This window comes from Aminobacter anthyllidis, assembly GCF_018555685.1.
GTDB classification, from domain to species: domain Bacteria; phylum Pseudomonadota; class Alphaproteobacteria; order Rhizobiales; family Rhizobiaceae; genus Aminobacter; species Aminobacter anthyllidis.
The window spans coordinates 1-56424 of record NZ_JAFLWW010000006.1; the positions used below are offsets into that span (position 1 = coordinate 1).

Consider the following 56424-nt stretch of genomic DNA (forward strand, 5'->3'; position numbering starts at 1 on the left):
CCCCTCTCCACCTCCCGTATCATCTCCCGCAGTTCCTCCCGCGGGAACGCCGGTCGCGACGGTGACATGCGGGGAGGAGCCGGCGCCTCCGGCAGTGGGCTGACGTAGCCTGTTGCCCGGGGAGGTTCCGTCCGAGGGTTCCCCTCCGGGTAATACGGCCCGGGTGCGCTGGACGATGCGCTAGTGGGGCAGGGGCGTTAATGCCCATGCTTCGAGAAGCGGAACGGGCGGAGACAGAAATCGCCGGCGGAGCGCGGGTTCGCGCCATTACTCAGACTATCGGCAGGCACGGCCCCGCGCCCCGCTTCCCGGATTTTCCATCACAATGGCCAGACCGGAAACGGGGCGTGGCGAGGGAGGAGTGCGACGTCTCCCTCCCCCTTGAGGGGGTGAGGAGTGGTGGTCGAAGGCCACGAAAAGCCAACGATTTGGCTTTTCGAACGACGAACGCCCGGAGCCATGGCGGAGGGCCGGAGGTGCCGAGCGAAGCGAGGAGGGTAAGTTCATGTCGAGCGCTGCCGCTAGGACCCCACCCGCGCCTACGGCGCGACCTCCCCTCAAGGGGGAGGTAAGTCTCAGCTCAGAGCAATCCCGCCTGTTCGGCCTCGCGCTTCAGATTCTGCCTTGGCCGCGGCCCGATCTGCTGGATCACCAGCCCTGCCGCCAGCGAACCCAGGTCGCCGCAATCCTTGAGGGAACGCCCTTGCGTGTAGCCGAACAGGAAGCCGGCGGCATAGAGGTCGCCGGCACCTGTCGTGTCGACAAGCTCGCGGATTTCGGTCGCCTGGATCACCACGGTCTCGTCGCCGCGCACGATGACCGAGCCCTTCTCCGAGCGGGTGACGGCGGCGATCTTGCAGTCCTTGCGGATCTGGGCGAGCGCGTCGTCGAAGGACGAGGTCTCGTAGAGCGACTTGATCTCGTGGGAGTTGGCAAAGACGATGTCGACGGTGCCCGAGCGCATCAGCTCGAGGAACTCGGCGCGGTAGCGGTCGACGCAGAACGAATCCGACAACGTCATCGACACTTCGCGGCCCGCCGCATGCGCATGCGCCGCGGTCATGCGGATCGCTTCCTTGGCCAGCGGCGGATCCCACAGATAGCCCTCGAAATAGGTGACCGCAGCACCGCTCGCCTTGTCGGCCTCGACGTCGTCAGGCCCGAGCTCGACGCAGGCGCCGAGATAGGTGTTCATAGAGCGCTCGCCGTCGGGGGTGACGAAGATCATCGAGCGCGCCGTCGGCGGGGTGCCGTCGAGTGGCGCGGTGTCGAAGGCGACGCCCTGGGCATGGATGTCGTGGGTGAAGATGTCGCCGAGATGGTCGCGCGACACCTTGCCGAAATAGGCGGCGCGGCCGCCGAAGCTGGCGATGCCGGCGGCCGTGTTGCCGGCCGAGCCGCCGGAGGCTTCGATCGCCGGGCCCATGCGCGAATAGAGCAGTTCGGCGCGCTCGGCGTCGATAAGGTTCATCGCACCCTTGATGATGCCGTTGTCGGTCAAAAAGGCCTCATCGCATTGCGCGATGATGTCGACGATGGCGTTGCCGATGCACAGCACGTCATATTGGCTCATCAGGGTCTCCGCGGCGCGTTCGCCGTAACAGGGGCCGACAGCTCGGCAAAACGGATTGCGTTTAGCGGCTCGCGGCACGTTTGCCTACCCGGCAATTTGGCTGGCGAGCGCTTGAGGCCGACCGTGCGGCACCTTATCTCAGGACGCAAACAGGGAGCGACCACAAAGACATGATCCTCGATGCCGCCCGCACCGCCGCAAGCCAGCTCTTTTCGGCCGAATTCCGCACGGTGTTTTTGAAGACGCTGGGGCTGACGTTGCTTGCGCTGGTTGCGCTCTGGTTCGGCATCCGCGAGCTGTTCGACTGGCTCGCCTGGCCGTGGATCGATGCCATGCTGCCCGGCCTGCCGGCCTGGACCGGCTGGCTCGGCCTGATCGCCGCGATCATTGCCGGCATCGGCCTGGCGCTCGGTCTCGCTTTGCTGATCGCGCCGGTGACGGCGATCGTCGCGGGCCTGTTTTTGGACGACGTCGCCGAGGTCGTCGAGAAGACCAACTATCCCCGGGATACGCCCGGTCGCCCGGTGCCGGCGCTGCGCTCGCTCGTTCTGGCGATCAAGTTTTTCGGCATCGTCATTTTGGGCAATCTGCTGGCGCTGCTGCTGATGTTCATCCCCATCGTCAACATCGGCGCCTTCTTCCTGGTCAACGGCTACCTGCTCGGCCGCGAATTCTTCGAATTCGCCGCCATGCGCTTCCGCTCCGAGCAGGAGGCCAAGGACCTGCGTCGCCGCAACGCCGGCACGGTGTTCTTGGCCGGCCTCGTCATCGCGGCCTTCCTCGCCGTGCCGATCCTCAACCTACTGACCCCGCTCTTCGCCGCGGCGATGATGGTGCATCTGCACAAGAGCGTGTCGGCGGCCGAACGCAGGCCGGCCATGGCGCGGGCGTGACGGTGGCGCGGCGGCTGGCCAATGTCCGCTCAGCCGTCGCGGCCGAACATCGCCTGCAGCTTGGCGTAGGCGATGCCGTCGCGGGCGAACTCGAACGTGCCCTGGCCGAGCATTTCGCGCGACGCCTGCTCCATCATGCCGAAGGCGTATGCGGTGAGCTTCGAGCCGAGCGAAATGCGCTTGGCGCCGGCTTCGGCCAGCACCGCGACCGAAAAACCCGGCACCGCCAGCACGTTGACCGGTTTCGTGACCGAACTGCACAGCGTGCGGATCATGTCGAGGTCCGTGATCCCAGGCGCATACAGCACGTCGGCGCCGGCCTTCTCGAACGCCTGCAGCCGCTTGATCGTGTCGTCGAGATCGGGCCGGCCCCAGAGGAAATTCTCCGAGCGCGCCGTCAGCACGAAATCGTGCTTCAGCGCCCGCGCCGCCTCGGCGGCCGCCGTCACGCGTTCGACCGCCAGCGAGAAATCGTAGATCGGCTTGTCGGCGTCGCCGGTGTGGTCCTCGAGCGAGCAGCCGGCAAGCCCCGCGGCTTCGGCGGCGAAGATCGTCTCGCCGGCACTTTCGGGGCTGTCGCCCTTGCCCTTCTCGAGGTCGGCCGAGACCGGCAATCCGGTCGCGTGCGCCAGGTCGCGGCAATGGTGGATCATCTCCTCGAAGCCGACGTCGCCGTCGGGCCGTCCGCGCGAAAAGGCGTAGCCGGCGCTCGTCGTCGCCAGCGCCTCGAAGCCGAAGGAGGCCAGGAGCTTGGCGGTGCCGATGTCCCACGGATTGGGAATGATGAAGGCGCCCGGCGCCTCGTGCAATTTCCGGAAGACCGCGCCCTTGTCCATCGCCTCGCCTCGACTGTTTTGGAAAAGGCAATCCTAGACCGGAGCCGGCAAGGGCTCAAACGCTGTTTCAGGCGATCGGAATCAATCCTGCCAGCTTGCGCATGTCGTCGAACGGCACGGCACCGCTCGCCACCAGCCCGTCGCGGTCGGAATGCGGGTCGCCGTGATAGCCGAACACCCGCATGCCGGCAGCACGACCAGCCTGGGCGCCCGCGACGCTGTCTTCGATGACGATGCAGTCGGAAGGCTCGAAGCCCATCGTGGTTGCGGCATGGAGGAAGAGATCGGGAAACGGCTTGCCGCGCTCGACCATGGTGGCGCTAAACAGCACGTCGCGGAAATGGGTGAGCAGCCCGGTCTGGCCGAGCGTCATGTGCATCTTGTTGACCCGCGCCGACGACGCCACGCAATAGGCGATGCCGGCGGACTGGACAGCGCCGACGAAGGTCTCGATATGCGGAATGGCCTGCACGCCAGTCGCAAACAGTTCGGGCAGCTCGCGATACCAGCGCTCGACGAAATCAGGACCGAGGCTGACGCCCGTCGCTTCGACCTCTTTTTGCACCGACACCAGGCTGCGCCCGACGAATTGCTGGCGGCATTGTTCGTAGCTGACGGGGTAACCCGCCTCGGTCAGCCAGGCCGACAGCCGCTGGTTGGCCAGCGGCTCGGTGTCGACGAGCACGCCATCGCAGTCGAAGATGACGAGCCTGGGTCTGCTCATGCCGTGCCGGTCGAGCCGAAGCCGCCGGCGCCGCGCGTCGTCTCAGCCGCGAGGTCGCGCTCTTCGACCTCGGCGCGGGTCACCGATGCGATGACGATCTGGGCGATGCGCATGCCGCGCTCGACATAAAAGTCCTCGTCGCCGTGGTTGATCAGCAGCACCTTGACCTCGCCGCGATAGTCGCTGTCGATGGTGCCGGGTGTGTTGAGGCAGGTGATGCCGTGCTTGAAGGCGAGGCCGGAGCGCGGGCGCACCTGGCCTTCAAAACCTTCTGATATCTCGAAGATCAGGCCGGTCGGCACCAAGGCGCGCTTGCCGGGCAGGATCAGCAGCGGCCGGTCGTCCGGCACGGCGGCGCGCAGGTCCATGCCGGCTGCACCCGACGTCTCGTAGGACGGCAGGGGCAGGTCGCCGGCATGCGGCAAACGGACGATCCCGATGATGGGGGCGGAGGAGGTTGCGGCGATGGATGTCATGGCGGCGATCCTATGAGACAGCGTCCAGGGCAGGTCAATTCACAACAGGTCGCACTCAGCGAATTTCCACCGGCACGACAGTCGTTTCGCGGATCTCCTCCATGACGAAGGAGGCCGAGACGTCCGACAGCGGTACCTTGGCGATGAGGCGCTGGTAGAGACGGTCATACGCTTTCACATCGGCGACGCGGGCACGCAACACATAGTCGAGGTCACCCGACATGCGATAGACGCCGGTGATCTCGGGAAACGAAGTCACGCCGGCGCGGAATTTGGCCAGCCATTCGGGATCGTGGCTCGACGTGCGTACCAGGATGAACACCGACAGGCCAAGGCCGAGCTTGTCGGCATCGACGAGCGCGACACGGCCGGTGATGAAGCGTTCGTCGTCGAGTCGCTTGACCCTACGCCAGCAGGCATTGCGCGACAGGCCGACGCGTTCCGACAGCTGGTCGACCGAAAGCGTGCTGTCGCGCTGCAGCTCGGCGAGGATTCTTCGATCGATCGTATCGAGTTCTCCGGACATTTGGGATGATTGTCCCAAGAAATGGCAAATAACAAGGACAAATTGGGATCGCTGAACCTCTTTGCCGTGAGACTATACACATGTCAGCCAGGGAGGTTTCGATGTCCGCACGTATCGCAAAGCTGTTCACCGCCCATCCCGAGGCGGTCGACGAGACCTATTTCGAGCACATGCGTTTTGCCGGCTGGTTCGCCGGCCAGCTGTTTCTCGCCGCGGGTGCAGCACTCATTCACGCTTTGTTACCCTTCCTGTTCGAATCTACGGCAAGCGCGATCATCCGCCGGCTCTACGAGCGGACGCACAATCGGGGACGCTGAAGCGCATGTGCCGGTGGGCAGCCTATATCGGTGAAGAGGTCTTCCTCGAAGACATCGTGACGGCGCCCTGCCATTCGCTGATCGCCCAGAGCCACTGCGCCCAGGAAGCCAAGTCGCCGACGAATGGCGACGGTTTCGGTCTCGCCTGGTATGGCGAGCGGCCCGAGCCGGGCCTCTATCGCGACATCCTGCCGGCCTGGTCGGACCCTAATCTCAAGAGCCTGTGCCGGCAGATCAAGTCAGGCCTGTTTCTCGCTCATGTCAGGGCATCGACCGGCGGCGCCACCAGCCGCGCCAACTGCCACCCGTTCGTTTCTGGCCGCTGGAGCTTCATGCACAACGGCCAGATCTCGGGCTTCGAAAAGATCCGGCGCCGGCTCGAAGCCAGCATCAATGACGACCTCTACGAGCAGCGCCAGGGCACCACGGATTCCGAGCTGTTTTTCCTGCTGATGCTGGAAGAGGGGCTCGACGCTGAGCCGCAAGGTGCCGTCGCACGCGCCACCAGCCGTGTCGTCGAGGCAGCACGGAGTGCCGGCGTCGACCCGCAGCTGAAGCTGACGGCCGCCTTCAGCGACGGCCAGAACCTGTTTGCCGTGCGTTATGCCACCGACGGACATGCACCGACGCTCTACACGCGCGACGGCGAAACCGGGCGCTGCATCGTCTCCGAGCCCTTCGACCGCGAAGGCCAGAGCTGGCAGGCGGTGCCGCCGTCGAGCTTTGTCACCATGACGCGCGATGAAATGACGGTCCGCCCGTTCCAGCCGTCATTGGCCCAGCTGGCACTGGCCGGCTGAAGTCTGCTATCTGGTGGAGACATGTTGGCCGCGTTGAACCGGCAATCACCCATGTGTTTCGCGCAAACGGATCGAGCTGGCTCGAATGACCTTGTCGGCTTGTTACTCCGAACTGGGCCTGGCCGCCGACCTCAGTAACGAGGTCGAAGCAGTGTGGACGTCGGTCAGCGATCGTGCCGGAAGCTACCGTGTCCTGCCGGACGGCCGTTGCGATATCATCGTCAGGTTCGATGCCGGGCAGAAACCGGTCACCGACATGACTGTCGTCATCACCGGCCCGATTACGCGCTTCTATGATGTCGCCATCGAACCCGGCATGGGATTTGTCGGCGTTCGCATTCGCCCGGGCTGTTTCGAGAAGGTTCTCGGATTTGAACCGGCGGAAATGGCGAACTCCAATCTGATCGGTCCCGATGCGCTCGCGGCATGCCCCGCGCTGAAATCGCTTTGCATGCCTGCTCAGGACCAGGCCGAGCTTGTCGCGCGGGTGACGGATTTCGTTCGCCAGCGCGTCGCCAACAGCCGCTTCAAGCTCACGCCGCTGGGCCGCAGCGTGATCAGCGCCTTTCACGCATCCGGCGGGCGCTTGCGCATAAGCGACGTTGCCGGCATGCACGATGTTTCCGAGCGGACCGTGCAGCGCCTGGTGGTCAAGGCGACGGGGCTGGCGCCAAAGGCGTTTGCGGCCGTTCTGCAGTTCCACCGCGCCTTGCGGCTGCTGCGGGATCACCGCCTGAGCGCCGCCGATGCGGCCCTGGAGGCCGGTTTTTCGGACCAGGCGCATATGAGCCGCGTGTTCAGGCGCATGGGCGGCTTCTCGCCGGCACGACTTCCCGCTGTCACCCTCGTCAGCCTGCGCGACTGATGTCCGATTTGTTCAAGAAGGAATCGGAGCAGAGCGCAATGATCCAGCGATAGCCGGACGGTCTCAGCTGCCTGCATGCTCTTGATGCGCGGCGTGCCTGCCTGTCACGGCCCATTGTTCTGGAGACTTTGCGATGTCCGCGCGCCTTGGCTACACCATCCTTTACGTTGCCGATGTCGAGGCGACCGTGTCGTTCTACGAGGCCGCATTCGGCCTGCGACGCAAGTTCATCCACGAGAGCAATCTCTACGCCGAAATGGACACCGGTCAGACGACCCTGTCTTTCGCCGGCGAGGCCATGGCCGAGATGAACGGGCTCGCCATTCGCCCCAACCGCAAGAGTGACCTGGCGGCGGGTTTCGAACTCGCTTTGATCTTCTCCGATCCCAACGATGCCTATCGCAAGGCGGTTGCCGCTGGCGCCACGCCGGTAAAGCGGCCTGAAAACAAGCCGTGGGGCCAGATCGTCGGCTATGTCCGCGACCTCAATGGCTGCCTCGTCGAGATCGCTTCCGCCATGCCGGACTTACCGCCGGCCCGCCCGCACAACCAATCGACAGACGAGTAGAGACAATGCGCCCGACGACGGCATCTCCCTGCATCACGACCAAACGCGTCACCGAGACCCGCGACTTCTACATCAGGCATTTCGGCGCACACCCCGCCTTCGATTGCGGATGGTTCGTCAGCCTTGAATTCGGAGACGGGCTTTCGCTGCAGTTCATGGAGCCGCAAGGGGAACAGCCGTTATGCAATACGGCAGGGCTGACCTACAATTTCTGCGTCGACGACGTCGATGACGACTACCGGCAAATGACGGAGGCCGGGCTGGTGCCCGTCATGCCGATCGAGGATCATCCGTGGGGTGATCGTGGCTTCGCGATCCAGGACCCCAACGGCATCACGCTCTACATCTATTCCAACAGGGAGCCATCTGCCGAGTTCAGGCAGTTCTACGCATCACGAGTTGGCCATGACCGGTAATCGCGTTCAAACGCTCCTCGACGACATGCGCGATCATCAGACGGACCATTTCGCGATCGTGTCGAGAGTACGCGAGATCGTGCTGCGCTCCGGTCCGTCCATCTCCGAAGAGATCAAATACGGTGGCATCCTGTTTTCGGCGCGGGCACCGTTTTGCGGCGTCTTCTCCTATGCCGGTCACGTCACGCTGGAGTTCAGCGAGGGGGCGGCCTTGCCGGACCGGCATGGCGTGCTCCTGGGGCAGGGCAAGCTGCGGCGCCACATCAAGCTCCTGACCGTGTCGGACATCGATGACCGGCATGTCGCGGACTATGTCGCCCTGGCGCAACAGGCAGCCGACGCCTGAAGGGCGCCTAGGCTGTCGCTCAATGGTGCGTGAGCGCCTTGTTCATCGGCCCCCAGTACATCTTTGACCAGGCCTCATCGAGCGTTGCGTGTGCTGAGCGGGGGTAGCCGGCCTGGTCGAACGTCAGCCGCGTGCCGGTGCCGTCGGCCTGCAATTCGAAGCGCACGATCGAATAGGTGCCTTCCGGCCAGGCGCGCGAACGCCATGCCTGGACGATGCGGCGGTTCGGCACCAGCTCGACATTGCGGGCCTCGATGTCGCCGCCGAACATCGACACCTCGCCGCCTTCATGTGTTGAGATATGAGCCGCGCGGCCGCCGGTCATTGCCTGGAAACGGGTGGAATCGAGCAGCAGCTCGTAGATGTTCTTGGGCGAACCCTTGATGTGCACTTCCTGGTGGATGGTCATGGCGACCTCCTGGAATGGCGCTAGATGTCGCGCGCTTGCGGAATATTTTCCGCCTGTCCGCGCCGGTCGTCAACGGCAGCGCAATTCCCTGCAAATGCCGCATCCGGCAAATCTACTGACAGCTCATTGGCAGGAGAGAGGTTGTAGATTGGAGGCTCGCTTCGTATCTGCGCAGCAAGCCCTGCATCCGGATGGATGCACAGCGGCCGGCGCGGGGGCGCCATGCAGGACGAGATCGATGACGGAAGACCAGACGCTAGCCGCCCCGGCACTCAAGGAAATCTTCGACCGGGAGCGCCTTCGCCATATCGCCACGGAGACGGCTTCCATCTCGCCTGCCTTCGACGCGGAAAAGTTCATGGCGCTGGCGACCGCCAATCTCGACGATCTCGGCATCATGCAGCGTCTGCGGCAGACGGCGATCAGCCTGCACGGCGCCATGCCCGGTAGTTTCGAACATGCTGTCGGAGTGCTGCACGAACTGGCGCCGCGTATCCAGCATGGCTTCGCCTCGATCGTCCTTTCCGAATATGTCGCGCTCTACGGCAAGGGCCATTTCGACCTGTCGATGCAGGCGCTGAGCCACTTCACCCGCTTCGGTTCGGCCGAGTTCGCCATCCGGCATTTCCTGGCCAGGGATTTCGACGGGACGCTAAAGGTGATGCGCGGCTGGGCGCTCGACGACAACGAGCATGTGCGCCGTCTGGCCAGCGAGGGTTCGCGCCCGCGGCTGCCGTGGTCGTTCCAGCTCAAGCAGCTGATCAAGGATCCGTCGCCGACGGCGCCCATCCTCGATGCGCTGCGCAGCGATCCGAGCCTTTATGTGCGCAAGTCGGTGGCCAACCACCTCAACGACATTTCCAAGGATCATCCTGACCGGGTGATCGACCGTGTATCGGCGTGGGACATGGAAGACAGGAACACCGCCTGGATCGTCAAGCACGCGCTGCGCACGATGATCAAGAAGGGCGATCCGCGCGCGCTCGGCGCGATAGGCACGACGGGCAAGCCGATGGTGCGTGTCGAGACCTTTGCGATCCAGCCTGCCGCGATCCTGCTCGGCGGCCGCATCACGCTCAGGGCGAACATTGCCTCGACCGCTGAGACTGTACAGCAACTGGTGGTCGACTATGCCGTGCACTACGTCAAGAAAAGCGGCGGCAGCTCGAAGAAGGTGTTCAAGCTCAAGGAAATCAACCTTGCGCCGGGCGGCCAGAAGGAGCTTTCGATCAGCCAGGCGGTACGCGACTTCACCACGCGCAAGCATTATCCCGGCCATCACCTGATCGAACTGATCGTCAACGGCGAGACGGTGGCCGAGGGCGGGTTCGAGCTGAAGGGCTAGACGCGACGCTCACGTCTCCCTCCCCACAAGGGGGAGGGAGGACATCGGCGCGCCCCGCATCGTTCCAATTCCTCGACAGGCGCGGTATCGGCTGTTAGAAGCCCGCCATCACAAGGAATCCCCGATGGCTGAAGACATCGAAAAGGCGGTGGCGCGCCGCCGTACTTTCGCGATCATCGCGCACCCTGACGCCGGCAAGACGACGCTGACCGAAAAGCTGCTGCTGTTCGGTGGCGCGATCCAGCTTGCCGGCGAGGTCAAGGCCAAGAAGGACAAGATCCAGACCCGCTCGGACTGGATGAAGATCGAGCGCGAGCGCGGCATCTCGGTCGTGACCTCCGTCATGACCTTCGAGTATGGCGACAACGTCTTCAACCTGCTCGACACGCCCGGCCACGAAGACTTCGCCGACGACACCTATCGCACGCTGTCGGCGGTCGACAGCGCCGTCATGGTCATCGACGCCGCCAAGGGTATCGAACCGCGGACGCTGAAGCTGTTCGAGGTCTGCCGCCTGCGCGACATCCCGATCATCACCTTCGTCAACAAGATGGACCGCGAGGCGCGCAACACATTCGAGATCCTCGACGAGATCGAAGAGAAGCTGGCGCTCGATACCGCCCCGATCACTTGGCCGATCGGTCAGGGCAAGACCTTCTCCGGCACCTACCACCTCGCCCAGAACGCGGTGCGCCGTGGCGACGCCGAGGCCGAGCGCACGCCGGTGCACGGCCCCGACTCCAACCGCGCCGCCGGCCTGTTGCCCGACAATGAGCGCCCGACCTTCATCGAGGAACTGGAACTCGCCCGAGAGGCCTGCCGGCCGTTCGACCTGCAGGCTTTTCGCGAGGGCCATATGACGCCGGTCTATTTCGGCTCGGCGCTGCGCAACTTCGGCGTTCGCGACCTGATCGAGGCGCTGGGTGATTTCGGCCCGGCGCCGCGCGCTCAGGAGGCCGACACGCGCAAGGTCGAGGCGACGGAAGAGAAGATGACGTCGTTCGTCTTCAAGATCCAGGCCAACATGGATCCCAACCACCGCGACCGCATCGCCTTCGTCCGCGTCTGCTCGGGCGAGCTCAAGCGCGGCATGAAGGCCAAGCTGGTGCGCACCGGCAAGCAGATGAGCCTGTCGGCGCCGCAGTTCTTCTTCGCCCGCTCGCGCATCACCGCCGACGAGGCCTATGCCGGCGACGTGGTCGGCATTCCCAACCACGGAACGCTGCGCATCGGCGACACGCTGACCGAGGGCGAGGACATCCTGTTCCGTGGCGTTCCGAACTTCGCGCCTGAAATCCTGCGCCGCGTCCGCCTTGGCGATGCGATGAAGGCCAAGAAGCTCAAGGAAGCGCTGAACCAGATGGCCGAGGAGGGCGTGGTCCAACTGTTCCAGCCCGAGGACGGCTCGCCGGCCATCGTCGGCGTCGTCGGCGCGCTGCAGATCGACGTGCTCAAGGAGCGGCTGTCGGTGGAATACACGCTGCCGGTCGATTTCGAGATGGCGCGGTTTTCGATCTGCCGCTGGATCGACGCCGACGACAAGGCCGACCTGCACCGCTTCATCGAAAGCCATCGTGGCGACATCGCCCGCGATCTCGACAATGACCCGGTGTTCCTTGCCCAGCACGAATTCTCGCTCAACTACGAGGCCGAGCGCTGGAAGATGATCCGCTTCGCCGCGATCAAGGACTATCAGGTCCGCGACAAGGTCGCCTGATCCCGCATGGCGGGGCGCAATTGCCGCTCCGCCATTTTCGTTTCGTCATTCCGTCATGCAAATCGCCTAATGGCATCGCAGTGCCGCCGCCCGCCCGTGGTCCAAGCCATGGTGCGTGACAGGCTGGCGCTGGAGATGTTCAATGCACCGAGCCACCAGACAAGGGGCCGGTGCTGCCAGGGCGGGGGCTCTGGCCTGGAGGAAATGACGTCGCATGATGGTTTCAGCTTTGATCGAGCGTGAATTGACCCGGCTTGGCTCGCCTGTCCGCAACGGCGTCTTCGTCGCCGTCGTTGGCCCCAGCGGTGCCGGCAAGGACACGCTGATTGCCTATGTCCGCGAGCGCCTGAGCGACGACGATCATGTCGAGTTCGCCCGCCGCGTCATCACCCGCCACAGCGACGGCGCGACCGAGGATCACGACACGCTCGCCGATGCCGCCTTCATCGAGGCAGACGCATCGGGTGCCTTTGCGCTGTCCTGGGAGGCGCACGGCTTGCGTTACGGCATTCCGGCGTCGGTCGACGATGCGATCTCGGTCGGCCACGTCGTTGTCGCCAACACGTCGCGCGGGGTGATTCCGGCGCTACGCCAGCGCTACGCCAATGTCGCGGTGGTCGAAATCACGGCATCGCCCGAAATCCTGGCAGAGCGGCTTGCCGCGCGTGGACGTGAATCGCGCGGCGAAGTGCTGGCGCGGCTGGCGCGTACCGCACCGCATGATCTGAGCGGTCCGGGCTACGTCGCCATCGACAACAGCGGTTCGGCCGACGTCGCCGGCGAACGCTTCCTGGCCGTGCTGCGCAAGGCGGTCGCTTTTTCGGACGTGTCAGGACTTATTTAGGTAAGTAAAAGATTACGCATTGATGCGCAGCATGTGGTTGTCCCAGACATGCTCGGGATCGTCGGTCTGCTTGCCGTCGGGTTCGACGATGAGGCCGGCACCCGTGGTTGCCAGGAAGCGGTCGCGGTCGGGCGCCAGGCCGCAGACCTCGACGAGATCGTTCTTCGCGACCACCTTGCCGGTCTTGGCTTCGATCATCGCCCAGGCGTTGCCTTGCGGCGATGACACCGCGATCAGCCCGGCATCGCGGTTGGCTGCAACCGAGCCGATATAGTTGCGGAAGCCGCCGAGGATGTCCTCGGGCATCTCCAGCATGGCGAGTTCTTCGCCACGCGCCGCGCGGCCGACCAGCAGCGGTTTTTCCGTCGCCGGACCTTCGTGCTGGCAGCCGAACCAGACCGTGCCCGCCGCGTCGATGTCCATGTGCCGGATCGACAATTGGTGAAGCTTTTCAGGCAGTTCATGCTTTTCCAGCAGATCGCCTGAAATGCGGTCGACGAGCACGAAGGACGGCTTCATCGTCAGGATGTTGAGCTTGGCGCGGCCGAAATCCGGATGGGTCTCGATGCCGCCATTGCAGATGGCGAGCGTGCGCCCATCGCCGAGCAGGATCAGCTCGTGCGGGCCGACGCCATGGGTCGGGAACTCGCTGAGACGGCGGAAGCCGTCACGGGCATCATAGACGCCCACCATGCCGGCGGCGTTGTCGAAGTCGTTCTCGGTCACGTAGAGCAGCGCGCCGTCGGGCGAGAACACGCCGTGTCCGTAATAATGGCGGCCGGCGACGCTCGGGATCGTCAGCGGCGCGTCCTTGCCGGTATGGTCGAAGACCAGCATGAAGGTGCCCGGCTGGCGCGCGAACACCACCGACTTGTGCGAGATCGGATCGAAGGTGACGTCGTGTCCGCGCTCCGGCAGGGTGACGCTGTGCAGGATCTTACCCGCTTCCGACAGGATCGCCACGCCATATTCGCCCGATCGAGCCTGGTAAGCCGTGGCGAACATTGCGTCGGTGTCGAGCGCCAGCGCGCGCCTGGTTGGCGTCAGCGACAAAAGGAAAGTCGCGCCCGCTGCCTTGAGGAAATCGCGGCGGTCGAACAGCGGCGTGGGCTTCCCGAGCATGGTTGTCTCCTTCGCAGGCTCTGCCTTGGCGTGGCGCTCAGTCGCCGTCGAGCGACGAGAAGCCGGCGGTCAGGCCAAGCGCGCCCGACAGCCTGGTACCGAACTGTTCCGACAGGCTCGACGTTACCAGCGCGAAAAAGCCGAGCTTTTCGCGTTTGGCGGGATCGGCAAGCGCCGCATCGATCGGCCCGGTGACTGCGGCTGCTGCTGCCTGCGCATTGGTGAATTCAAAACCGATCGACTCGGCGACCCAGCGCTCTTCGGCCGGTACCAGCTCGCCGAATTTGGAAGCCGAAAAAAGCGCTTCCATGCCCGATATGTTGCCGGCAAGCGAGGCGCCGGTGCCTTGCGAGCGCCAATAGAGCGCCTGCTTGGGCTTGTCTGACGCGGCATCCTTGCCGAGGAAGCTATTGACGCGCACGTCGCGCACCAGTTCGAGCCCGTTGACGTAGACTTCGAGCAGTTCGGTCAGGGCCTCGTTGGCGTCGCGGTAGAGCGGGTTGGTGGCGCCGGGGTTCTTCCACTGGCTGGCAAAACCCTTGTCGTCGCGCCAGGCGGCATCGACGTCGGAGGCGACTGCCCCGATGTTACCCGCTATCGCCTTGCCATAGGCGCAGCGATACGCGGCGGACGTGCCGGCGAGCTCGTCGGCGCCGGTGCCAAACAGCACGAATTCCAGCGCGCCGAGCCCCTGCATCGCAACGCTTTTCTGGCCGAGCGTGGCGGCATCGGTGGCGGTGGCATCCTGGTCGGCGAGGGCCGCCTGCACCTGCTTCAGCCCGGTTCCCTTGCGGTCGGGCCAGAACAGCAGGCGCTCGAGCCGGTTCTGTTCGGTGATAGGGCCAAAGCGGATGATCTCGACTTCCGACCAGGTGGCGGTGGTCCGGGCGAACGTCGCGCGCGCCGCAGCCAGATTGTCGGGTGACGGCGTCGCGCAAAGCGTAATCATTGACTTACCGAGATCGGCCGTCGTTTCGGCCAGCCGGCCATAGGCCGGCCGGATGAAGCCGTCGATGGCGGCGGCAATCACCTTGTCCGATGCCTCGCTGGCCAAGGCGGCGGTCGAGGAGAGGAGCAGGGCGAGGGCAGTGGCCAGAGGACGTCCAGTCATCAGAGCGACTCCAGGAATTTGACCAGCGCATCGCGGTCTTGCGCCGGCAGCGCTGCGAAACGGTCACGCGATGCCTGGCCTTCGCCGCCGTGCCAAAGGATCGCCTCGGCCAGGTTGCGGGCGCGGCCATCATGCAGGAAGAAGGTATGGCCGTTGACGGTCTTGGTCAGGCCGATGCCCCACAGCGGCGGCGTGCGCCATTCGTTGCCGGTGGCATCGCCGACCTGCTGGCCGTCGCCGAGCTCGTCGCCCATGTCGTGCAGCAGGAAATCGGAATAGGGCCAGATCAGCTGGAATTTCTGCGCCTTGTTGGGCGCGTCGCGGCGGGTGACGAATTTCGGCATGTGGCAGGAGGCGCAGCCGGCCTCGTAGAACATCTGCTTGCCGCGCAGCACTTGCGGGTCGTCGATGTCGCGCCGCGCCGGCACCGCAAGGTTCTGCGAGTAGAAGGTGACCAGGTCCATGATCGGGTCGGGCGCCTCGGTGGCTCCGAGCCGTTCCTGCACGCCGTTGGGCATTTCCCTACATGCCGTCTGCGCCTCGGAGCAATCGCCCCAGTGCTTTGGCACATCGGGCGTCGAAATACCTATGTCGCCGGCAAAGGCATCGGCCGACTGCTGGCGGATCGACGGCGCCGACGCCTTCCAGCCGAAACGGCCCAGCGTCAGTTCGCCTGATTTGTGGTCGCGCACGATGGAGGGCTTGCCTGAAATGCCGTCGCCGTCCTTGTCGTCGGGGTCGGCATTGGCAAGGATGTCTGCCGGGTGGATCTGCTCGACGAGCCCGAGGCCGATCATTGGCGGCGTGACGCGTGGCGACAGCGTCGTCTTCGGGTCCATCGGACCATAGCCGAGATCGGCCACGGAATAGATCGGCCAGCGCAGCGCCGTCTTGGCGTCGGAAAGCTGGACCGGAAACTGCTGGTAGGAAATGACCATTTGGCCCTCGCCCTTGAACCCGGGTACGGCGAGGTCCTGGAACTGGCCGCCATAGACCGGATCGGGGAAGTTCAGCACCTTGCGGTCGGCGATCGCTGCCTTTTCCTCTGCCGTCTCAGCTGTTCGGGCAAGCCTGAGGAACATCGAGGTCGCGTCCGTGCCGCCTTCCGGCGGATGGCCGCGCCCGTCCTTGAGGTGGCAGCTCTGGCAGGCACGCGCGTTAAACAGCGGTCCCAGCCCGTCGGATGCCTGGGTCGACGATGGCGACGACACCCACAGCTTGCGGAACATGCCGTTGCCGAGCTTGAACGTACCTTCTTCCTCGAAGGTGATGTTGGCCGAGGATTGCGAGAACGCGTCCTGATTGATGCGTTTTTCCGAGGTTCCGGCCCCGCCCTGCATCCGCTCGAATTGTTCAGCCTTGCTGAAGTCGGTGGTCGGCCTGACGATCTTTTCGACGCGCGCCATGTCCTTGGGGTTGAGGTCGGTGCGCTCTGTGGCCAGGCCGGCCGGAACCGCTTCGCCTGAAAGGGCTGCGGTCGTTTGCAGAGCCAGGATCAGATTGGCCGCAAGTAAACCCAATAGCACCTTGGCGCAGCGCTGGTTCACAGGCGGAAAGAGACCCCCACCCCTAACCCCTCCCCACAAGGGGGAGGGGGATCTTGTGTCAACGCCGTCAACCGCCAGACCCGGACGGCTCTGGTCAGAATGCGTATGACCGCGTCCCCCTCCCCCTTGTGGGGAGAGGCTAGGGGTGGGGGTGCCTTGGATATCTTGGGCGGGCCTACCGGCCTGGGCGCGGCGCGTGGTCAGGAAAATGCGCCGCATTCCGGCATGTCCTATTCGGCCTTGTCAGCTGTCTCGGCGTTGAGCTGGCCGTACTTCTCTTCGCCGATCTCGGCGAGCAACTGCAGCTGCGTCTCAAGGAAGTCGATGTGACCTTCCTCGTCGGCAAGCAGTTCCTCGAAGAGCTTCATGGATACGTAGTCGCCATGCTGGGAGCAGATGTCCCGGGATTTCTTGTAGGAGGTGCGAGCGTCATATTCGCCGGCGAGATCGCTTTCGAGCACTTCCTTGACGTTCTGGCCGATGCGCAGTGGCGACACCGACTGCAGATTGGGATGGCCTTCGAGGAAAATGATGCGCGCTACAAGCTTGTCTGCGTGGTGCATCTCTTCGATCGATTCCGCGCGCTCCTTCTTGGCGAGCTTGCCGTAGCCCCAGTCCTCGAGCAGGCGAAAGTGCACCCAATACTGGTTGACCGCGCCGAGTTCGAGGAAAAGCGCCTCGTTAAGCCGCTCGATGACCTGTTTTTCGCCCTTCATTAGCCTTGCTCCCAAATTGAACGCGCAACTCTCTGACGCGGTCCAGGTGTGAAACGACATCCATCTCGCCCGATTCAGAACGAGCGTGATAAGCTTCGGTGACCCGAATTATCGTTTCGACCACATTTGGAAAGCAGCCGCAACAACGTCCTCGTTTTTGCAGCGTATGATAAACCTTCGCGGGCACGATCAGTGTCCACGGGTCCCTGTCCAAAAGTTCGACGATTGTGTCTTCGATCTCCTTTTGGGTAATCAGATTGCAATGGCAGATAAGCATGGTTTCGAATGACCGTGGCTGACGGCGCGCTCCCTTTGGCGCGCCGTTTGGCTAGAGAAATTTAGGCGTCGTAGGCCCTCACTGGAAGACCTTGTCTGGCGAATCCAGGCTGTCCGAGCCTTCAAAGGCGATGGCGTCGAGCTTGAGGGCCGCGACGGCGCGCTCGATCGACTTGGTCTGGTCGACCAGTGCGTCGATGGCCGCCTGGACCGTCGCGTTGCCCTCGGCATTGCCTTCGCCGATCTGCTGGTCATAGGCCTCGCCGCCAACCGCGCGGGCCTGGATCGCTTCCATCTTGGTGACAGTCGTGTCCAGCTTGCCGCTCAGCTCGGTGTCGAGCGCGGCGTCCGCTTCCTTGACCAGGTCGGAGACCGACGGGCCTTCGACTGTCGAGCCGTCGATGCGCTTGTAGCTGCCGTGATAGGCGTTGCGGATGCCGACGGCGTCATAGAGGTGCGAGATGTGGGTGTTGTCGGAGAAGCAGTCGTGCTCCTCTTCCGGATCGTGCAGCAGAAGGCCGAGCTTCATGCGCTCGCCGGCCAGTTCGCCGTAGGACAGCGAACCCATGCCGGTGAGGATGGTCGATATGCCGGTTTTGGCGTCGCCGTCGAGCAGCGCCTTGCGGGCAGCACCGTCGGCCTTCCAGTTGCCGACCATCTCTTCGAGATCGGCGACGAGCAGGTCGGAAGCCGCATTGAGATACTGGCCACGACGATCGCAATTGCCGCCGGTGCAGTTGGCGGTGTCGTAGTCGGTGAAGGGGCGGTTGCCGGCACCTGCGGCGGTGCCGTTGAGGTCCTGGCCCCACAGCAGGAATTCGATGGCGTGGTAGCCGCTGGCCACATTGGCTTCGATGTCACCGGCTTCCTGCAGCGTGCCGGAGAGGAACTCAGGCGTGATCTTCGAGGCGTCGACCTTCTGGCCGTTGATCTCGATCGACGGGTTGGCGATCACATTGGCGGTGTAGAGCTTGTTCTCGTCGGATTCGGCGCCGTAGCTCTTGTCGACATAGTCGATCAGGCCTTCGTCGAGCGGCCATGCGTTCACGCGGCCTTCCCAGTCGTCGACGATCGGGTTGCCGAAACGGTAGACTTCGGTCTGTTGGTAGGGGATGCGGGCCGCCTTCCAGGCTTCGCGCGCCGCCTTCAGCGTCTCGTCCGACGGCTTGGCGATCAGCGCCTCGATGGCGGTGTCGAGCGCCTTGGCGGTGGTCAGCGAGTCCTCGTATTTGGCGAGCGCGATGTCGGAATAGGTGGTGAGAACCGCCTTGCTGTCGGTCGCAGCCTTTGCCGGCAGAACGAAGATCGCGGCGGTCAGCGCCGTCGTCGCGGCAATGGCGGCGAGCCTGCCGTAATGACGGTTGCGCGAGATGGAAGCAGGCATGGTCTCTCCTCAGTGAACCAGATGGCGCCGGCAAGCGCCGAAAGATCGTGTGCCGGCAGCAGTCTGCTGCGTCGGCGGCATGGACTCGAATGAAAGCTCAAGGGTTATCCTGCTTCGGACATGCGCATGGTTCGAGGCCCTTTTCGGGCACGGCGCGACCATGCTGCAAATACCCGCACCCTGGTGCGGTTCGACGAAGGCAGGCACCCGAATAGCTCCAATCGAAAGGGTTAAAGGCCCAGACATCAAAGACAGGCGCTGTAAAGCACGACTTCATAAAAGCGGAGTGGCATCAAAAGTCAACGCAATTTCAGCCAAAAGCATAGCGGGATCAATAGTTTGGAATGATTCTAAACTGGTTTTGTCCAGTTTGCGCCGCATGCAAAACTGCCAAGCCGTTGATTTGTCGAGAGGCCTGTCCGGCTCGAGCCATGCGGGCGCTCGCGGCCTGCGACAACGCGTAGCGGCGCGCTTCCAGCTTCACGATCGGCTAAAATGAGAGCCGGCGCGCTTGACAGGCCAGTAACGGGCTGTCACCCCAAAACTGTCCATGGCCCCTTGCAGCAAGGCGGACCAACGGCCATTTCCCCGGTTGATCCCAGCAGCGAGGCGGGCATGAAAAACGGTGTCGTCATTGTCGGTTCAGGCCATGCCGGGGTCCAGGCGGCCGCCAGCCTGCGCGAAGAGGGTTATGACGGCCCGGTCATCCTGCTCGGCGACGAGAAGGAGCTGCCCTATCACAAGCCGCCGCTGTCCAAGACCTTCATCAAGGATGCAGCAGCCCAGCCGCAGCCCTTGCGCGGCGAGGTCTTCTACACCGGCCACACCATCGACTTCAGGCCCGGAACGCTGGTCGAACGCATCGATGCCGCCGCGCGCCGGCTCGATCTCGCCGGCGGTGGCGACCTCGCCTATGATCACCTGATCCTTGCCACCGGCTCGCGTCCGCGCGTCCTGCCGCTGCCGGGTGCCGATCTCACTGGTGTGCTGTCGTTGCGCTCGGTGGCCGATGCCCGGCTGATCCGCGAACAAAGTGGTGCCTGCGAGGAGGTCGTCGTCATCGGCGGCGGCTTCATCGGCCTGGAGATCGCCGCCACCCTCGCTGCCGGCGGCCGCAAGGTGACGGTGATCGAGGCGCTCGACCGCCTGCTCGGCCGGGCGGTGGCACCGCTGATCGCCGAACATGTGCGCCAGCGCCTGACGGCATCAGGTGTCCGCATCCTGCTCAAGACCACCATCGAGCGCATCGAGGGCGAAGCCGGCCACGTTTCGGGGGTGCTGACCTCGTCGGGCGAACATCTGCCGGCCAAGATGGTGATCACCGGCATCGGCGTGGTGCCCAATGTCGAACTGGCCGAGACGGCGGGGCTGACGGTCGCCAACGGCATCCGCGTCGACACTGCGATGCGCAGCTCGGTGCCGGAAATCCTCGCCATCGGCGACAATGCCAGCTACCGCCACTGGCAGACCGGTGGCGACGTGCGGCTGGAATCGGTGCAGAACGCTACCGACCAGGCCAAGCTCGCCGCCCGCACCATCGTCGGCCACCCCGGTGACTACGCCGCCGTGCCGTGGTTCTGGTCCGACATCGGCGACATGAAGCTGCAGATGGTCGGCCTGACCGCGGGCAGCGACCGCCAGATCCTGTCGGGCGATCCGGCGGAGAACCGCTTTTCGGTGTTCCACTTCGCCGGCGACCGCCTGACCGCCATCGAATCCGTCAACCGCCCGGCCGACCACATGCTCGGCCGCAAGATGCTCGGCCTCGGCTTCTCGCCGACGCCGGAGCAGGTTGCAGGCGGCGCCGAGGCCCTGAAAGCCGCGCTCGCCGCGCTGCCGGCGGGCTAGGCTGCCCGAACTTCCCTGATCGAGGCCTCGAGGATGTCGAGCGCCTCGGTCATCACCTCGTCCTGGATGGTGATCGGCGCGAGGAAGCGGATGACGTTGCCGTGGACGCCGCAGGTCAGCAGGATCAGCCCCTTTTCCAGCGCCTTGAGACGCACCGCATTGGCGAACTCGGCCGACGGCGTCTTGGTCTTCACGTCGTTGAACTCGACCGCGTTCATGAAGCCTGGGCCGCGAATGTCAACGATTTCGGGCACGTCGTCGCGCAGCGATTCAAGCCGCTGCTTGAGCCGGGCGCCGAGCTGGTTGGCGCGGTCGCACAGCTTCTCGTCCTCGATGACGTCGAGCACGGCATGCGCTGCGGCGACGCCGATCGGGCTGCCGCCATAGGTGCCGCCGAGACCGCCGGGATTGGGCGCGTCCATGATCTCCGCGCGTCCGGTCACCGCCGCGAGCGGGAACCCGCCGGCGAGGCTCTTGGCCATTGTCATCAGGTCGGGGGCAACGTCGTGATGATCCATGGCGAACATCTTGCCGGTGCGGGCGAAGCCGGTCTGCACCTCGTCGGCGATCAAAAGCATGCCGTGCTGGTCGCAGATCTTGCGCAGCGCCGTCATGAAGTCGCGCGGCACCTCGTAGAAGCCGCCTTCGCCCTGCACCGGCTCGATGATGATGGCAGCGACGCGAGCAGGGTCGACATCGGCCTTGAACAGCCGGTCGAGCGCTGCCAGCGCGTCGGCCACGGTCACGCCGTGCAGCGGCACGGGGAAAGGCGCGTGGAAGACGTCGCCCGGCATCGCGCCGAAGCCCGCCTTGTAGGGCTGCACCTTGCCGGTCAGCGCCATGCCCATGAAGGTGCGGCCGTGGAAGCCGCCGGCAAAGGCGATGACGGCCTGGCGGCCGGTGGCGTTGCGGGCGATCTTGATGGCGTTTTCGACGGCTTCAGCACCCGTGGTGACGAAGATCGTGCGCTTGTCGCCCTTCATCGGCGCGATCGCGTTCAGGCGCTCGCCGAGCCGGACATAGCTCTCATAAGGCACCACCTGGTGGCAGGTGTGGGTGAAGCGGTCGAGCTGCGCCTTGACCGCCTCGATGACGCGCGGGTGGCGGTGGCCGGTGTTGACGACCGCGATGCCGGAGGAGAAGTCGATGTAGCGGCGGCCCTCGACGTCCCAGATCTCGGAGTTCTCGGCGCGGTCGGCATAGACCTGCGTCGTCATGCCGACGCCGCGGGCGATGGTCTGCATCTTGCGCTGTGAAATTTCGGCGTTTTTCATCGGTGGTCCTCCAACCTCGCCGGCACCTTGCAGGCGCCAAACCGGCGCCATATCTGCACCTCTCCCGGTTTTTCACAAGCCGTCACGATGGCCGAAGGCATTGGTCCTCGCGAATGGCAAAATAATTGCTGATGCCCTGTCGGATTTGCGCATACTCGCGCGTCCTAGTCATGAAGGAACTGAAAAGATGCTCTACGCCATCCTTTGCTACAACAACGAAGACGTCGTCTGCGCCTGGTCCAAGGAGCAGGACGACGAGGTGATGGCGCGCCTTCAGGTCGTCACCGGCAAGCTGCGCGATCAGGGCCGGCTTGGGCCGGTTGCACGGCTGATGCCGACGACGGCGGCCACGACCTTGCGCAAGGCCAAGGATGAACCGTTGGTCATCGACGGTCCGTTCGCCGAGACCAAGGAACAGTTCCTCGGCTTTTACGTCGTCGAATGCGAGACGCTCGACGACGCCGTCGATGTCGCCAGGGACCTGGCGGAGGCCAATCCTGGCGGCGGTTCTTACGAGTTGCGCCCGATCGGCGCATTTTTCCCCGGAAAAGAGGCAGCATGACCGACCCGGCCTGGATCAACACGGCACTTTCTTCCGCCCGGCCGCAGGCCGTGGCGGCGCTGCTGCGCTATTTCCGCAATCTCGATACCGCGGAAGAAGCGTTCCAGGAGGCCTGCCTGCGCGCGTTGCGCAGCTGGCCGGAGAAGGGACCGCCGCGTGATCCGGCCGCCTGGCTGATCTTCGTCGGCCGCAATTCCGGCATCGACGCCGCCCGCCGCCAGAGCAAGCAGGCGCCGCTGCCGGCTGAGGAGCTGGTTTCCGACCTCGAGGACGCCGAGGCCAACATCGCCGAGCGCCTCGACGGCCAGCATTATCGCGACGATATCCTGCGCCTGCTGTTCATCTGCTGCCATCCCGATTTGCCGGCGACGCAGCAGGTGGCGCTGGCCCTGCGCATAGTCTCGGGCCTGTCGGTCAAGCAGATCGCCCGCGCCTTCCTTGTCGGCGAAAGCGCCATGGAGCAGCGCATCACCCGCGCCAAGGCGCGCATCGCCAATGCCGACGTGCCGTTCGAGGCACCCGGCCCGGTCGAGCGCTCGGAACGGGTGGCTGCCGTGCTGGCGATGGTCTATCTCGTCTTCAACGAAGGTTATTCGGCTGGCGCCACCGAGATCGCCAACCGCGCACCGCTGTGCGAGGAGGCCATAAGGCTGGCGCGTCTCCTGTTGCGCCTGTTCCAGACCGAGCCCGAAGTGATGGGCCTGACCGCCCTGCTGCTGCTCCAGCACGCCCGCGCCGCCGCCCGTTTCGACGCCAATGGCGAACTGGTGCTGATGGATGATCAGGACCGCAGCCTGTGGAACAAGGCGCTGATCGACGAGGGCCTGGCGCTGATCGACAAGGCGATGCGCCATCGCCGCTCCGGTCCCTACCAGATCCAGGCGGCGATCGCAGCGCTTCATGCCCGCGCTGCCCGCCCCGAGGACACCGACTGGGCCGAGATCGACCTGCTCTATTCGGTGCTGGAATCGATGACGCCGTCGCCGGTCGTCACGCTCAACCGCGCCGTTGCCTTCGCCAAGCTGCGCGGGCCCGAGGCGGCGCTGAAGCTGATCGAGCCGCTGGCGCCGAAGCTGTCGGGCTACTTCCACTTCTTCGGTGTCAGGGGCGGGCTGTTGATGCAGCTCGGCCGCAGCGACGAGGCGCGCGAAGCCTTCGACCGGGCGATCGCGTTGGCCAACACCGCAGCCGAAGCAGCCCATATCCGCATGCATCTCGACCGGCTTTCGGCGCCTTCGCCGGTGGTGAAGGCGAATGCCAAGGCGCCAAGCCGTCAGCTGCAGTAGCGGCGCGATTACCCGCGAAGCCAATATGGGAAGTGTCCATCCTCGCCTTTGTCGGGAGCAGGTGGCAGGGGCGTCTTCTTGTCGGCCGGGACGTCCACGACCTTGCGATAGAGGTGCCACGTCGCGTGGCCGAGCACCGGGATGACGATGGCGAGGCCCGCCAGGAACGGCAGCGACCCGATCAGCAGCGCGACCGCGACGATCAGGCCCCAAAGCAGCATCGGCACCGGATTGGCCCGCACCGCCCGCATCGAAGTCTCGATCGCGGCATAGGCGCCGACATCGCAGTCGAGCAGCAGTGGCAAGGCGACGACAGTGGTGCAGAGCACTGTCAGGGCGAACAGGAAGCCGATCAGATTGCCCAGGATAACCAGCGTCCAGCCGCGCTGGGTGGTGAAGAGATCACCAAAGAACGATGCCATCGACTGCGGCGCGCCCGCTCCGTAAAGCCAGGTGTAGAGCGCCTGCGCGACCAGCAGCCAGGCAACGAAAAGCACGAGCAGCATGATGCCGATGACCAGCATTGCAGGAATGGCCGGCGAATGCCTGACATCGAAGGCATGCTTCCATGAGGTGTCGAGGTTTTGCTCGCGCCTTCGGCTGATCTCGTAGAGGCCGATTCCGAAAAATGGGCCGAGCAAGGCAAAGCCGGACATCAGCGGGAAAATGAGCTGCAGGGCGTTGCCGCCCGAAGTCCATGTGATCAGGAACACCCCGACGATCGGGTAGATCAGGCACAGGAAAACGTAATGCGAAGGCTTGTCCCAAAAGTCGTCGAAGCCACGTCGCAGCGCGTCAAACACATCCGCGATCGATATCCGGCGGATGGCGGGATGCTCGATCGTATTGTTGGCGCCTGCGTACACATGGAAACTTGCCATGACCACTCCTCCATTGGGGTGGGTCGCGGCTCGCGCTTGGCATGAGTGGTCACGCCAAACCGCGACCTTCACCGTGGCAAATCATAACGTGCTTCGAGCGATTTGACGACCCTGCGGAACGTGACCCGGAAAGGCTCACGCAAAGGTCATCGAATTGAGTGGCCTTGCCGTCGCCAAGGACCGGGGGGCGCCGCATGGTGCGGCGCCGGATGGTCCTGTCAGGCGCCGGTGCGCGCCACCACCGGGACATAGTTTTCGAGCTCCGGCGCCGGGAAGCTGACCGAGCCGCTGATCTCGGCGGAGCGGTAGAGCCCCATCAGGATCTCGACCACGGCAAGCCCGTCATGGAAGGTTTCCATCGGCGTTTCGCCCTTGCGGAAGCACTCGACCATGTGGCGGTTCTCGTCGGTGTAGCCGTAGACGCCGGCCTCGTCCTCAAGCACCGGCATCAGGCCCTGCTCGGCGTTCTGCTTTTCGACCAGGTCTTCGCCTTCCTCGCCCTTGACTTCGCGCGACATGAAGATCTTCAGCCCGGTGTTGAGCGAGTTGAACTCCATCGCATATTCGGGCCCGAGCAGTTCGAGCTGGATGCGCAGGCCGGCCCCGACATAGGCCCAGGAGGTCGTTGCCTCGATGACCAGCTCGTTGCCCTCTTCATCCTCGAGCAGGATGGTGCCACGGGCGAAATCCTCCGACGGGCGGTTGCGGTAGTCGACGTCGTTGCCAAAGCGCTTGCGGAGCTGGTCGGCATAGTTGGGCCGCGTCCATTTGAGATTGGCGACGGTGCCACTGACCTGCTTGATGGTCAGCGACTTGCGGGCAGCGCCCGGCTTGGTCAGCAGATGGCGAGCCACCTCGACGCTGTGGCACATCATGTCGGACAAGACGCCGCCGCCCTGCTTGTCGCCCTGCCAGAACCACGGCTCGTGCGGACCGGAATGCTCTTCCGCCGCGCGCGCCAGATAGGGTCGGCCGGTGGCCGAGGCGGCACGGCGCCAGATGATGTCCTTGCCGCGAATGACCGGCGTGCAGAACACCTGGTTTTCGAGATAGCCGTGGTTGAGGCCGGCGTCCTCGGCAAGCCTGAGCATTTCGCGCGCTTCGGCGATGGTGCGGGCAAGCGGCTTTTCGCAGGCGACCGCAATCACCTTGCTGCGTCCGGCCTTCACCTCGGCATGCAGCGTGCGCATCACGTCGAGGCGGGTGTAGTTGGGCGACAGGATCCAGATCGCGTCGACATTGTCGGCGTTGACGAGCGACTCGAGGCTATCGTGGCTGGTGCATTCGCCGAGGCCGAGTTCGGCGACGCGGTTGGCGAAGCGGGCACGGTTCTCAGGCTTGCGGCTGAACACGCCGGTGACGTCGACATTGCGCACGCCGAGCATGCCCTTGAGGTGGAATTCCGCGATGAAGCCGCTTCCGACGAAGCCGACGCGCAGCCGCTGCTTGGGCAATCCGGTCATGTGAGGTCCCTTATTCCTATGTCTGAAATCACTTCGGCGCTGGCGCGGTGGTGCCGCGTATTTTGAGCGTCGTCGGCAGCATCACCGGCTTGCGCGGCGTAAGTCCGCCCGACAGCAGGTCGAGCAACATGGTCATGGCGGCGCGACCGATCTCGGTGCGCGGCTGGCTGACGGTGGTCAGCGGCGGATAGAAGGCCTCACTGAGGAACAGGTCGTCGAAGCCGACGACCGAAACCTGGCCGGGCACGTCGAGGCCGAGCTTGCGCAGTTCGTGGATCACGCCGAATGCCATTTCGTCGTTGGCAACGAAGATCGCCGTTGGTGGCTCGGGCAGTTCGAAAAGCGCGCGGCACAGGCGTTGGCCGGTGTGCAGCAGATAATCGCCGACCGGCTCGTAGCCCTCGGGGACGAGCAGCCCGGCCGCAGCCATCGCGTTGCGATAGCCCTCGCGGCGGTCGACGCTCATGATCTCGGGCACCGGGCCGGAAATGTGGGCGATCCTGACATGGCCGAGGCCGATCAGGTGCTCGACGGCGTTGCGGGCCGCCGCCTCGTTGTCGACCATCACATGCGGGAAGCCGGCATTCTGGATCTCTTCCAGCGCCACCACGATCGGCGCGCCGCCCACGACCGAGGCGAGGAAGCCTTCGCGCTCGGGCAGCTTGCCGGTCATCAGGATCATACCGTCGGCATGGCCGTCGCGCAGCATGTCGAAATATTCGATCTCGCGGTCGGAATCGTTTTCGGTGTTGCCCATCAGCACCGAATAGCCGGCGGCGCGGGCGGTGGCTTCGACGCCCTTGAGGATCTCCAGATAGAACGGGTTGCCGACGTCGCGCACGACCATCAGCACGGCCATGGCGCGCTGCGTACGCAGGTTGCGGGCGCTGACATTTGGCCGGTAGTTCATCTCGCGCGCCAACTCGCGGATGCGGCTCAGCGTCGGCTCGGCGACGAGGCCGCTGTCGGAAAGCGCGCGCGACACGGTGGCGGCGGAAACGCCCAGCCGCTCGGCGATGTCCTTGATCTTGGGTCGCTCGTTCATGCGCGCATCGCCCTGCCACGGCCGTAGAACAGCATCAGGATCAGCAATGTCGCGCCAAACACCATCTGCCGTCCGGATTCGTCGATATGCACCGTCGTCAGGATGCTCTGCAGCACGACTAGCAGCACCGCACCCGCCATGGTTCCGGTGTAGCCGCCCTTGCCGCCGGACAAGGGCGTTCCGCCGAACACCACGGCGATGATCGAGGGCAGCATGTATTGCTCGCCGACATTGGCGAAGGATGAGCCGGAATAGCCGATCAGGCACATGCCGGCGACTGCCGCGAAGGCGCCCGACAGCATGAACAGGGCGATGCGTGTGCGCTTGACCGGCACGCCCGCCATGAACGCCGCCTGCTCGTTCGAGCCGATGGCATAGATGCGGTGGCCGAACACGGTGCGGCCGAGCATGAAGGCCAGGAGAAGGCCGATGGCCACCCACAGCCAGATGATGCCGGGCAGGCCGAGCAGGAAGGGCTGGGTGACGAACTGCGACAGGCCGGGTGCGGCGCGCCCCGAGGGGATGCCGTTGCGGATCACCACCAACAGGCCCTGCAGCACGCCGAGCATGCCGAGCGTCATGACCAGTGGCGGGATGCGCAGCAGCGTCACGCCGAGGCCGTTGAACAGGCCGATCACGGCACCTGCGGCGATGCAGCCGAGGATCGCCGGCAGGATGCCGGCATCGGTGCCGTTCATCAGGTTGCCGCCGATGATGGCGCTGAGCGACACGACACCACCGACAGACAGGTCGATGCCCTCGCGGCCGCCCAATATGACCAGGTTCTGGCCCGCGGCGACAATGCCGAGCAGGGCGGCGACGATGAGCAGGCGCAAGATCTGCTGGCCCGAGGCGAAACCCGGCGACAGCGCTTCGCCGAGCAGCAGCAGGGCTGCGATCAGGATCAGCGCCACGACCAGCGGCTGCTTGAGGAAGGTCAGCACCGGCGAGGGGGTTGCGGCTTGCGTTTGCGTGGTGGCGCTCATGCGCGTGCCCTCCGGCCGACGAGGATGCCGGCCATCAGCGCCACCAGGATGGCGAGGCCCTGGACCAGGTTCTGCCATTCTGACGGCGTGCCGACGAAGAACACCAGCGAGTTGATCAGGCCGATGATCAGCGCGCCGACGATCGAGCCGACGACGGTACCGAAGCCGCCCGACAGCGCGCTGCCGCCGAGCACCACGGCTGCCACCGAAAACAGCGTCATCTTGCCGCCGACGAGCGGGTCGCCGCTGGCGGTGTCGCCGGTGATGCAGAAGGCGGCGAGAGCGGCGAACAGGCCGCACAGCGCGTAGCCCTGGATGCGGATCTTGGTCACCGGCAGGCCGCTCTGGAACGCCGCTTGCGCGTCGTCGCCGACGGCGAGCAGCTGCGTTGCGAGACGGGTGCGGGCGAGCACGTAGATCACGATGGCCAGCACCACAGCGGCGTAGAAGACGAAGGGGATTTCGAAGAAGCGGCCACCATAGGTGCGCCAGAACGTGGCCGGCGCCGGCGTTCCGGCGACCGGCATGACGTAGAGTGCCAGGCCGGTGAAGAAGATGCTGGTGGCGAAGGTCGCAACGATCGCCTGCAGCCGGAGTGCTGCCACGACAATGCCGTTAACGATGCCGCAGGCGAGGCCGACGAGCAGGCCCATGCCAAGTGCTGCCACCACCGAAAAACCGCTGCCGCCCATCTTCTCCATCATCACGACGATGACGACGTTGACCAGCGACACGATGGCGCCGACCGAAAGATCGATGTCGCCGGCGTAGACGACGTAGGTCTGGGCGATGGCGAGCATGATCAGCGCCAGGTAGGTCTTCACCAGCCCGGTGATGCCGATGAAGCTGACACTGCGCGGCTGGTAGAGGCCGTTGAGGCCGAGCAGCACGAGCGCGATCAGCAGGGCCGGCAGGAATGGATAGCGCTCGATGAGGCGCTTCAGGCCGCCGGGCTTTGGGGTGGGTAGGGTCGCGGTCGTCATCACGCGGCCTCGTAAGCTGCCTGGTAGAGATTGTAGCGCGTACGGTCCGCGCCGGTGAGTTCGCGCCGCACCTTGCCGCCGTTGAAGACGAGGATGCGGTCGGCATTGTTGAGCAGTTCCGCGTCCTCGGAGGAATAGAGCACGATGCCCATGCCCTCGGCGGCGAGCTTTCGGATCAGCGAGAACAGATCGGCCTTGGCCGACAGGTCGATGCCCTTGGTCGGGTCGTCGAGCAACAGCACGTCGGGCCGGTCGATCAGCCAGCGCGCGATGACGATCTTCTGCTGGTTGCCGCCCGACAGCGAATTGATCGGGTGGCTGAGCCCGGCGAATTTGGTGTGCAGCGCCTCGAGCGCCGGCTTGACCCGTTCGGCCAGTGCCGACGGCCGGGCGAGGAACAGCTTCTGCCTGAGATAATGGATCGGCGTCACGTTCTCGAGGATCGGCCGGCCCGAGATGACGCCGTCGCGGCTGCGGTCGCCGGAGACATAGGCAAGGCCGCGCCGGATCGCCGCGCGCGGGTCGGATGGCGCGAAGGCCGAGCCGGACAATGCAAGCGTACCGCCGCTGGAGGGGTTGGCGCCGAAGATGGCGCGCAGCACCGCCGACTGGCCCTGGCCATGCAGGCCGCCGAAGCCGAGAATCTCGCCCTTGGCCACCTCGAAGCCGACATTGGCAAAACCCTTGCCGGAAAAATTGGCGATCGTCAGCACCGCGCCATTGCGCGCCGCGGCAGTGGCAGGCGGCGCGCTGGCGCCCGGGGCAAGCTCGTCCTGCCCGCCGACCATCAGCCGGATCACCGCGCCAGGGTTGGTGTCGGCAATCTTCTCGGTACCGACAGTCTCGCCGTCGCGGATGACGGTGACGCGGTCGCCGATGGCGAAGATCTCGTCCATGCGGTGCGAGATGAAGATGATGCTGCGGCCCTCGACCTTCAGGTCGCGCAGGATTTCGAAGAAGCGGTCGACCTGGGCCCGGTCGAGCGCCGAGGTCGGTTCGTCGAAGATGGTGATCGGAGCTTCGGTCGCCAGCGCCTTCATGATCTCGACCAGCTGGCGCTGGTCGGCGCGCAGGTTCTCGACCACCGCCTCGGCCGAAAAGCCCTCGCCGGAAACGGTATCGAACAAAGCGATGTAGCGCTGAGCCCGGCTTTCCAGCGCCGCGCGGTCGACGAAGATGCCGCCCGGCATGTCGGGCAGGCAGATGTTTTCGGCCACCGTGCGATGTCCGGCGAGGCTGAGCTCCTGGTAGAAGATGCCGATGCCGGACGTGCGCGCCGCATGCGGGCCGGTGATGGTGACGGCCTTGCCGTCGATGAGGATTTCGCCGCTGTCGGGGCGCACGCTGCCGGCCAGCACCTTGCACAGGGTGCTCTTGCCCGAACCGTTCGAGCCGATCAGCACATGCACTTCGCCGCCTTCGACGGTGAGGTCGCCGCGGCGCAAGGCAAGGGTGGCGCCGTAAGCCTTGCTTACGCCGCGCATGATGAGTTTCGACATGGTGGTGGCTTTCCCGGAGCTTCGTCGGTCGCGGGGACGCGGGCCTGCAAGCAGGTGCCGCGTCCCCCGTCTGGGAGGAAGCTTACTTGAACAGCGCTTCGGCGTCTGCGATCGAAAGCTGGCTGGTGTAGGAGTAGTAGCCCGGCTTGCCGTCGACCGCCTTCGCTGCGTCAGCGAGGTTCTTGCTGTCGATGAAGGGGATCGGCAGGTACATGGCGTTCTTGTACTGGCCAGCCGTTGCCGGCTCCTTCAGTTCCTTGCCCTGCAGCATCAGCACGGCGACGTTGAGCGCCGAAGCCATGACGCCGGGCGGGTTCACCGAAGCACCCGAGTTGAGCTTGTCCTTGGTCCAGATGTCGATGAAGTCCTTGCGGATCTCGCCGGTGGCGGCGATCGACGATTCCTTCTTGGCGTCGATGATCGACTTCCACGCGCCCGCCGCCATGCCGTCCTGCACCCACACGCCATTGATGTCGGGGTAGGTGGCGAGCAGGTTCTGCATCGCCTGCTGGCCCTGGGCCTGATCCCAGTTGGCATTCACCTCGTTGACGATCTTGATGTCGGGATACTGGCCGAACACTTCCTTGTAGCCGGCGACGCGCATTTCGTTGGCCGGATGGCCGGCGACGCCGTTGATGGCAACGACATTGCCCTTGCCGCCGAGCGTTTCGGCGAGCCACTTGGCGCCTGCGGCACCCCATGCCTTCTGGTCGATGCCGACATAGGTGGCGTCAGGCGACGACACTTCGGCGTCGGTCGAGATCACTAGGATGCCGGCTTCCTTGGCCTGGGCGAAGACCGGGTCGAACGCCGTCGGGCTGTTCGGGTTGATGATGATGGCGTTGACGCCTTCGCTGATGAAGTTGCGGACATGCGCGATCTGGCCGGGCACGTCGACATTGGCGCTCTGCACCACGACCTCGACATTGACGCCCTTGTCCTTCCAGGCCGCTGCTGCTGCCTGGGCCTCTTCGATCATCTGCGTGCGCCACTCCGAGCCGACCCAGCCATTGGACAGGCCGATCTTGTAGTCGGCTGCCTGGGTCGAGAACGCCGACACGGCCAGCGCCGCGACGGTGGTGAGCGCCAGTACTGAAAATTTCCTCATGAACTCCTCCCGATGCAAAAAACTGCTGCAAGGGATCATAAGCTGAAAATGTAATCGATTTCAATCGTCATTTTCATAGGGTTTTCCATGCTGCGGCGCGTTCCGGCGCGCGGCAGCCGACATGCCCGCCGCGGTGAACCTTTCCCCGTGCCGAAGCGACCAACGTCCAGGCGCCGCGTGGTGCGGTGTCATGAAAGGAAAACCCAATGACCACAGACACCAGGTGTTGCGGGTCACCGCGAGCACCCGGAGCACGGCGCGACCACCGCCTCAGGGAGAGGGTGGACGCGTTGGGCTTCGGGCTTGTTCCATTGACCCTAGGTAAGCCCCGGCGTATCGTCGTGCCGAGGGACAATAGCAGGAATGCAAGGGAGGAAAGTGCCGGGTATCAGCGCTTTGCTCTTGCTTGCGCTCCAGCACCTTCTTCCACACAACTCGGGAGAGGTGTCATGCCGTGCTTTCGTGGTGGTTCCGGTGCGCTCGCGCAACCAGCCGAACCGTCAGGCGCCCGCCTGAGAGCACTTGCGCTCAACGCCGGCATGATGGCCCTGGCGCTTGCCGCAAGTCTGTGGCTCGCGCCGCCGGCGCATGCCCAGGAAACCCAGATCATCAATCCCGGATCCATGGCGGTCACCGGCTTTTCCGGCACCGTGATCCCCGGCTTCGAGGAAGGGCTGCCGCCCGGCGTCGATCCGGTGGACGAGACCTTCATCGATACCGAGCGCGCAACCTTGCGCGTTTTTGAGGTTTCGGCCCTCGGCGGACCACCGGCCGGCCAACTCGTCAACACACCGTTGCCCTTCGAGGTCCTGGCCAGCCAGATCGGCCAGGTCTTCGCGCTGGCCTATGACGACGGCGTCCGCGATGGTACGCCTTCGGGCGTGCCCGATCTCTACGCGGGCGCGACCTCGCTGCATGGCATCCGCATCGTCACCCCTGACGCCGATGCCGACGGACGCCCCGAACGCGAGCGTCGCGGCAAGGCCGGCGCCACCTTCATGGCCGGCCAGTTCGGCGAGGAAAATGGCGGCGGTCCCGGCACGATCTGGCGGATCGACGGCATCTCCGGTGCCGTCACCAAGTTCGCCGACATCGACACCAACAGCGGTCCCGGCATCGGCGACGTCGCCTTCGACAAGGCGCATCGCCAGTTCTTCGCCTCCGATCTCGACACCGGCCTGATCCATCGCATCGACGCAACAGGCGCTCTGGTCGACACCTTCGATCACGGCGTCACAGGACGCCCGGTGCGCGGGCTGGCACCAACGGCCGACGACGGCGCGGTGATGGACATCCAAGGTGCCGCCTTCGACAGCGAGGATCCCGGCACCTGGGGCTACACCCAGGACGAACGCCGCGTCTGGGGCACAGCCGTCCATGGCGGCCGCGTCTACTACGCGGTCGGCGACGGGGCTGAGATCTGGTCGGTCGGCATCGCCCGCGACGGCAAGTTTTCAGGCGACCCGCGCTGGGAGCTGACGGTTGCGGCCGACAAGGACCTGCCGGTTACCGATATCGCTTTCGACAACAAGGGCTTCATGTATCTGGCCCAGCGCGGCGAGATCGAGAACCGCTTCGACTACAGCCAGTTCGCGGATTCAGGCGATGGCGAGGTCATCCGCTACTGGCGCGAAAGCCCCGACGATCCGGCGACGGAAAGCATCTGGGTGCCGGTACCACAGGAATATGCCGTCGGCTTCCCCGAAGGCAATCGCCAGTCGGCCGGCGGCATCGACCTGCAATATGGCTACGACGCGCAGGGCTTCATCAACCCCAACGCCTGCACCGACACCATCGTCAAGACAGGTGACAAGCTGCGGGACAATCCGGCGCTGGCCGAGCAGCTTGCAGCAGGCGGCCCGCTCGCCGTCCATGGCGTGCAGATCACCTCGACCTCGCTGGTCAAGCCGGCGAACGTTCCGCCCTTCGGCTCGTGGTTCGTCGACTTCGACGGCTTCTATGAAGACCCCGAGGTCGAGGGCCATGTCGGCGACGTCGAGATCTGGCGGCCATGCGAAGGCCGCGCCGGCTATTACGAGCAAATCCCTTATCCGGGCGACTATCCGACGCCGCTGTGGCCGCCGGATTTCCCTCCGCCCGGCAACATCCCGCCCTGCCTCGACGTCGAGGCGGTCGAGTATTTCTGCACCCCGGCCGGGCTCGAGGCCGATCTCTATGTCCGTGACGTTGCAGGCATTGGCGGCGATTCCGTCAAGGCCGATTCCAGGACGCCGGGCGTTGGCATTTCACCGCTTCAGCAGAGCAAGCCGGCGGGCGCGCCGTTCACCATCGGGGTGACCGGCCACTTCCCCGGCGACACCGTCAATGTCGGCCTGTGCTTCTACAAGCAGTCCGACGCCGACAAGGGCGGTTACTACCCTTGCTGCAAAGTAGTGGTGCCGCTTGCCACGCCCCAAGTCAGCTGCGAACCGTGAGGGAGGGAGAGATGAACATCCACGCTCCCGCCCCGCTCGCCCCGCAGAGCAACCCAACCGTCATGGAGACGATCATGAAACCCCTGTCATTCGCCAGGCGCGGCGCGCGCTGGCTGATGGCGGCAGGGATCGCGCTCGCCGCCATGCCCTTGTCGCCAGCAGCGGCCCAGCCACTGCCCGATATTGTTCCCGAACTGAGGCTCGACCGCGTCATACCGCATCCCGGCCATGACGACGTCGTGCCGTTCTTCACCAAGAAGGGTGCCCAGCGCAATTGCGACTATGTCGTCTACAATTTGCGCTTCGGTGCCCGTGGCAACCCGGAGAAGTTCTTCGATCCGGCCTTCGCCAACGGCCTCAAGACGTTGCGGATGGATTTCCGCGACCAGGTCGCCGCTGGCCTGACCATCGTCAACGTCCAGGCATCGGGCGATGGCACCGACGCCGTCGGCGGACCGTTGCCGGCAGCCGCGATCGGCACCACCGCTAATCCGAACGACACGGCGACGATAGCCGACTTCCGGCTGTCGGCGACCGACCTCGACGGTGTCGGCGCGCCCAACGAGCGCTACATCGACATTCGCATAACAGCCCTCATCGACCATGCTGCCTTCCCGGCACCCGCGGTCGTCGACAACCAGGGCTTCGTGAAGCTGTCGGCAGGTCCCGGCTCGATCGAGATCCCCTCGCACGATCCGTCCAAGCCTGACGACGGCGATTTCCGCACCGGCGAGAAGACCCAGATCCGCATCGACGTCACCGATTGCGAGCCGCCTCCGCCCCCGCCTCCGGGTGGTGACGGACCGTGCTTCAAGGTCGAACGTGGCGATGTCGACTGCGTGCCCGGCGGCGGCGCCTACATCTACAACATGCCCGTCGGGCCCGAGATGGCCGGCCGGTGGGTGCAGTTGCGCACCACCTCGCCCGGCATCACCATCGATCCGCCGCTGCAGCTCGTTCCGCCTGGCGGCGGCGTGCTGCACTGGGAGATCGAGGGCGCTGGCCCCGGCGACGTCGTCCATCTGATCGTCACCGGCATCGAAACCTATGCCGGACCGGAAGAGGGCGTCGGCCTGTGCTGCACCCAGACCGTCGACATCGTCATTCCGCCGGACCTCAGGTGCCCGCCCGAAAAGCAGCCCGACATCAAGGTCGAAAAGCGTGCCGACGTCGCCCGCTGCACGGTGCTTGGTGGCTGCAACTTCACCATCCGCGTCACCAATGTCGGCGACGGCCCCTACAACGGCAAGATCGTGCTCGACGAGGTGACCTTGCCCGGCAACGCCACGATAGATTCCGGGCCCAATCCGCCCTGGACCTGTCTGCCGGCAACCAGCCCGATGAGCTGCGAGCATCCCGCAACGACGCTCGACCCCGGCGAATTTGTCGATCTCAAGATAGGCTTCAAGCCCGGACCCGGCTGGGAGGCCCGCTTCATCCGCAACTGCGCCGAGTACGACTACACCGCGAGCGGCAAGCCCGAGGTGTTTGGCCGTACCGACAACGACAAGGCGTGCGCCACAATTCCGATCTGCAAGCGCGGCGATCCCGATTGCCGTCCGCCGGTGGAGAAGAAGGTCGACCTGCGCATCACCAAGGACCCGCGTTCTCTCGCCTGCAGTGCCGATGGCGTCTGCAGCTTCCTGATCCGCGTCTACAACAACGGCACCCAAAACTATGTCGGCCCGCTGACCGTGATCGACGACTATCCCACGGGAGCGCCGTCGTCCTCGACCTTCGGTCCGACCCCGCCCTGGGCCTGTGGCCCGGCCGGTCCCGGCCAGTTCCGCTGCGACCATCCCGGCGTGGCACTGGTGCCGGGTGCGTCGGTACCGCTTTCCGTGGTGGCGATCGTGCCGGCGGACTACCAGTCCGACATGATCCGCAACTGCGGCGAGGTCCGCGCCATCCCGGGTGAAACGGTGCTGGCCAACAACAAGGCCTGCGCCACCATGCGCATCCCGCATCCGGGGCGGCCGCGCCTGACGGTTGCCAAGACCGGCGACCGCCAGTGCGAGACAGGCCAGCCCTGCACGTTCGAGATCACCATCACCAACAGCGGCACCGGCCCCTTCAATGGCTCTGTCCGCATCGGCGATGCGATCGGCGTGGACGGGCTCGGGCGGCTGGACGGCGTTCCGATCAGCTCGATCGAACCGCCCTTCGGCTGCACACCCGAGCCCGCGACGCTGCCCTTGTCTTGTGTCACCAACATCAGCCTTGGCGCCGGTGAAAGCCGCGTCCACAGGGTGACGGTGGTGATCCCCGACGACGGCCGCCTCGCCAACTTCCCACGGCCGGTGCCGGCCCAGAACTGCGTTGCCGTGCTTCCGCCCGACACGCCGGTTCGCGGGCTCGACCTGGCTGGCGGTACTGCTGTTCCGGGCGGTCTTGGCGGTAGTCCTTATGCGTGCCACCGCTTCATGATCGACCATGAGGAAAAGCAGCAGTGCTCGGAAGGCTTCGTGCTCAACCAGGCAGGCCGCTGCGTCTGCCCCGAGGGCACGACGTTCCGCAACGGCCAGTGCGTCCAGGATGGCGGCACGGTGACGCCGGTTCCGCCGGTGCGCCAGTGCGTGCTGTTGCCCGGTCAGATCAGGACCAATGACGGGCGCTGCATCTGCCCGCGTGGCACGGAACTTTCCAACGGCAAGTGCGTGCGGCCGGAGCAGCCGCCGGAACGGCAGTGCAAACTGCTACCCGGTCAGATCCGGACGCAGGACGGAAGCTGCATCTGCCCGCGCGGCACCGAGCTGAGAAACGGCCGCTGCGTCAAGGATGTGCCTCCGGTGCGTCAGTGCACGCTGCTGCCCGGTCAGATCCGGACCCAGGACGGACGTTGCATCTGCCCGCGCGGCACCGAGTTGAGGAACGGCCGCTGCGTCAAGGATGTACCGCCGGTGCGCCAGTGCACGTTGCTGCCGGGCCAGATCCGGACCAAGGACGGGCGCTGCATCTGCCCGCGTGGCACGGAGCTGATCAGGGGCGCATGCCGCAAGGCACCGACGACGCAGTGCCCCGAAGGGACGTCGCTGGTGCGTGGCCGCTGCGTGCCTGACCGTCAGGACACCGTCTGCCGCCGTGGCGAGGTGCTGATCAACGGCCAGTGCATGACTATCCAGCGTGAGTGCCCGCGCGGCACGGTCGGCCAGTATCCGAACTGCCGCCCGCGCCAGCGTCCGACACTCGAGATCATGCCGATCAACCCGGATGTGTTCCGCGGCCTGATCCCGCAGAGAAGGGATCAGCAACAGCCAAAGACCAACAACATCATTCCGCAGTGATCGGCCCGCAGTGATCGGAACCAACGAAATGGAACCCCGCCGGCCTGGCCGGCGGGGTTCTGCCTTTTCAGGATTTAGCTGCGATGAGGCTGAATTGCCGTCTCGACAAGCCGTGCGCCGGAGATTAGGCAGTCCGGAAACCGGCTCTGCCCCTTTCGAAAGGCCTGAACGTGAGCAACAAGACCCTTATCGCGCCCTCGGTGCTGTCGTCGGACTTCTCGAAACTCGGCGACGAGGTCGAGGCCATCGTCGCCGCTGGCGCCGACTGGATCCATCTCGACGTCATGGATGGCCATTTCGTCCCCAACATCACCTTCGGCCCGCCCGTCATCAAGGCGATCCGCGGCCGCACCGACAAGGTGTTCGACTGCCACCTGATGATCGCGCCCGCCGATCCATACCTTGCGGCCTTCGCCGATGCCGGCTGCGACATCATCACCGTGCATGCCGAGGCCGGTCCGCATCTCGACCGCTCGCTGCAGACGATCCGCAATCTTGGCAAGAAGGCGGGCGTGTCGCTCAATCCCTCGACGCCTGAATCGGTGATCGAATATGTGCTCGACCGCCTCGACCTGGTGCTGCTGATGACGGTCAACCCGGGCTTCGGCGGCCAGGCCTTCATCCCGGCTGTCATCGACAAGGTCAAGCGCGTCAAGGCGATGATCGGCAACCGCCCGATCGACATCGAGATCGACGGCGGCGTCACGCCCGAAACCGCGCCGCTGGTCACTGCGGCAGGCGCCAATGTGCTGGTCGCCGGCAACGCGGTGTTCAAGGGCGGCCCTGCGGCTTATGCCGCAAACATCGAGGCGATCCGGGCTGCGGCCGACAGGGCTGCGATCTGAGCTAGAGAATTTGCCCCTCACCCTTACCCTCTCCCCGTCCTTCACGGTGAAAAGGTCCGGCAGGCGATGAGGGCCGGCTCGGCGTTGGAGCAAGGGCGGGTTCCTCGCCCCCAAACGCAGTGGGCGTGAGGTGGCACGGCGAAGCCGTGCGGGGAGGAGGGCACTTGCTGCCCGCGCCTGCTGACTAAGCGGAAAACACCTTTTTGCCGTCGATCCAGGTCCCCGACACGTCGAGCGCGTCGGTCAGCTGCACTGCGTTTGCCGCATAACCTGTGGCCAGCCGTCCGAGACGGTGCTCCTGCTTCACCGATTCCGCCGGATAGAGCGACGCCATGCGGATCGCCTCGCCAAGCTCGTAGCCGATTGCCACGTGCATGAAGCGCACCGCCGAGATCATGTCGAGGTCGGCGCCGGCGAGCGTGCCGTCTTCCAGCGTCAGACGTCCGTTCTCGCGCTTGATGGTGCGGCCGTTGAGCTGGAACGATGTGAGGTCGGTGCCGATGGTCGCCATGGCGTCGGTGACCAGGAAGATGCGCGCCGGGCCGTTCTTGGCTTTGAGCGCAATCTTCATCGTCGCCGGGTCGACATGGATGCCGTCGGCGATGAGACCGGCGGAGAAGGTCGAAATCTCGACGGCGGCACCGGCAAGGCCGGGCTCGCGGTTGCCGATCTGGCTCATCGCGTTGAACAGATGCGTCGCCATCGAGGCGCCCGCCTCGCCATAGGCCCGCGCCGTGCGATAGCTCGTGTCGGTGTGGCCGAGACTGACGACGATGCCGGCGTCGGCCAGCGCCTTGACCTGTCCGGCCTTGACCGACTCCGGCGCGATAGTGGTGAGCAGCACCGGCATCGACGGACGCGCGGCGATGAGGGCTGCCTCGTCGTCGGCGTCCATCGGGCGGATCAGCTGGGGATCGTGCGCGCCCTTGCGGGCGAGCGACAGGTGCGGCCCTTCGAGATGCAGGCCGAGAAAGCCTGGCATCTTGCGCCTGGCGGCCTCGACGCCCGCCGCGATGGTCGAGCGCGTGATCTCGGGCGTGTCGGTGATCAGCGTCGGCAGCACTGCGGTGGTGCCAAACGGCATCTGCGCCTTGCAGATGATATCAAGCGTGTCGACGTCCGGCTTGTCGTTGAGCATCAGCCCGCCGCCGCCATTGACCTGCAGGTCGATGAAGCCCGGGACGAGCATGGCGCCCGCCTCCGTCACCTTCAAGCCAGCAGGAATGTCACGGCGCGCGACGATGCCCTCGACCAGGCCGTCGGCGATAAGCAGCGCCGCGTCCTCGTGCCAGGCGTCACCGTCGAAGATGCGCCCGGCAGCAATGGCAAGACGTTCGCTCATATCGTTTCGGTCACTTTCCGCAGGTTGGGCGGGGCGTCGGGGTTGAGGCCGCGATGGCGGGCAAAGGCCTCGACGAAGCCGTAGAATGAGGCGATCAGCATCAGCGGATCGGTCAGCGGGTGGCCGGTGGCGACGTGCGGCAGGACCTTCGCCTTCCTGGCCAGCGACGAGGTGATGTGGATCGCGGCGCCGCGATCGGCAAGGCTGTCGGCGGCCTCCGCAATCGATGGCTCCGAGGCGTCGCGGGCGGCCAGCGCCAGCACCGGGAAGCCGGGGCGCACCAGCGCCAGCGGGCCGTGCATCACTTCAGCCGCGCTGTAGGACTCGGCGTGCATGGCGCAGGTTTCCTTGAACTTCAGCGCCGCCTCGTTGGCGATGGCAAAGGACGGGCCGCGGCCGAGGATGAACAGCGAGTTGCCTTCGGTCAGTTCGCCGGCAATGCCCATCCAGTCGCAGTCGACAGCCTTGGCGAAATGCTCGGGCAGGGCGTCGAGAGCTGCGAGCAGCTTGTCGTCGCCGGTCCAGTGGGCGAGCACGGCAAGGCCTGCGACCGCCGAGTTGACGAAGGTCTTGGTCGCGGCGACGCTCTTCTCGACGCCGGCGCGGATGTCTATGGCGTGGTCGGAAGCTTCGGCCAGCGGCGAGCCGGCGGTGTTGGTCAGCGCGATCGTCAGCGCGCCGCCGGCGCGGGCGCCCTCGGCCATGGCGACGATGTCGGGGCTCTTGCCCGACTGCGAGATGGCGAGGCAGGCGGAATCGGCGAGCTTGAGCTTGGCACCGTAGATCGACGAGATCGACGGGCCGATCGAAGCCACCGGAAGTCCGGCGGTCAGCTCGATGGCATATTTGAGGAAGGACGCCGCATGGTCGGACGAGCCGCGTGCCACCGTGGTGACGAAGCGCGGCGCGGCGCGCTTCAGGTGTAGGCCGGTTTCGGCGAGTTCCTTCGCGGAACCTTCGAGCAGGCGCGTTGTGGCCTCGGGGATTTCGGCGATTTCGCGCCGCATATGCGTAGTCGCGTTCAAGCGATGTCTCCTTCTTGCCCATCCGGGCCGGGTAGCCTTAGTTCGGCGACGAAATCATAGGCGTCGCCACGATAGATCGACTTTGTGAACTCGATCACCTTGCCGCTGGCAAGGTATGAAATGCGCTCGATCTGCAGGCAGGCCGAGCCGATGGGTACCACCAGGAGCTGCGCCTCGGCTTCGCCGAGATTGACGGCGGAGATGCGCTGCACGGCCCGGACCGGGCGATGTCCGGTCTTGCCAAGTGCCATATAGAGCGAAGATGTGACTTCGTGAGGGTCTGGCAGCACGGAAGCCGAAATTGCCGCGCGTTCGATGGCCAGCGGCGTGTCGTCGGCAATGCGCAGGCGGCTCAACCGCGACACGAGCTCGCTGGCCGACAGGCCGAGCACCATCATCTCGTCTGGCGAGGGCGGATAGACGCCGCGCTCCAGCCACTGCGAGCGTGCCGCCATGCCGCGTCGCGCCATGTCTTCGGTGAACGAGGTCAGCCGCGACAGCGATTGCTCGACGCGCTCCATGCGTGGCGCCACGAAGGTGCCGGAGCCGTGGCGCTGCACCAGCACGCCAGACTTGACCAGGTCCTGCACCGCCTTGCGCACGGTGACGCGCGAAATGTCGGCCTGGGCCGCGATGTCGCGCTCCGAGGGCAGGGCGTCGCCGGGGCCGATCAGCCCGCGCTTGACCGCTTCCTCGATGTTTTTCTTGAGCTGGAGATAAAGTGGCGCGCCACTTTGGCTGACGTCGCGCAGGGCGGCGAAGATGCGTTCGGCGGCATCATCCATGGCCGCCTCCTGCTTTGCCGAATCTTTTGGCGGCCATCTGCACCGCACCGCCGAGCGCATCCTGTAGCGGCGGATGCATGATGGCGCGGTAGCGCTTGGAAAGCAGCGGCGCATAGAGGCCGGCGAGGCCGCCCAGCAGGCACAGCCGCTCGGTTGGCGCGAGGTCGAAGACGGCAAGCGTTTCCTCGACGTCAGCAACGGCGCGCTCGACGAGCTTCTGGCCGACGACGTCGCCCTTCGCGGCGTGCTCGAACACCATCGGCGCGAACTGGCCGTAGTCGCCGGGCTTGGCGTTGGTGGTGAACTCGACGATGTCGCTGGGATCGTGGTTGAAACGCTCGAGCATGATGTCGCTGAGCGTCGAGCCGGCGCGGACCTTGTCGTAGACCAGCAGGGTCTCCTGCAGTAGGTCGCGGCCCATGCGCGCGCCGCTGCCGAGGTCGCCGACCTGAAACCCCCAGCCGCCGACGGGCCGCAACTGGCCATGCCGTCGTGCCAGGTAGACGGTGCCGGTGCCGAGCGCGGCGATGGCGCCGTCATGCTCGCCCAGCGCGCCCTCGAGTGAAATCAGCGAGTCGTTTTCGACGTCGCTCTGGCTGAACGGCAATATGGCGATCAGCCGTTGCTTGTAGTCGCCGACATTCGCGCCCGCGAGCCCCAGCACCGCCGGCGTCGAGGCGATCAGCGCCGGATCGCGTCCGGCATCCTCAAATGCCTGGCGGGCGGCGTCGACGATGTTGTTGCAGGCACCGGCAAGGTCGGTGCGGATATTGGCCGGTCCGCCGCGCCCGCGACCCAATATGTCGCCAGTCGTGGTCGCCAGAGCGGCCCGGCAGCCAGTACCGCCACCATCTATCCCGAGCACAAGATCCACGGCGTTTTCTCCTCGCGATGGATAATACCAATAAAATACCAATAGCCAAGCGTTAAATTCCAGGCGGCGGGGAGCAATCCTCATTTGGTTGAATTTTATGGATTTTTCGACTTGCCTTGCGCTGCAGCAAAGGAATTTGTTAACGGCGCTGGACAAGTGGTATTTTTTTGGTATTGTCGGCGTAAGGGAGAGATGGAATGGCGCCAAGGCGTACAGAAGCGGTGCACAAGGATGCCGGGGGCATTGATGCCCAGGCACCCGATTCCGTTCTTCGCCTGCTTGCCGACGCTCAGATCGAAGCAGCCCGCACCGTTCACTCCGCCATCCCCGCAATCGCCCAAGCCGCCGCAAAGGTCGCCGCCAGCCTCGCTGCCGGCGGACGTCTCGTCTACGCCGCAGCCGGCAGTTCCGGCCTGATGGCGCTGGCTGACGCGCTCGAACTTCCAGGCACCTTCGGCATCCCGCGCGAGCGTGTGTTCATTCTGTTGGCCGGCGGCACCGAGGCCCTGGTCAATCTGGCCGGGGCGCCGGAAGACGATGCCGGCCAGGCCGCCCGCGACGTCGCCGCGACCGGGTTCGAGGCAGGCGATTGCCTGATCGCCATTTCGGCCAGCGGCTCGACGCCCTATGCGATGGGCGCGCTGCAAGAGGCAACGCGCCGCGGCGCTGCCACCATCGCCTTCGCCAACAATGCAGGCGCGCCGATGTTCGATATTGCCGAGATTTCGGTGCTGCTGGCGACGCCGCCGGAAGTCGTTGCCGGCTCGACCCGCATGGGCGCCGGCACGGCGCAGAAGATCGCGCTCAACATGATGTCGACGCTGGCCGCCATTCATCTCGGCCATGTCCATGACGGCTACATGGTCAATCTGCATGCCGACAACATCAAGCTGCACGAGCGCGCAGCGCGGATCGTTTCGGCGATTTCAGGCTGCGACACTGCGACTGCCCAAGCCCTGCTCGAAAAGAGCGGCGGTTCGGTCAAGCTCGCCATCCTTTTGGCTTCCGGCGCATCGAGCCCGGAAGCGGCAAACCAACTTCTTGAAGGTGCGGACCAACGGCTCAGGCACGCACTTTCGAAGCTCGAGGGGAGCAGAGGCTCTCATCAGTAGAGGCCCGAGAGAAAGTACAAACAGGGAGAATGGAAATGACGAACAGGTTGCTTACTGGACTTCTGATGGCGTCCAGCATTCTCGGCTCCGCCGGGATCGCGCTCGCCCAGGACAAGACGCTGACCATCGAAAGCTGGCGTAACGACGACCTTGCCATCTGGCAGGAAAAGCTGATCCCGGCCTTCGAGAAAGCCAATCCGGGCATCAAGGTCACCTTCTCGCCGTCGGCTCCAACCGAATACAACGCCGCCCTCAACGCCAAGCTCGACGCGGGCTCGGCCGGTGACCTGATCACCTGCCGTCCGTTCGACGCCTCGCTCGAGCTGTTCAAGAAGGGCCAGCTCGCCGATCTGACCAGCCTTGCCGGCATGGAGAATTTCTCCGACGTCGCCAAGTCCGCCTGGCAGACCGACGACGGCAAGGCCACCTTCTGCGTGCCGATGGCCTCCGTCATCCACGGCTTCATCTACAACAAGGACGCCTTCGACAAGCTCGGCATCGCCGTGCCGGCGACCGAAGCCGACTTCTTCGCCGCCCTCGACAAGATCAAGGCCGATGGCACCTACATCCCGATGGCGATGGGCACCAAGGATCTCTGGGAAGCCGCGACCATGGGCTACCAGAACATCGGCCCGAACTACTGGAAGGGCGAAGAAGGCCGCCTGGCGCTGATCAAGGGCGACCAGAAGCTGACCGATGCCGACTGGGTCGCGCCTTATGCGACGCTGGCCAAGTGGAAGCCTTATCTCGGCGACGGCTTCGAAGCCCAGACCTATCCTGACAGCCAGAACCTCTTCACGCTCGGCCGCGCCGCCATCTATCCGGCCGGCTCGTGGGAGATCTCGACCTTCAACACCCAGGCTCAGTTCAAGATGGGTGCCTTCCCGCCGCCGGTCCAGAAGGCTGGCGACACCTGCTACATCTCCGACCACAACGACATCGGCATTGGCCTCAACGCCAAGAGCGCGAACGCCGATGCCGCCAAGACCTTCCTGAGCTGGGTGGCTTCGCCGGAATTCGCGACCATCTATGCCAACGCGCTGCCGGGCTTCTTCAGCCTGAACTCGGCTGCCGTGAAGATGGAAGATCCGCTGGCCCAGGAATTCGTGTCCTGGCGCGAGAAGTGCAAGCCGACGATCCGCTCGACCTATCAGGTTCTGTCGCGCGGCACGCCGAACCTCGAAAACGAGACCTGGGTCAAGTCTGCCAACGTCATCAACGGCACCGAGACCCCGGAAGCCGCTTCTGCCGAGCTGCAGAAGGGCCTCGACAGCTGGTTCAAGCCGGCTAAGTAAGTTGCGGCGGGCTTGATGCTCGCTCAGGAGGGCGGCGCTTCGGCGGCGCTCTCCGTCCCCTCGGCGAATTCTAACCTCGCGGATTCGAAATGAGGGGTTGAACGCTGGCGCTCAAAGATGCGCTACTGCTTCCGACGGCCATTGGCGGGAAGCCCGCAGAGGTCCATCCTCGCTGTTATGATCAACGGCCCCACGCGGCCGGACCAAGGACTTTTGAGATGTCGCAGCAAAGCCTAGAGCATAGCCAAGACAGACGACCGACGCGCTGGCACATCGCCGTTTTCCTGGCGCCCGCGCTGCTGGTCTACACTGCTGTGATGATCCTGCCGCTGTTCGGCACCTTGCAGCTGTCGTTGTTCCGCAGCATCGACAATTCGCAGGTCTTCACCGGCTTCGACAATTTCCGCACCCTGTTTGGCGATCCGCGCTGGTCGGCGTCGTTCTGGAACGCGCTCGGCAACAACACCTGGTTCTTCATCATCCATATGCTGGTGCAGAACCCGATCGGTGTCATGCTCGCGGCACTTCTGTCGAGCCCCCAGCTGCGCTTCTCCGCCTTCTACCGCACGGCGATCTTCATCCCGACGATCCTGTCCTTCGTCATCGTCGGTTTCGCCTGGAAGCTGATCCTGAGCCCGCTCTGGGGCGTGGCGCCCAACCTGCTCGATCTTGTCGGTCTCAAGAGCCTGTTCGTGCCGTGGCTCGGCAAGGAAGAATACGCGCTGACCACGCTGAGCCTGATTTCGGTGTGGCAGTTCGTCGGCATCCCGATGATGCTGATCTATGCCGCCATGCTGTCGATCCCGGAAGAGGTCATCGAGGCTGCCGAATGCGACGGCGTGACCGGGTTTTCGCAGTTCTGGAAGATCAAGCTGCCGCTGATCCTGCCTTCGATCGGCATCATCTCGATCCTGACCTTCGTCGGCAACTTCAACGCCTTCGACCTGATCTATTCGGCGCAGGGCGCGCTAGCCGGCCCGAACTACAGCACCGACATCCTGGGCACGTTCCTCTACCGCACCTTCTTCGGCTTCCAGCTGCAGACAGGCGATCCGAACATGGGTGCCACCATCGCCTCGATGATGTTCTTCATCATCCTCGCCGGCGTGTGCCTGTACCTGTTCCTTATCCAGACGCGGCTGCGCCGCTACCAGTTCTGAGGGCGTCATGAGCAAGGCTGCCACATCCCTGCCACGCAGCATCGGCGCACATGCGGTGCTGCTGACCTACACGGTCATCGCGCTGTTCCCGGTGCTGGTCATCGTCGTCAACTCGTTCAAGTCGCGCAACGCCATCTTCCGTTCGCCCTTGTCGCTGCCGACATCGGAGACCTTCGACCTGATCGGCTACCAGACCGTGATGGCCCAGGGCGATTTCGTCCAGTATTTCCAGAACAGCCTCACCGTCACGGTGGCCTCGCTGTTCTTCGTGCTGCTGTTTGGCGCCATGGCGGCCTTCGCGCTGTCGGAATACCGCTTCAAGGGCAACACCATGATGGGGCTGTACCTGGCGCTTGGCATCATGATCCCGATCCGCCTCGGCACGGTCGCGATCCTGCAGCTGATGGTGGCGTCCGGCCTCGTCAACACGCTGACCGCGCTGATCCTGGTCTACACCGCCCAAGGCCTGCCGCTCGCCGTCTTCATCCTGTCCGAATTCATGAAGCAGGTTTCTGACGACCTCAAGAATGCCGGCCGCATCGACGGTCTCAGCGAATACCGCATCTTCTTCCGCCTCGTCCTGCCGCTGGTCCGCCCGGCCATGGCGACGGTCGCGGTCTTCACCATGATCCCGATCTGGAACGACCTGTGGTTCCCGCTGATCCTGGCGCCGTCGGAAGCGACAAAGACCGTCACGCTTGGCGCCCAGGTGTTCATCGGCCAGTTCGTCACCAACTGGAACGCCGTGCTGGCAGCGCTGTCGCTGGCCATCCTGCCGGTCCTCATCCTCTACTTCTTCTTCTCGCGGCAGCTCATCCGCGGCATCACTTCCGGAGCAGTCAAGTGACCACTGAAAAGCCCCTACGCGTCGTCGTCGCCGGCCTCGGCAACATGGGCCGCAGCCACGCGCTCGCCTACCACAACAACCCGGGCTTCGAAATCGCGGCCCTGGTCAACCGCTCCGACGTGGCGTTGCCCGAGGGCATGGAAGGCTACGGCATCCAGCGCTCCTTCGAGGGCGCGATCCGCGAGCTGAAGCCCGACGTCGCCTCGATCAACACCTATTCTGACAGCCATGCCGACTATGCGGTGATGGCGCTGGAGGCAGGCTGCCACGTCTTCCTGGAAAAGCCGCTGGCAACCACCGTCGCCGATGCCGAGCGTGTCGTCGCCGCCGCCAAGGCTAATGGCCGTAAGCTGGTGATCGGCTACATCCTGCGCCACCACCCCTCGTGGATGCGGCTGATCGGCGAGGCGCGCGCGCTGGGCGGCCCTTATGTGTTCCGTATGAACCTCAACCAGCAGTCATCCGCGCATAAGTGGGACACCCACAAGCAGCTGATGAAGACGACGTCGCCGATCGTCGACTGCGGCGTCCACTATCTCGACGTGATGTGCCAGATCACCGATGCCGACCCGGTCGAGGTGCGCGGCATGGGCCTGCGCATGACCGACGAGATCGATCCGGCGATGTACAATTACGGCCACCTGCAGGTGCTGTTCGCCGACGGTTCGGTCGGCTGGTACGAGGCCGGCTGGGGCCCGATGATGTCGGAGACGGCGTTCTTCGTGAAGGACGTGATCTCGCCCAAGGGCAGCGTCTCGATCGTCGTCAATGAAGCGACGACCAAGTCCGACGATGTCGATTCCCACACCAAGACCAGCATGATCCGCGTCCACCGCGCCGATCTCGGCGCCGACGGCAATTTCGTCCACGCCGACGAGGACCTGTCGATGAAGGACGAGCCTGGCCACCAGGGCCTTTGCGATCGCGAGCAGGCCTTCGTGCTGAAGGCCATCCGCGAGGACATCGACCTTACCCGCCACATGGCGGACGCCGTCAAATCACTGCGCGTGTGCCTTGCCGCGGACGAAAGCGTCCGCACCGGTCTCGCCGTCAAGCTTTAGAGCCATGGCCCCGAAAAGCTCAGCGCTTTTCGGCTGGCTCATGCGTCAGGAAAAACGAGAGGAATAGCCTGTGGGATCTCTCAAGATCGAAACCGTCAAGAAGTCCTTTGGTCCGGTCGAGGTGCTGAAAGGCATCGACCTCGAGGTCAATGACGGCGAGTTCGTCGTGTTCGTCGGCCCGTCGGGCTGCGGAAAGTCGACGTTGCTGCGCATCATCGCCGGCCTCGAGGATGCGACCTCGGGCGACGTGCTGATCGACGGCCAAAGGGTCACCAACGCGCCGCCGTCCAAGCGCGGCATCGCCATGGTGTTCCAGACCTACGCGCTTTATCCCCACCTCACCGTGCGCGACAATATGAGCCTCGGCCTGAAGCAGGCGGGAACGCCGACGGCCGAGATCGACCAGCGCATCGCCGCGTCCTCGGCCATGCTGTCGCTCGAACCCTACCTCAAGCGCCGCCCGGCCGAATTGTCCGGCGGCCAGCGCCAGCGCGTCGCCATCGGCCGCGCTCTGGTGCGCGAGCCAAAGCTGTTCCTGTTCGACGAGCCGCTGTCGAACCTCGATGCCGCACTGCGCGTCAACACCCGCCTCGAGATCGCCCAGTTGCACAACAGGCTCAAGGCGACGATGGTCTACGTCACCCATGATCAGGTCGAGGCCATGACTTTGGCCGATCGCATCGTCGTGCTCAACGCCGGCCGCATCGAGCAGGTCGGCGCGCCGATGGAACTCTACAACAAGCCGGCAAACCTGTTCGTCGCCGGCTTCATCGGCTCGCCCAAGATGAACTTCATCGACGGCGCCCGCCTCGGCGAGACGGCCAAGACCGTCGGCGTCCGTCCCGAGCACATCGCTGTCAGCCAGACCGAGGGCACCTGGAAGGGCACTGTCATCCATGCCGAGCATCTTGGCGCCGACACCAACGTCTTCCTCGAGACGGAAAAGGCCGGACTCATCACGATCCGGCTGTTCGGCGAGTACCAGACTGGTCCTGGCGCGACGCTCTACGCAACGCCCGACGCGGCGCGCACCTATCGCTTCGGCGAGGATGGCAAGGCGATGGGCTGAAATCGGTCGGATCAGGCATCCAGCCCCTCAACCAATCTGCATGATCGCCGCCTTCGCGGTTGGCTGTTCTTCTCCCCGTTCTTCACGGGGAGAAGATGCCGGCAGGCAGATGAGGGGCAGTGCAAACGCTGCAAGATTGCCCCTCACCCTTACCCTCTCCCCGTGAAGAACGGGGAGAGGGGCGTCCACGTCGCGCCTCGTCCCTGGAGGAATTGGGGACTTCAGCCTCGCCTCAACCGCTCTGTCTTCGCGGCATCAATTCCGCCGTCCCCAATGACCACCCCAAACATCTCTGCCGCCTGCTCGCGCGTATAGTAACCAAGCCCGACATCGCGCAGCACCAGCTCCGGATCCCGCTCCAGCGGGTCGCCATAACCGCCGCCACCGGGCGTTCCGACTGATACACGGTCGCCGGCTTTGAGCGGGATGTCCTGCTCCTTCGACAAATGCGGCGGCACGTGCGGCTGACCGTTACGAAATACGGTGACCGTGTTCACCGCGCCATCCTTGCCACCCAATGCGCCCTGCGGCCCGAAGCGGCCATGGTCCATCACGAAGGAGGCCCGCGCCTCGCCGCGCAACAGCTCGATCTCGTAAGCAAGGCCAAAGCCGCCGCGCTGCTTGCCCGCACCGCCAGAACCCTCGCGCAGCGCATATTGCCGGTAGAGCACCGGGTAGGCCTGCTCCATGATCTCGACCGGCGGCGACTTCGAAATGCCGATGGTCGAGCAGCCGTTCGACAGCCCGTCATGGCTGGAATTGCCGCCATAACCGCCACCTGAGATCTGGTACATGACATAGTCGCGGCCGCGGGCCGGATCGTTGCCGCCAAGCGCGAAATTGCCGCTCGAACCGGCCGGTGCGGCCGTCACCTTGTCGGGTGCGGCCTGCACCAGTGCCGCGAACACAGCCTCGGCGATACGCTGCGACACCTCGGCCGCGCAGCCCGAGACGGGGCGCGGGTAGTGCGCGTCGAGGAACGTGCCCTCCAGCCGCTTGATGTCAAGCGGCTCGAAGGCGCCGGCGCTGATCGGCACGTCGGGGAAGATGTGGCGCATCGCGAGATAGACCGACGACAGCGTTGTCGCCAGCACGCTGTTCATCGGTCCGGCACAAGGCGCCGACGAGCCGGAAAAATCGAAGGTCAGCGTGCTGCCCGCTTTCTCGACCGACAGCGCAATCGTCAGTGGCGCGTCGACAACGCCGTCGGAATCGACGAACGCCTTCGACGAATAGGTGCCGTCGGGCAGGGCTGATATATGCGCCCGCATCTGCTCGGCCGCGCGCCTGCGGAGCTCGGCGATCGCCTCGACAACGGTTTCGTCGCCGTAACGGTCGAGGATCGCAAACAGCCTGTCCTGTCCGACATGGAGCGCTGCCGCCTGGGCGCGGATGTCGCCGATGCGCTGGTCGGCGACCCGGATGTTCGAGCAGATGATGGCGTAGATCTCGGGGTCCATCATCCCCTTCTTGAAGAGTTTGACCGGCGGCAGCCGCAGGCCCTCCTGTTCGACCGCGGTGGCCGAGGCGGAAAAGCCGCCAGGCACCGCGCCGCCGATGTCGGGCCAATGGCCTGTGTTCGACAGCCAGCAGAAGATTTTTCCCGCGCGCCACACCGGCATGGCGAAGCGCACGTCCATCAGGTGCGTGCCGCCGAGATAGGGGTCATTGACGATATAGATGTCGCCTTGTTCGGGTGGCAGCACGCGCCCGTCCGAGATCATCTCGATGATGGTTCTGGTCGAGTGCTGCATGACGCCGACGAACACCGGCAGCCCTTGCGACCCTTGCGCGATCAGCGCGCCGTCAACCGCCGAATAGATGCCGTCGGAGCGGTCGTTGGCCTCGGCGATGACAGGCGAAAACGCCGCGCGCGAAAACGTCAGGTCCATCTCGTCGCAGGTCTGCTGCAGCGCCGCCTGGATGACCGAAAGCGTGATGGCGTCGAGGGTCATGGCGTGAGCTCTCGGCAAATCGCTCGGCGAAATTCCCCCTCACCCGGCCTCCGCTTCGCTCGGCCACCCTCTCCCCGCTGGGGAGAGGAGATTTGCAACGCCTGCGCCCATCTCTCAGACGTGGAAAAGATAGGTGAAAACGGCTGAATGCCTCCTCTCCCCATCGGGGAGAGGGTGGCCGAGCGAAGCCGAGGCCGGGTGAGGGGGCGCTTGGTCATGACGTACCGACCTCGACGATAATGTTGCCATCCCTATCCGACAGCGCCCGATCGCCCGGCTCCAGCACCGTCGTCGCGTCCATCTGCTCGAGTATCGCCGGTCCCAGGATCGTGGCATCGAGCGGCAGCTTTTCGCGCTCATAAACCGGCGTGTCGCGCCAGCCGCCCTCGAACCACACCGGCCTGACCTCCCGCAGCGCGCCTTCCAGCGTCGCCACCCGCCCGGCCGGATCGATCAGGCTGCCGAGGTCGATGTCGGGGCGCACGCCCGTCACCGAGGTGTTGAGGTTGACGAGGTTGGCGCGAATCTCCGGCAGCTCGACCTTGAAGCGGGCGAAATAGGCCTTTTCGAACAGCGCCTGCAGCGTGGCGCGGTCGATTTCGGGCGAGGGCAGCGGCACGTTGACGAGATGTGTCTGCCCGACAAACTGCATGTCGGCCGAATGGCTGACGCGGATGCTCCGGGGCCGGATCGCTTCCTTGGCGATCAGCGCCTCGCCCTCGGCCCGATGGCGCACCAGCACCTCGCGGACGCGTTGCTCGTCGAGCATCGCCACCGGCTGGTTGAGCGTGTTGGCGAAGTCGTGGCGCAGATCGGCGACGACGCAGCCGAGCGCATTGGTGATGCCCGGCCTGGCCGGCACGAGCACGCGCGGCAAGCCGAGTTCGCGGGCCAGCGCCGAGGCATGCAGCGGCCCGGCACCGCCGAAAGCAAACAATGTGAGGTCGCGCGGGTCGTGGCCGCGCGACACCGACACCATGCGGATGGCGCCCGCCATCCTGATGTTGCCGAGCCTGAGCACAGCACCTGCCGCCGCCACACCGTCGAGCCCGGTCGCCTTGCCGATCCTGTCTTCGAAGATTTTCCGTACCGCCTCGACGGTCACCGGAGTGTCGACCGCCAGCAGCCTCTTCGGGTCGAGCCGCCCGAGCACCAGATTGGCGTCGGTGATCGTCGGTTCGGTGCCGCCGCGGCCGTAGCAGATCGGCCCGGGATTGGCCCCGGCACTCTCCGGCCCGACCTGGATCAGCCCGGAAGCATCGACGCGCGCGATCGAGCCGCCGCCGGCACCCACCGTATGCACCGCCACCATCGGCACATGGATCGGCATCGCATATTCGATCTCGATCTCGTTCGACACCGCAGGTTCGGCATTGAGGATCAGCGCCACGTCCGTCGAGGTGCCGCCCATGTCGTAGGTGACGAGGTTCTCGAAGCCGGCGCGCCGGCCGGTATAGGCGGCGGCGATGACGCCCGAGGCCGGACCGGACATCACGGTCTTGGCCGCCTCGCGGGTGACGAAGCGGGCCGAAATCATGCCGCCATTGCCGTTCATGATCAGGAAGTCGCTGCCGTAGCCGCGCGTGGCGAGTTCATCGCGCAGCCGTGCCACGTAGCGTTCGAGGATCGGCTGGACGGCGGCATTGACCGAGGCAGTCACCCCGCGCTCGAACTCGCGCGCTTCCGACAACAGAGAGTGTCCGGTCGTGATGTGCCCATTCGGCCAGAGTTCTGCGGCAATTTCCGCCGCCCGCCTTTCATGCGCCGGGTTGGCATAGGAATGCAGGAAATGGATCACCAGTGCCTCGCAGCCCGCCGCCACCAGCTCGGCAACGGCTGTCCGCACGCCGTCTTCGTCGAGCGGCTCGCGGACCCGGCCCGACGCCTCGATGCGCTCGGTGACTTCCAGCCTGAGATTGCGCGGAATGACCGGCACGAATACTCCGGTCATGCCATAGGGCTGCGGTCTTGTCCGCCGCCCCAGCTCGATCACGTCGCGGAAGCCGCGTGTCGTGATCATGCCGGTTCTGGCCAGCCGCCGCTCCAGCACGGCATTGGTGGTGGTGGTCGTGCCGTGGACGATGAGGTCGATGTCGGCAATCGGAAAACCTGTTGCAGCCAGCGCCGCGATGACGCCATGCGCCTGGTTTTCGATGGTTGTCGGCGTCTTGGCGATGCGGACGGCGCCGCCATTCGTACCGTCGATCAGCAGCAGGTCGGTGAAGGTCCCGCCTACGTCGATGCCTGCCACGACATTTCCCGCTTCTGCGGGAATATTCTCGTCCATGGACTAATCCCGAAAAGCCCGGACTACATTCCTGTGCCAGTTTAGAAAGGCGTTTTATGCCACAATCTTGACGCTGATATCATTTGTATACTAATTAATAACCCGAACAAGGCCCCACTATTTGCCTGTATTTCCGCAGCGCGCCGGTCTGGAAACGCCGCCCGCGCCGGGCGAGAGGTTTGATTGATGAACACCGCAGCAGCGCTGAAGACGGCGGAAGCCAAGCCGCTTCAGTTCCCAATCCCTGCCAATGTCTACGCTGAAACGGTGGTTTCGGTGAAGCATTATACGGATCGTCTTTTTTCCTTCCGCATCACCCGGCCGCAGTCGCTGCGCTTCCGTTCGGGCGAATTCGTCATGATCGGCCTGCCCAATGCCGAGAAGCCGGTCTACCGCGCCTATTCGGTGGCCAGCCCGTCCTGGGACGACGAAGTCGAGTTTTTCTCGATCAAGGTGCCGGATGGTCCGCTGACCTCCGAGCTGCAGAAGATCGTTCCCGGCGACACCGTGCTGATGCGCCAGAAGTCGACCGGCACGCTGGTGCTCGACGCGCTGACCCCGGGCAAGCGCCTGTTCATGATCTCGACCGGCACCGGCATTGCGCCCTTCGCCAGCCTGCTGCGCGACCCCGACACCTATGAGCGTTACGAACACGTCGTGCTGACCCACACCTGCCGCGACGTCGCCGAGCTGACCTATGGCCAGGAACTTGTCGCCAATCTCGAAAGCGATCCGCTCATCGGCGAGCTGACCCATGGCCGCGTCACGCTCTACAATTCGACGACGCGCGAGGAATCCGAGCGCATGGGCCGCATCACCGCGCTCATCTCGTCGGGCAAGTTCTTTTCCGATCTCGGCATCGACAAGTTCGATCCCGAAAGCGACCGCATCATGATCTGCGGCTCGATGCACATGCTCAAGGACGTCAAGGAGCTGGCCGAGAGCCTCGGTTTTGTCGAGGGCTCGCTGCACGTGCCCGGCACCTTCGTCGTCGAGCGCGCCTTCGTCGGCTGACGCCCCCTGATTGTGCCGGATCGCCCAGCGGTCCGGCGGTTTGACCAATCGGTCAAAATATCGCTGCACCGTTCAGCTTTTTCGTCTATCTTCCGCCTCGGGGACTCGTGGAGCATCGCACCACGGGCTATTCTTGTTTTTTGTGCCGTGGTGAAAGCGCACTGCTTTTCCGCGACGGCTCCTGAGATATCGCGCCGAATACAAGGCGTCCGGAGGAAAGGCAGTCAGATGAGCGGCAAGCTGCGCGAAGCCGAAATGCACCCCTCAGCCACGGTCATGCCCTTGCCTTCGCGGTTGGCTGCGAATGCGGCCGACACGCACGCCATTGCGCGCAATCCTGGGATGGCGCTGGATCTGGGTTTTGTCGAATCGATGCGCAGCGTCAACCGCTCGGCGCTGGAGCGGCGGGTCGGCACGCTGACCAAGAGGCGCTCGATCAAGGCCGACAACCAGGCGGCCTGGCTGCTCAGGTCGATCTCGCTGATGGACCTGACGACGCTGAACTCCAACGACACCGACGAGCGCGTGCGCCGGCTCTGCGCCAAGGCGGTGAACCCGCTGCGGCGCGATCTGGTCGAGGCGCTGGGCCTCGGCGAGACGGTCATCCGGCCGGCTGCGGTCTGTGTCTACCATCCGTTCGTCGCCACCGCGGTGGAGGCGGTGAGGGGCACCGGCATCCATGTCGCCGCCGTGTCGACGGCCTTTCCGCATGGCCTTGCGCCACTCGCCACCCGGATCGCCGAGATCGAGGCTTCGGTCGCCGACGGCGCCGACGAGATCGACGTCGTCATCCCGCGCGGGCTGGTGTTCGGGGCCAGGTGGCAGGAGCTCTATGACGAGATCAAGGCATTCCGCGCCGCCTGCGGCGAAGCGCATCTGAAGGTCATCCTCGGCACCGGCGATCTCGCGACTTTGCGCAATGTCACGCTCGCCTCGATGGTGGCGATGATGGCGGGCGCCGACTTCATCAAGACCTCGACCGGCAAGGAAAGCGTCAACGCGACGCTGCCGGTGGGGCTCGCCATGGTCAGGGCGATCCGCGCCTATCACGAGCAGACCGGCTATCTCATCGGCTTCAAGCCGGCCGGCGGCATCTCGACGGCAAAAGTCTCGCTCGACTGGCTGGTGCTGATGAAGGAAGAGCTCGGCCGGCCCTGGCTCGAGCCCGAGCTGTTCCGCTTCGGCGCGTCGAGCCTGCTCACCGACATCGAACGCCAGCTCGAGCACCACATCAGCGGCCGCTACTCGGCCAACCACCGCCACGCCATGGCGTGAGGCTTTTACTCCCAACCTCCCCCTTGTGGGGAGGGTCGCGCCGCAGGCGCGGGGTGGGGGTAAGCGAGACCGGCCGATTGTGTGTCCGATGAACAGATTAAAGAGCAAATTACCCCCACCCCGATCGGCCATGCCGATCGCCCCTCCCCACAAGGGGGAGGGTGAAGGAGGCCTCTCATGAACATCCTCGAACGATACCACGCCATGGATTATGCCCCAGCCCCCGAGGCCCGCAGCGAGGCCGATGCCTGGCTGGCCGGCCGCGACTTCTCCAAATCACTGTTCATAGCTGGCGAGTGGCGCGCGGCGGCGGATGAAAAAACCTTCGACACCGAAGATCCATCGAGCGGCAAGCTTTTGGCCAAGGTCTCCGATGCCTCTGCCGCCGACATCGAGACGGCGGTGGCAGCAGCTCGCAAGGCGCTGCCGAAGTGGAGCGCTGCCTCGGGCTACGAGCGCGCCAAGGTGCTTTATGCCATCGGCCGTGCCATGCAGCGCCACCAGCGGCTGTTTGCGGTGCTGGAAAGCCTCGACAATGGCAAGCCGATCCGCGAGAGCCGCGACATCGACGTGCCGCTGGCGATCCGCCACTTCATCCACCATGCCGGCTGGGCCCAGTCGCTGGACAAGGAGTTCCCCGGCCGCAAGCCGGCTGGCGTCGTGGGCCAGATCATTCCGTGGAATTTTCCGCTGCTGATGCTGGCCTGGAAGATCGCACCGGCACTTGCCACCGGCTGCACCGTGGTGCTGAAGCCGGCCGAGTTCACGCCGCTGACGGCGATCCTGTTTGCCGAGATCTGCGAGCGCGCGGGCGTGCCCAGGGGCGTGGTCAACATCGTCCAGGGCGGACCCGAGGCAGGCGCGGCGATCGTCAACCATGCCGGCATCGACAAGATCGCCTTCACCGGCTCGTCCGAGGTCGGCAAGATCATCCGCAAGGCGACCGCCGGCAGTGGCAAGAAGCTGTCGCTGGAGCTTGGCGGCAAGTCGGCCTTCATCGTCTTTGAGGATGC

The 56424-nt window shown here is 64.9% G+C and carries 51 protein-coding genes (1 of these 51 only partly in view); 25 read left to right on the plus strand and 26 right to left on the minus strand.

The window, feature by feature from the left end; genetic code table 11:
- Positions 1-580: 580 nt before the first annotated feature.
- Positions 581-1573, minus strand: a complete 993-nt coding sequence (locus tag J1C56_RS20165; protein ID WP_214391861.1) for an adenosine kinase — start codon at positions 1571-1573, stop codon at positions 581-583.
- 170 nt (positions 1574-1743) lie between these two features.
- Between J1C56_RS20165 and J1C56_RS20170 the strand changes: the two genes are divergently transcribed.
- Entirely contained in the window at positions 1744-2466 is a 723-nt protein-coding gene (locus J1C56_RS20170; RefSeq protein WP_214391862.1) for a sulfate transporter family protein, read from the plus strand.
- A 29-nt stretch (positions 2467-2495) separates the two neighbouring features.
- Here the strand turns inward: J1C56_RS20170 and J1C56_RS20175 are convergent, their stop codons facing one another.
- From J1C56_RS20175 to J1C56_RS20190, 4 genes are all read right to left on the minus strand, one after another.
- Positions 2496-3302, minus strand: a complete 807-nt coding sequence (locus tag J1C56_RS20175; RefSeq protein ID WP_214391863.1) for an isocitrate lyase/PEP mutase family protein — start codon at positions 3300-3302, stop codon at positions 2496-2498.
- A 67-nt stretch (positions 3303-3369) separates the two neighbouring features.
- A complete protein-coding gene (locus J1C56_RS20180; RefSeq protein ID WP_214391864.1) occupies positions 3370-4026 on the minus strand; it encodes an HAD family hydrolase in 657 nt (218 codons plus the stop codon).
- On the minus strand, positions 4023-4502 hold the full coding sequence (dut, locus tag J1C56_RS20185; protein WP_214391865.1) for a dUTP diphosphatase: 480 nt from the start codon (positions 4500-4502) through the stop codon (positions 4023-4025). Before dut ends, J1C56_RS20180 begins: the two co-directional genes overlap by 4 nt.
- Before the next feature lie 55 nt (positions 4503-4557).
- Positions 4558-5028, minus strand: a complete 471-nt coding sequence (locus J1C56_RS20190; RefSeq protein ID WP_214391866.1) for an Lrp/AsnC family transcriptional regulator — start codon at positions 5026-5028, stop codon at positions 4558-4560.
- Between the two features lie 101 nt (positions 5029-5129).
- Between J1C56_RS20190 and J1C56_RS20195 the strand changes: the two genes are divergently transcribed.
- The 6 genes from J1C56_RS20195 to J1C56_RS20220 all read left to right on the plus strand — a co-directional run bounded on the left by J1C56_RS20195 (position 5130) and on the right by J1C56_RS20220 (position 8340).
- Positions 5130-5345: a DUF6356 family protein gene (locus J1C56_RS20195; RefSeq protein WP_214391867.1), complete on the plus strand. Its 216-nt coding sequence runs from the start codon at positions 5130-5132 to the stop codon at positions 5343-5345.
- 5 nt (positions 5346-5350) lie between these two features.
- Entirely contained in the window at positions 5351-6145 is a 795-nt protein-coding gene (locus J1C56_RS20200) for a class II glutamine amidotransferase (protein WP_214391868.1), read from the plus strand.
- Between the two features lie 85 nt (positions 6146-6230).
- Positions 6231-7010, plus strand: coding sequence for a helix-turn-helix transcriptional regulator (locus J1C56_RS20205; protein ID WP_214391869.1), 780 nt, complete (start codon positions 6231-6233; stop codon positions 7008-7010).
- A gap of 133 nt (positions 7011-7143) precedes the next feature.
- On the plus strand, positions 7144-7578 hold the full coding sequence (locus tag J1C56_RS20210) for a VOC family protein (RefSeq protein WP_214391870.1): 435 nt from the start codon (positions 7144-7146) through the stop codon (positions 7576-7578).
- Between the two features lie 5 nt (positions 7579-7583).
- Positions 7584-7994, plus strand: coding sequence for a VOC family protein (locus tag J1C56_RS20215; protein ID WP_214391871.1), 411 nt, complete (start codon positions 7584-7586; stop codon positions 7992-7994).
- Positions 7984-8340: a DUF1801 domain-containing protein gene (locus tag J1C56_RS20220; protein WP_214391872.1), complete on the plus strand. Its 357-nt coding sequence runs from the start codon at positions 7984-7986 to the stop codon at positions 8338-8340. Before J1C56_RS20215 ends, J1C56_RS20220 begins: the two co-directional genes overlap by 11 nt.
- A gap of 19 nt (positions 8341-8359) precedes the next feature.
- Here the strand turns inward: J1C56_RS20220 and J1C56_RS20225 are convergent, their stop codons facing one another.
- On the minus strand, positions 8360-8749 hold the full coding sequence (locus J1C56_RS20225) for an SRPBCC domain-containing protein (protein ID WP_214391873.1): 390 nt from the start codon (positions 8747-8749) through the stop codon (positions 8360-8362).
- A gap of 238 nt (positions 8750-8987) precedes the next feature.
- Here J1C56_RS20225 and J1C56_RS20230 point away from each other — a divergent pair, with 238 nt between their 5' ends.
- The 3 genes from J1C56_RS20230 (at position 8988) to phnN (ending at position 12655) form a co-directional block, all read left to right on the plus strand.
- Positions 8988-10094, plus strand: coding sequence for a DNA alkylation repair protein (locus tag J1C56_RS20230; RefSeq protein ID WP_214391874.1), 1107 nt, complete (start codon positions 8988-8990; stop codon positions 10092-10094).
- A 124-nt stretch (positions 10095-10218) separates the two neighbouring features.
- Positions 10219-11811, plus strand: coding sequence for a peptide chain release factor 3 (locus J1C56_RS20235; protein WP_214391875.1), 1593 nt, complete (start codon positions 10219-10221; stop codon positions 11809-11811).
- A 214-nt stretch (positions 11812-12025) separates the two neighbouring features.
- Complete coding sequence (gene phnN / locus J1C56_RS20240; RefSeq protein WP_214391876.1) at positions 12026-12655, plus strand: phosphonate metabolism protein/1,5-bisphosphokinase (PRPP-forming) PhnN; 630 nt, start codon at positions 12026-12028, stop codon at positions 12653-12655.
- A 12-nt stretch (positions 12656-12667) separates the two neighbouring features.
- Here phnN and J1C56_RS20245 read toward each other — a convergent pair whose 3' ends face one another.
- The 6 genes from J1C56_RS20245 to J1C56_RS20270 form a co-directional block, all read right to left on the minus strand.
- Complete coding sequence (locus J1C56_RS20245; RefSeq protein WP_214391877.1) at positions 12668-13777, minus strand: DUF1513 domain-containing protein; 1110 nt, start codon at positions 13775-13777, stop codon at positions 12668-12670.
- A gap of 37 nt (positions 13778-13814) precedes the next feature.
- Positions 13815-14888 carry an imelysin family protein gene (locus J1C56_RS20250; RefSeq protein ID WP_214391878.1) on the minus strand — a complete coding sequence of 358 codons (1074 nt, stop codon included), beginning with the start codon at positions 14886-14888 and terminating at the stop codon, positions 13815-13817.
- Positions 14888-16408, minus strand: coding sequence for a di-heme oxidoreductase family protein (locus J1C56_RS20255; protein ID WP_338001476.1), 1521 nt, complete (start codon positions 16406-16408; stop codon positions 14888-14890). The genes J1C56_RS20250 and J1C56_RS20255 overlap by 1 nt, the downstream gene beginning before the upstream one ends.
- Positions 16409-16665: 257 nt before the next feature.
- Positions 16666-17151, minus strand: a complete 486-nt coding sequence (bfr, locus tag J1C56_RS20260) for a bacterioferritin (RefSeq protein WP_184770239.1) — start codon at positions 17149-17151, stop codon at positions 16666-16668.
- Positions 17117-17428: a bacterioferritin-associated ferredoxin gene (locus J1C56_RS20265; protein ID WP_214391880.1), complete on the minus strand. Its 312-nt coding sequence runs from the start codon at positions 17426-17428 to the stop codon at positions 17117-17119. Before J1C56_RS20265 ends, bfr begins: the two co-directional genes overlap by 35 nt.
- A gap of 78 nt (positions 17429-17506) precedes the next feature.
- On the minus strand, positions 17507-18811 hold the full coding sequence (locus J1C56_RS20270; RefSeq protein WP_214391881.1) for an imelysin family protein: 1305 nt from the start codon (positions 18809-18811) through the stop codon (positions 17507-17509).
- A 615-nt stretch (positions 18812-19426) separates the two neighbouring features.
- Here J1C56_RS20270 and J1C56_RS20275 point away from each other — a divergent pair.
- A complete protein-coding gene (locus J1C56_RS20275) occupies positions 19427-20659 on the plus strand; it encodes an NAD(P)/FAD-dependent oxidoreductase (RefSeq protein WP_214391882.1) in 1233 nt (410 codons plus the stop codon).
- On the opposite strand, the gene J1C56_RS20280 is transcribed toward J1C56_RS20275, so the two are convergent.
- Entirely contained in the window at positions 20656-21933 is a 1278-nt protein-coding gene (locus J1C56_RS20280; protein WP_214391883.1) for a 4-aminobutyrate--2-oxoglutarate transaminase, read from the minus strand. The genes J1C56_RS20275 and J1C56_RS20280 overlap by 4 nt on opposite strands.
- Before the next feature lie 187 nt (positions 21934-22120).
- Between J1C56_RS20280 and J1C56_RS20285 the strand changes: the two genes are divergently transcribed.
- A complete protein-coding gene (locus tag J1C56_RS20285) occupies positions 22121-22495 on the plus strand; it encodes a YciI family protein (RefSeq protein ID WP_214391884.1) in 375 nt (124 codons plus the stop codon).
- Positions 22492-23781: an RNA polymerase sigma factor gene (locus J1C56_RS20290; protein WP_214391885.1), complete on the plus strand. Its 1290-nt coding sequence runs from the start codon at positions 22492-22494 to the stop codon at positions 23779-23781. The genes J1C56_RS20285 and J1C56_RS20290 overlap by 4 nt, the downstream gene beginning before the upstream one ends.
- A gap of 8 nt (positions 23782-23789) precedes the next feature.
- Here J1C56_RS20290 and J1C56_RS20295 read toward each other — a convergent pair whose 3' ends face one another.
- The 7 genes from J1C56_RS20295 to J1C56_RS20325 all read right to left on the minus strand — a co-directional run bounded on the left by J1C56_RS20295 (position 23790) and on the right by J1C56_RS20325 (position 31746).
- Positions 23790-24662 carry a DUF2189 domain-containing protein gene (locus J1C56_RS20295; RefSeq protein ID WP_214391886.1) on the minus strand — a complete coding sequence of 291 codons (873 nt, stop codon included), beginning with the start codon at positions 24660-24662 and terminating at the stop codon, positions 23790-23792.
- A gap of 218 nt (positions 24663-24880) precedes the next feature.
- Positions 24881-26125: a Gfo/Idh/MocA family protein gene (locus J1C56_RS20300; RefSeq protein WP_214391887.1), complete on the minus strand. Its 1245-nt coding sequence runs from the start codon at positions 26123-26125 to the stop codon at positions 24881-24883.
- A 28-nt stretch (positions 26126-26153) separates the two neighbouring features.
- A complete protein-coding gene (locus J1C56_RS20305) occupies positions 26154-27170 on the minus strand; it encodes a LacI family DNA-binding transcriptional regulator (RefSeq protein WP_214391888.1) in 1017 nt (338 codons plus the stop codon).
- Positions 27167-28156 carry an ABC transporter permease gene (locus tag J1C56_RS20310; RefSeq protein WP_214391889.1) on the minus strand — a complete coding sequence of 330 codons (990 nt, stop codon included), beginning with the start codon at positions 28154-28156 and terminating at the stop codon, positions 27167-27169. Before J1C56_RS20310 ends, J1C56_RS20305 begins: the two co-directional genes overlap by 4 nt.
- Positions 28153-29142 carry an ABC transporter permease gene (locus tag J1C56_RS20315; RefSeq protein WP_214391890.1) on the minus strand — a complete coding sequence of 330 codons (990 nt, stop codon included), beginning with the start codon at positions 29140-29142 and terminating at the stop codon, positions 28153-28155. Before J1C56_RS20315 ends, J1C56_RS20310 begins: the two co-directional genes overlap by 4 nt.
- On the minus strand, positions 29139-30638 hold the full coding sequence (locus J1C56_RS20320) for a sugar ABC transporter ATP-binding protein (RefSeq protein WP_214391891.1): 1500 nt from the start codon (positions 30636-30638) through the stop codon (positions 29139-29141). Before J1C56_RS20320 ends, J1C56_RS20315 begins: the two co-directional genes overlap by 4 nt.
- An 82-nt stretch (positions 30639-30720) precedes the next feature.
- Positions 30721-31746: an ABC transporter substrate-binding protein gene (locus J1C56_RS20325; protein WP_214391892.1), complete on the minus strand. Its 1026-nt coding sequence runs from the start codon at positions 31744-31746 to the stop codon at positions 30721-30723.
- A gap of 539 nt (positions 31747-32285) precedes the next feature.
- Here J1C56_RS20325 and J1C56_RS20330 point away from each other — a divergent pair.
- The 3 genes from J1C56_RS20330 to rpe all read left to right on the plus strand — a co-directional run bounded on the left by J1C56_RS20330 (position 32286) and on the right by rpe (position 38310).
- The gene (locus tag J1C56_RS20330; RefSeq protein ID WP_246591721.1) at positions 32286-34181 is read left to right on the plus strand and encodes a YncE family protein; all 1896 of its coding nucleotides are present in this window, start codon (positions 32286-32288) and stop codon (positions 34179-34181) included.
- Positions 34182-34192: 11 nt separating this feature from the next.
- A complete protein-coding gene (locus tag J1C56_RS20335; RefSeq protein ID WP_214391894.1) occupies positions 34193-37465 on the plus strand; it encodes an EB domain-containing protein in 3273 nt (1090 codons plus the stop codon).
- A gap of 170 nt (positions 37466-37635) precedes the next feature.
- Positions 37636-38310 carry a ribulose-phosphate 3-epimerase gene (gene rpe / locus J1C56_RS20340; RefSeq protein WP_214391895.1) on the plus strand — a complete coding sequence of 225 codons (675 nt, stop codon included), beginning with the start codon at positions 37636-37638 and terminating at the stop codon, positions 38308-38310.
- A 184-nt stretch (positions 38311-38494) separates the two neighbouring features.
- On the opposite strand, the gene nagA is transcribed toward rpe, so the two are convergent.
- From nagA to J1C56_RS20360, 4 genes are read right to left on the minus strand one after another with little or no spacing between them, the layout of a single operon-like run.
- Positions 38495-39652: an N-acetylglucosamine-6-phosphate deacetylase gene (gene nagA, locus J1C56_RS20345; RefSeq protein ID WP_214391896.1), complete on the minus strand. Its 1158-nt coding sequence runs from the start codon at positions 39650-39652 to the stop codon at positions 38495-38497.
- Positions 39649-40659: an SIS domain-containing protein gene (locus J1C56_RS20350; protein ID WP_214392353.1), complete on the minus strand. Its 1011-nt coding sequence runs from the start codon at positions 40657-40659 to the stop codon at positions 39649-39651. Before J1C56_RS20350 ends, nagA begins: the two co-directional genes overlap by 4 nt.
- A 14-nt stretch (positions 40660-40673) precedes the next feature.
- Positions 40674-41462, minus strand: a complete 789-nt coding sequence (locus J1C56_RS20355) for a GntR family transcriptional regulator (protein ID WP_214391897.1) — start codon at positions 41460-41462, stop codon at positions 40674-40676.
- On the minus strand, positions 41455-42336 hold the full coding sequence (locus J1C56_RS20360; RefSeq protein ID WP_214391898.1) for a glucosamine kinase nucleotide-binding domain-containing protein: 882 nt from the start codon (positions 42334-42336) through the stop codon (positions 41455-41457). Before J1C56_RS20360 ends, J1C56_RS20355 begins: the two co-directional genes overlap by 8 nt.
- A gap of 197 nt (positions 42337-42533) precedes the next feature.
- Here J1C56_RS20360 and J1C56_RS20365 point away from each other — a divergent pair, with 197 nt between their 5' ends.
- The 6 genes from J1C56_RS20365 to J1C56_RS20390 all read left to right on the plus strand — a co-directional run bounded on the left by J1C56_RS20365 (position 42534) and on the right by J1C56_RS20390 (position 48880).
- Positions 42534-43448 carry an N-acetylmuramic acid 6-phosphate etherase gene (locus J1C56_RS20365; protein WP_214391899.1) on the plus strand — a complete coding sequence of 305 codons (915 nt, stop codon included), beginning with the start codon at positions 42534-42536 and terminating at the stop codon, positions 43446-43448.
- Positions 43449-43483: 35 nt separating this feature from the next.
- Complete coding sequence (locus J1C56_RS20370; protein WP_214391900.1) at positions 43484-44743, plus strand: ABC transporter substrate-binding protein; 1260 nt, start codon at positions 43484-43486, stop codon at positions 44741-44743.
- Between the two features lie 218 nt (positions 44744-44961).
- A complete protein-coding gene (locus tag J1C56_RS20375) occupies positions 44962-45903 on the plus strand; it encodes a carbohydrate ABC transporter permease (protein WP_214391901.1) in 942 nt (313 codons plus the stop codon).
- Positions 45904-45910: 7 nt separating this feature from the next.
- Complete coding sequence (locus J1C56_RS20380; protein WP_214391902.1) at positions 45911-46750, plus strand: carbohydrate ABC transporter permease; 840 nt, start codon at positions 45911-45913, stop codon at positions 46748-46750.
- On the plus strand, positions 46747-47811 hold the full coding sequence (locus J1C56_RS20385; RefSeq protein ID WP_214391903.1) for a Gfo/Idh/MocA family protein: 1065 nt from the start codon (positions 46747-46749) through the stop codon (positions 47809-47811). Before J1C56_RS20380 ends, J1C56_RS20385 begins: the two co-directional genes overlap by 4 nt.
- 70 nt (positions 47812-47881) lie before the next feature.
- Positions 47882-48880 carry an ABC transporter ATP-binding protein gene (locus J1C56_RS20390; protein ID WP_214391904.1) on the plus strand — a complete coding sequence of 333 codons (999 nt, stop codon included), beginning with the start codon at positions 47882-47884 and terminating at the stop codon, positions 48878-48880.
- Between the two features lie 221 nt (positions 48881-49101).
- Here the strand turns inward: J1C56_RS20390 and J1C56_RS20395 are convergent, their stop codons facing one another.
- Entirely contained in the window at positions 49102-50835 is a 1734-nt protein-coding gene (locus J1C56_RS20395; RefSeq protein WP_214391905.1) for a hydantoinase B/oxoprolinase family protein, read from the minus strand.
- Positions 50836-51049: 214 nt separating this feature from the next.
- Positions 51050-53122 carry a hydantoinase/oxoprolinase family protein gene (locus tag J1C56_RS20400; protein ID WP_214391906.1) on the minus strand — a complete coding sequence of 691 codons (2073 nt, stop codon included), beginning with the start codon at positions 53120-53122 and terminating at the stop codon, positions 51050-51052.
- Positions 53123-53308: 186 nt separating this feature from the next.
- On the opposite strand from J1C56_RS20400, the gene J1C56_RS20405 reads away from it, so the two are divergent.
- The 3 genes from J1C56_RS20405 to J1C56_RS20415 form a co-directional block, all read left to right on the plus strand.
- Positions 53309-54136, plus strand: a complete 828-nt coding sequence (locus J1C56_RS20405; protein ID WP_214391907.1) for a ferredoxin--NADP reductase — start codon at positions 53309-53311, stop codon at positions 54134-54136.
- 228 nt (positions 54137-54364) lie between these two features.
- Complete coding sequence (gene deoC, locus J1C56_RS20410; protein WP_214391908.1) at positions 54365-55411, plus strand: deoxyribose-phosphate aldolase; 1047 nt, start codon at positions 54365-54367, stop codon at positions 55409-55411.
- A 177-nt stretch (positions 55412-55588) separates the two neighbouring features.
- A protein-coding gene (locus J1C56_RS20415; protein ID WP_214391909.1) for an aldehyde dehydrogenase family protein crosses the window boundary here: on the plus strand, positions 55589-56424 show its beginning. The gene runs 1534 nt beyond the window's last position; 836 of the gene's 2370 nt are visible here — the first part of the coding sequence; its start codon is at positions 55589-55591; the stop codon falls past the right edge of the window.

What these genes read in the sequence shown, in the direction of transcription:
- J1C56_RS20165 (WP_214391861.1), bottom strand. Translation starts at nt 1,573, where the DNA reads ATGAGCCAATATGACGTGCTGTGCATCGGCAACGCCATCGTCGACATC.
- J1C56_RS20170 (WP_214391862.1), top strand. Translation starts at nt 1,744, where the DNA reads ATGATCCTCGATGCCGCCCGCACCGCCGCAAGCCAGCTCTTTTCGGCC.
- J1C56_RS20175 (WP_214391863.1), bottom strand. Translation starts at nt 3,302, where the DNA reads ATGGACAAGGGCGCGGTCTTCCGGAAATTGCACGAGGCGCCGGGCGCC.
- J1C56_RS20180 (WP_214391864.1), bottom strand. Translation starts at nt 4,026, where the DNA reads ATGAGCAGACCCAGGCTCGTCATCTTCGACTGCGATGGCGTGCTCGTC.
- dut (WP_214391865.1), bottom strand. Translation starts at nt 4,502, where the DNA reads ATGACATCCATCGCCGCAACCTCCTCCGCCCCCATCATCGGGATCGTC.
- J1C56_RS20190 (WP_214391866.1), bottom strand. Translation starts at nt 5,028, where the DNA reads ATGTCCGGAGAACTCGATACGATCGATCGAAGAATCCTCGCCGAGCTG.
- J1C56_RS20195 (WP_214391867.1), top strand. Translation starts at nt 5,130, where the DNA reads ATGTCCGCACGTATCGCAAAGCTGTTCACCGCCCATCCCGAGGCGGTC.
- J1C56_RS20200 (WP_214391868.1), top strand. Translation starts at nt 5,351, where the DNA reads ATGTGCCGGTGGGCAGCCTATATCGGTGAAGAGGTCTTCCTCGAAGAC.
- J1C56_RS20205 (WP_214391869.1), top strand. Translation starts at nt 6,231, where the DNA reads ATGACCTTGTCGGCTTGTTACTCCGAACTGGGCCTGGCCGCCGACCTC.
- J1C56_RS20210 (WP_214391870.1), top strand. Translation starts at nt 7,144, where the DNA reads ATGTCCGCGCGCCTTGGCTACACCATCCTTTACGTTGCCGATGTCGAG.
- J1C56_RS20215 (WP_214391871.1), top strand. Translation starts at nt 7,584, where the DNA reads ATGCGCCCGACGACGGCATCTCCCTGCATCACGACCAAACGCGTCACC.
- J1C56_RS20220 (WP_214391872.1), top strand. Translation starts at nt 7,984, where the DNA reads ATGACCGGTAATCGCGTTCAAACGCTCCTCGACGACATGCGCGATCAT.
- J1C56_RS20225 (WP_214391873.1), bottom strand. Translation starts at nt 8,749, where the DNA reads ATGACCATCCACCAGGAAGTGCACATCAAGGGTTCGCCCAAGAACATC.
- J1C56_RS20230 (WP_214391874.1), top strand. Translation starts at nt 8,988, where the DNA reads ATGACGGAAGACCAGACGCTAGCCGCCCCGGCACTCAAGGAAATCTTC.
- J1C56_RS20235 (WP_214391875.1), top strand. Translation starts at nt 10,219, where the DNA reads ATGGCTGAAGACATCGAAAAGGCGGTGGCGCGCCGCCGTACTTTCGCG.
- phnN (WP_214391876.1), top strand. Translation starts at nt 12,026, where the DNA reads ATGATGGTTTCAGCTTTGATCGAGCGTGAATTGACCCGGCTTGGCTCG.
- J1C56_RS20245 (WP_214391877.1), bottom strand. Translation starts at nt 13,777, where the DNA reads ATGCTCGGGAAGCCCACGCCGCTGTTCGACCGCCGCGATTTCCTCAAG.
- J1C56_RS20250 (WP_214391878.1), bottom strand. Translation starts at nt 14,888, where the DNA reads ATGACTGGACGTCCTCTGGCCACTGCCCTCGCCCTGCTCCTCTCCTCG.
- bfr (WP_184770239.1), bottom strand. Translation starts at nt 17,151, where the DNA reads ATGAAGGGCGAAAAACAGGTCATCGAGCGGCTTAACGAGGCGCTTTTC.
- J1C56_RS20265 (WP_214391880.1), bottom strand. Translation starts at nt 17,428, where the DNA reads ATGCTTATCTGCCATTGCAATCTGATTACCCAAAAGGAGATCGAAGAC.
- J1C56_RS20270 (WP_214391881.1), bottom strand. Translation starts at nt 18,811, where the DNA reads ATGCCTGCTTCCATCTCGCGCAACCGTCATTACGGCAGGCTCGCCGCC.
- J1C56_RS20275 (WP_214391882.1), top strand. Translation starts at nt 19,427, where the DNA reads ATGAAAAACGGTGTCGTCATTGTCGGTTCAGGCCATGCCGGGGTCCAG.
- J1C56_RS20280 (WP_214391883.1), bottom strand. Translation starts at nt 21,933, where the DNA reads ATGAAAAACGCCGAAATTTCACAGCGCAAGATGCAGACCATCGCCCGC.
- J1C56_RS20285 (WP_214391884.1), top strand. Translation starts at nt 22,121, where the DNA reads ATGCTCTACGCCATCCTTTGCTACAACAACGAAGACGTCGTCTGCGCC.
- J1C56_RS20290 (WP_214391885.1), top strand. Translation starts at nt 22,492, where the DNA reads ATGACCGACCCGGCCTGGATCAACACGGCACTTTCTTCCGCCCGGCCG.
- J1C56_RS20295 (WP_214391886.1), bottom strand. Translation starts at nt 24,662, where the DNA reads ATGGCAAGTTTCCATGTGTACGCAGGCGCCAACAATACGATCGAGCAT.
- J1C56_RS20300 (WP_214391887.1), bottom strand. Translation starts at nt 26,125, where the DNA reads ATGACCGGATTGCCCAAGCAGCGGCTGCGCGTCGGCTTCGTCGGAAGC.
- J1C56_RS20305 (WP_214391888.1), bottom strand. Translation starts at nt 27,170, where the DNA reads ATGAACGAGCGACCCAAGATCAAGGACATCGCCGAGCGGCTGGGCGTT.
- J1C56_RS20310 (WP_214391889.1), bottom strand. Translation starts at nt 28,156, where the DNA reads ATGAGCGCCACCACGCAAACGCAAGCCGCAACCCCCTCGCCGGTGCTG.
- J1C56_RS20320 (WP_214391891.1), bottom strand. Translation starts at nt 30,638, where the DNA reads ATGTCGAAACTCATCATGCGCGGCGTAAGCAAGGCTTACGGCGCCACC.
- J1C56_RS20325 (WP_214391892.1), bottom strand. Translation starts at nt 31,746, where the DNA reads ATGAGGAAATTTTCAGTACTGGCGCTCACCACCGTCGCGGCGCTGGCC.
- J1C56_RS20330 (WP_246591721.1), top strand. Translation starts at nt 32,286, where the DNA reads ATGATGGCCCTGGCGCTTGCCGCAAGTCTGTGGCTCGCGCCGCCGGCG.
- J1C56_RS20335 (WP_214391894.1), top strand. Translation starts at nt 34,193, where the DNA reads ATGAACATCCACGCTCCCGCCCCGCTCGCCCCGCAGAGCAACCCAACC.
- nagA (WP_214391896.1), bottom strand. Translation starts at nt 39,652, where the DNA reads ATGAGCGAACGTCTTGCCATTGCTGCCGGGCGCATCTTCGACGGTGAC.
- J1C56_RS20350 (WP_214392353.1), bottom strand. Translation starts at nt 40,659, where the DNA reads ATGCGGCGCGAAATCGCCGAAATCCCCGAGGCCACAACGCGCCTGCTC.
- J1C56_RS20355 (WP_214391897.1), bottom strand. Translation starts at nt 41,462, where the DNA reads ATGGATGATGCCGCCGAACGCATCTTCGCCGCCCTGCGCGACGTCAGC.
- J1C56_RS20365 (WP_214391899.1), top strand. Translation starts at nt 42,534, where the DNA reads ATGGCGCCAAGGCGTACAGAAGCGGTGCACAAGGATGCCGGGGGCATT.
- J1C56_RS20370 (WP_214391900.1), top strand. Translation starts at nt 43,484, where the DNA reads ATGACGAACAGGTTGCTTACTGGACTTCTGATGGCGTCCAGCATTCTC.
- J1C56_RS20375 (WP_214391901.1), top strand. Translation starts at nt 44,962, where the DNA reads ATGTCGCAGCAAAGCCTAGAGCATAGCCAAGACAGACGACCGACGCGC.
- J1C56_RS20380 (WP_214391902.1), top strand. Translation starts at nt 45,911, where the DNA reads ATGAGCAAGGCTGCCACATCCCTGCCACGCAGCATCGGCGCACATGCG.
- J1C56_RS20395 (WP_214391905.1), bottom strand. Translation starts at nt 50,835, where the DNA reads ATGACCCTCGACGCCATCACGCTTTCGGTCATCCAGGCGGCGCTGCAG.
- J1C56_RS20400 (WP_214391906.1), bottom strand. Translation starts at nt 53,122, where the DNA reads ATGGACGAGAATATTCCCGCAGAAGCGGGAAATGTCGTGGCAGGCATC.
- J1C56_RS20405 (WP_214391907.1), top strand. Translation starts at nt 53,309, where the DNA reads ATGAACACCGCAGCAGCGCTGAAGACGGCGGAAGCCAAGCCGCTTCAG.
- deoC (WP_214391908.1), top strand. Translation starts at nt 54,365, where the DNA reads ATGAGCGGCAAGCTGCGCGAAGCCGAAATGCACCCCTCAGCCACGGTC.